The organism is Streptomyces sp. NPDC006691 (assembly GCF_042869955.1).
In the GTDB taxonomy this organism is placed as follows: domain Bacteria; phylum Actinomycetota; class Actinomycetes; order Streptomycetales; family Streptomycetaceae; genus Streptomyces.
Window position 1 is genome coordinate 572284 of record NZ_JBIAGW010000001.1, and the last position, 55932, is coordinate 628215.

At 72.0% G+C, this 55932-nt stretch carries 53 protein-coding genes and 2 tRNA genes (2 of these 55 cut by a window edge); 36 read left to right on the forward strand and 19 right to left on the reverse strand.

The features are described 5' to 3' along the window. The 5 genes in view from ACFYNP_RS02540 to aroA are tightly spaced (at most 47 nt apart) and all read left to right on the forward strand, a layout consistent with a single transcriptional unit that may run on beyond the window. On the forward strand, positions 1–11 hold the end of the coding sequence (locus ACFYNP_RS02540) for a hypothetical protein (protein WP_388781891.1). The gene continues 178 nt to the left of window position 1, outside the view; only the last 11 of its 189 coding nucleotides appear in the window; its start codon lies beyond the left edge, outside the window; its stop codon occupies positions 9–11. Then, positions 8–1120: a transposase gene (locus ACFYNP_RS02545; RefSeq protein ID WP_388781894.1), complete on the forward strand. Its 1113-nt coding sequence runs from the start codon at positions 8–10 to the stop codon at positions 1118–1120. The genes ACFYNP_RS02540 and ACFYNP_RS02545 overlap by 4 nt, the downstream gene beginning before the upstream one ends. 47 nt (positions 1121–1167) lie before the next feature. Further along, positions 1168–3294, forward strand: a complete 2127-nt coding sequence (tkt, locus tag ACFYNP_RS02550; protein WP_388781897.1) for a transketolase — start codon at positions 1168–1170, stop codon at positions 3292–3294. Continuing rightward, positions 3291–4424: a transaldolase gene (tal, locus tag ACFYNP_RS02555; RefSeq protein ID WP_388413849.1), complete on the forward strand. Its 1134-nt coding sequence runs from the start codon at positions 3291–3293 to the stop codon at positions 4422–4424. The genes tkt and tal overlap by 4 nt, the downstream gene beginning before the upstream one ends. Next, complete coding sequence (aroA, locus tag ACFYNP_RS02560) at positions 4421–5662, forward strand: 3-phosphoshikimate 1-carboxyvinyltransferase (protein WP_388781900.1); 1242 nt, start codon at positions 4421–4423, stop codon at positions 5660–5662. The genes tal and aroA overlap by 4 nt, the downstream gene beginning before the upstream one ends. Positions 5663–5688: 26 nt before the next feature. On the opposite strand, the gene hisC is transcribed toward aroA, so the two are convergent. Continuing rightward, positions 5689–6750, reverse strand: coding sequence for a histidinol-phosphate transaminase (hisC, locus tag ACFYNP_RS02565; RefSeq protein WP_388782233.1), 1062 nt, complete (start codon positions 6748–6750; stop codon positions 5689–5691). A gap of 251 nt (positions 6751–7001) precedes the next feature. On the opposite strand from hisC, the gene ACFYNP_RS02570 reads away from it, so the two are divergent. The 4 genes from ACFYNP_RS02570 to ACFYNP_RS02585 are packed head-to-tail and all read left to right on the forward strand — an operon-like array spanning position 7002 to position 11129. After that, entirely contained in the window at positions 7002–7946 is a 945-nt protein-coding gene (locus tag ACFYNP_RS02570) for a helix-turn-helix domain-containing protein (RefSeq protein WP_388781903.1), read from the forward strand. After that, the gene (locus tag ACFYNP_RS02575; RefSeq protein WP_388781906.1) at positions 7943–9625 is read left to right on the forward strand and encodes an AMP-binding protein; all 1683 of its coding nucleotides are present in this window, start codon (positions 7943–7945) and stop codon (positions 9623–9625) included. The genes ACFYNP_RS02570 and ACFYNP_RS02575 overlap by 4 nt, the downstream gene beginning before the upstream one ends. A gap of 32 nt (positions 9626–9657) precedes the next feature. Then, positions 9658–10128 carry a winged helix-turn-helix transcriptional regulator gene (locus ACFYNP_RS02580; RefSeq protein ID WP_388413862.1) on the forward strand — a complete coding sequence of 157 codons (471 nt, stop codon included), beginning with the start codon at positions 9658–9660 and terminating at the stop codon, positions 10126–10128. Next, on the forward strand, positions 10125–11129 hold the full coding sequence (locus ACFYNP_RS02585; protein WP_388781909.1) for an o-succinylbenzoate synthase: 1005 nt from the start codon (positions 10125–10127) through the stop codon (positions 11127–11129). The genes ACFYNP_RS02580 and ACFYNP_RS02585 overlap by 4 nt, the downstream gene beginning before the upstream one ends. 17 nt (positions 11130–11146) lie before the next feature. Here the strand turns inward: ACFYNP_RS02585 and pcaB are convergent, their stop codons facing one another. Continuing rightward, entirely contained in the window at positions 11147–12577 is a 1431-nt protein-coding gene (gene pcaB, locus ACFYNP_RS02590; protein WP_388413868.1) for a 3-carboxy-cis,cis-muconate cycloisomerase, read from the reverse strand. Positions 12578–12636: 59 nt separating this feature from the next. Beyond that, positions 12637–14793 (reverse strand): FAD/NAD(P)-binding protein, encoded by a 2157-nt coding sequence (locus ACFYNP_RS02595; RefSeq protein WP_388781912.1) that lies wholly within the window; start codon positions 14791–14793, stop codon positions 12637–12639. Positions 14794–15197: 404 nt separating this feature from the next. Here ACFYNP_RS02595 and ACFYNP_RS02600 point away from each other — a divergent pair, with 404 nt between their 5' ends. Genes ACFYNP_RS02600 through ACFYNP_RS02640 form a run of 9 tightly spaced genes read left to right on the forward strand, consistent with a single transcriptional unit; the run spans position 15198 to position 25777 of the window. Continuing rightward, positions 15198–15944, forward strand: coding sequence for an SDR family NAD(P)-dependent oxidoreductase (locus tag ACFYNP_RS02600; RefSeq protein ID WP_388781915.1), 747 nt, complete (start codon positions 15198–15200; stop codon positions 15942–15944). Continuing rightward, positions 15941–16498 (forward strand): NAD(P)H-dependent oxidoreductase, encoded by a 558-nt coding sequence (locus ACFYNP_RS02605; RefSeq protein ID WP_388413877.1) that lies wholly within the window; start codon positions 15941–15943, stop codon positions 16496–16498. The genes ACFYNP_RS02600 and ACFYNP_RS02605 overlap by 4 nt, the downstream gene beginning before the upstream one ends. Beyond that, complete coding sequence (locus ACFYNP_RS02610) at positions 16498–18060, forward strand: class I adenylate-forming enzyme family protein (protein WP_388781918.1); 1563 nt, start codon at positions 16498–16500, stop codon at positions 18058–18060. The genes ACFYNP_RS02605 and ACFYNP_RS02610 overlap by 1 nt, the downstream gene beginning before the upstream one ends. Continuing rightward, a complete protein-coding gene (locus ACFYNP_RS02615) occupies positions 18050–19564 on the forward strand; it encodes an FAD-dependent oxidoreductase (RefSeq protein WP_388781921.1) in 1515 nt (504 codons plus the stop codon). The genes ACFYNP_RS02610 and ACFYNP_RS02615 overlap by 11 nt, the downstream gene beginning before the upstream one ends. Further along, positions 19548–21281: a 2-succinyl-5-enolpyruvyl-6-hydroxy-3-cyclohexene-1-carboxylic-acid synthase gene (gene menD / locus ACFYNP_RS02620; protein ID WP_388781924.1), complete on the forward strand. Its 1734-nt coding sequence runs from the start codon at positions 19548–19550 to the stop codon at positions 21279–21281. Before ACFYNP_RS02615 ends, menD begins: the two co-directional genes overlap by 17 nt. A 27-nt stretch (positions 21282–21308) precedes the next feature. Then, a complete protein-coding gene (locus ACFYNP_RS02625) occupies positions 21309–22298 on the forward strand; it encodes a 1,4-dihydroxy-2-naphthoyl-CoA synthase (protein WP_388781927.1) in 990 nt (329 codons plus the stop codon). 9 nt (positions 22299–22307) lie between these two features. Beyond that, positions 22308–23486, forward strand: coding sequence for an AMP-binding protein (locus tag ACFYNP_RS02630; RefSeq protein ID WP_388781930.1), 1179 nt, complete (start codon positions 22308–22310; stop codon positions 23484–23486). Between the two features lies 1 nt (position 23487). Beyond that, positions 23488–24582 carry an alkene reductase gene (locus tag ACFYNP_RS02635; protein ID WP_388781933.1) on the forward strand — a complete coding sequence of 365 codons (1095 nt, stop codon included), beginning with the start codon at positions 23488–23490 and terminating at the stop codon, positions 24580–24582. Continuing rightward, a complete protein-coding gene (locus ACFYNP_RS02640) occupies positions 24575–25777 on the forward strand; it encodes an isochorismate synthase MenF (protein ID WP_388781935.1) in 1203 nt (400 codons plus the stop codon). Before ACFYNP_RS02635 ends, ACFYNP_RS02640 begins: the two co-directional genes overlap by 8 nt. Positions 25778–25968: 191 nt before the next feature. Here ACFYNP_RS02640 and ACFYNP_RS02645 read toward each other — a convergent pair. Then, positions 25969–26051, reverse strand: a tRNA-Leu gene (locus tag ACFYNP_RS02645). 377 nt (positions 26052–26428) lie between these two features. On the opposite strand from ACFYNP_RS02645, the gene ACFYNP_RS02650 reads away from it, so the two are divergent. From ACFYNP_RS02650 to pknB, 6 genes are all read left to right on the forward strand, one after another. Next, a complete protein-coding gene (locus tag ACFYNP_RS02650; RefSeq protein ID WP_388413899.1) occupies positions 26429–27301 on the forward strand; it encodes an FhaA domain-containing protein in 873 nt (290 codons plus the stop codon). 10 nt (positions 27302–27311) lie between these two features. Continuing rightward, the gene (locus ACFYNP_RS02655; protein ID WP_388413901.1) at positions 27312–27848 is read left to right on the forward strand and encodes an FHA domain-containing protein; all 537 of its coding nucleotides are present in this window, start codon (positions 27312–27314) and stop codon (positions 27846–27848) included. Between the two features lie 129 nt (positions 27849–27977). Next, a complete protein-coding gene (locus ACFYNP_RS02660) occupies positions 27978–29456 on the forward strand; it encodes a Stp1/IreP family PP2C-type Ser/Thr phosphatase (RefSeq protein WP_388413903.1) in 1479 nt (492 codons plus the stop codon). A gap of 26 nt (positions 29457–29482) precedes the next feature. Then, positions 29483–30904: an FtsW/RodA/SpoVE family cell cycle protein gene (locus ACFYNP_RS02665; RefSeq protein ID WP_388413906.1), complete on the forward strand. Its 1422-nt coding sequence runs from the start codon at positions 29483–29485 to the stop codon at positions 30902–30904. Then, a complete protein-coding gene (locus ACFYNP_RS02670) occupies positions 30901–32370 on the forward strand; it encodes a penicillin-binding transpeptidase domain-containing protein (RefSeq protein ID WP_388413909.1) in 1470 nt (489 codons plus the stop codon). Before ACFYNP_RS02665 ends, ACFYNP_RS02670 begins: the two co-directional genes overlap by 4 nt. Before the next feature lie 187 nt (positions 32371–32557). Further along, complete coding sequence (pknB, locus tag ACFYNP_RS02675) at positions 32558–34594, forward strand: Stk1 family PASTA domain-containing Ser/Thr kinase (protein ID WP_388781938.1); 2037 nt, start codon at positions 32558–32560, stop codon at positions 34592–34594. Positions 34595–34714: 120 nt separating this feature from the next. On the opposite strand, the gene ACFYNP_RS02680 is transcribed toward pknB, so the two are convergent. The 6 genes from ACFYNP_RS02680 to ACFYNP_RS02705 form a co-directional block, all read right to left on the reverse strand. Beyond that, positions 34715–35452 (reverse strand): class E sortase, encoded by a 738-nt coding sequence (locus ACFYNP_RS02680; RefSeq protein ID WP_388781941.1) that lies wholly within the window; start codon positions 35450–35452, stop codon positions 34715–34717. A 26-nt stretch (positions 35453–35478) separates the two neighbouring features. Further along, positions 35479–36777: a class E sortase gene (locus tag ACFYNP_RS02685; RefSeq protein ID WP_388413915.1), complete on the reverse strand. Its 1299-nt coding sequence runs from the start codon at positions 36775–36777 to the stop codon at positions 35479–35481. Continuing rightward, on the reverse strand, positions 36708–37346 hold the full coding sequence (locus ACFYNP_RS02690) for an aminodeoxychorismate/anthranilate synthase component II (protein ID WP_388413918.1): 639 nt from the start codon (positions 37344–37346) through the stop codon (positions 36708–36710). Before ACFYNP_RS02690 ends, ACFYNP_RS02685 begins: the two co-directional genes overlap by 70 nt. After that, entirely contained in the window at positions 37343–37522 is a 180-nt protein-coding gene (locus tag ACFYNP_RS02695; RefSeq protein ID WP_100575577.1) for a hypothetical protein, read from the reverse strand. Before ACFYNP_RS02695 ends, ACFYNP_RS02690 begins: the two co-directional genes overlap by 4 nt. Positions 37523–37590: 68 nt before the next feature. Then, positions 37591–38304 (reverse strand): class E sortase, encoded by a 714-nt coding sequence (locus ACFYNP_RS02700; protein ID WP_388781944.1) that lies wholly within the window; start codon positions 38302–38304, stop codon positions 37591–37593. Between the two features lie 24 nt (positions 38305–38328). Further along, positions 38329–39108 carry a DUF881 domain-containing protein gene (locus tag ACFYNP_RS02705; protein WP_388413924.1) on the reverse strand — a complete coding sequence of 260 codons (780 nt, stop codon included), beginning with the start codon at positions 39106–39108 and terminating at the stop codon, positions 38329–38331. A gap of 137 nt (positions 39109–39245) precedes the next feature. Here ACFYNP_RS02705 and crgA point away from each other — a divergent pair, with 137 nt between their 5' ends. Further along, a complete protein-coding gene (gene crgA / locus ACFYNP_RS02710; protein ID WP_100575579.1) occupies positions 39246–39500 on the forward strand; it encodes a cell division protein CrgA in 255 nt (84 codons plus the stop codon). Positions 39501–39792: 292 nt separating this feature from the next. Here the strand turns inward: crgA and ACFYNP_RS02715 are convergent, their stop codons facing one another. Both ACFYNP_RS02715 and ACFYNP_RS02720 read right to left on the reverse strand, forming a co-directional pair. Beyond that, a complete protein-coding gene (locus tag ACFYNP_RS02715) occupies positions 39793–40680 on the reverse strand; it encodes a rhomboid family intramembrane serine protease (protein WP_388781947.1) in 888 nt (295 codons plus the stop codon). An 85-nt stretch (positions 40681–40765) separates the two neighbouring features. Then, positions 40766–41299 carry a peptidylprolyl isomerase gene (locus ACFYNP_RS02720; RefSeq protein ID WP_388781950.1) on the reverse strand — a complete coding sequence of 178 codons (534 nt, stop codon included), beginning with the start codon at positions 41297–41299 and terminating at the stop codon, positions 40766–40768. 306 nt (positions 41300–41605) lie between these two features. Here ACFYNP_RS02720 and ACFYNP_RS02725 point away from each other — a divergent pair, with 306 nt between their 5' ends. Further along, a complete protein-coding gene (locus ACFYNP_RS02725; RefSeq protein ID WP_388781953.1) occupies positions 41606–42328 on the forward strand; it encodes a DUF5324 family protein in 723 nt (240 codons plus the stop codon). A gap of 133 nt (positions 42329–42461) precedes the next feature. Here ACFYNP_RS02725 and ACFYNP_RS02730 read toward each other — a convergent pair whose 3' ends face one another. Further along, positions 42462–42683 (reverse strand): hypothetical protein, encoded by a 222-nt coding sequence (locus ACFYNP_RS02730; RefSeq protein WP_388413936.1) that lies wholly within the window; start codon positions 42681–42683, stop codon positions 42462–42464. 65 nt (positions 42684–42748) lie between these two features. Here ACFYNP_RS02730 and ACFYNP_RS02735 point away from each other — a divergent pair, with 65 nt between their 5' ends. After that, positions 42749–43723, forward strand: a complete 975-nt coding sequence (locus ACFYNP_RS02735; protein WP_388781956.1) for a tetratricopeptide repeat protein — start codon at positions 42749–42751, stop codon at positions 43721–43723. 346 nt (positions 43724–44069) lie between these two features. On the opposite strand, the gene ACFYNP_RS02740 is transcribed toward ACFYNP_RS02735, so the two are convergent. Next, positions 44070–44405, reverse strand: coding sequence for a MerR family transcriptional regulator (locus tag ACFYNP_RS02740; RefSeq protein WP_388413941.1), 336 nt, complete (start codon positions 44403–44405; stop codon positions 44070–44072). A gap of 741 nt (positions 44406–45146) precedes the next feature. On the opposite strand from ACFYNP_RS02740, the gene ACFYNP_RS02745 reads away from it, so the two are divergent. Next, positions 45147–45536, forward strand: coding sequence for an ATP-binding protein (locus ACFYNP_RS02745; protein ID WP_388414288.1), 390 nt, complete (start codon positions 45147–45149; stop codon positions 45534–45536). Positions 45537–45663: 127 nt separating this feature from the next. Then, on the forward strand, positions 45664–46578 hold the full coding sequence (locus ACFYNP_RS02750; RefSeq protein ID WP_388781959.1) for an RNA polymerase sigma factor SigF: 915 nt from the start codon (positions 45664–45666) through the stop codon (positions 46576–46578). A 425-nt stretch (positions 46579–47003) separates the two neighbouring features. On the opposite strand, the gene ACFYNP_RS02755 is transcribed toward ACFYNP_RS02750, so the two are convergent. Further along, positions 47004–47177 (reverse strand): CsbD family protein, encoded by a 174-nt coding sequence (locus tag ACFYNP_RS02755; protein WP_100575596.1) that lies wholly within the window; start codon positions 47175–47177, stop codon positions 47004–47006. Positions 47178–47453: 276 nt separating this feature from the next. On the opposite strand from ACFYNP_RS02755, the gene ACFYNP_RS02760 reads away from it, so the two are divergent. Next, positions 47454–47615 carry a hydrophobic protein gene (locus ACFYNP_RS02760; protein ID WP_362724680.1) on the forward strand — a complete coding sequence of 54 codons (162 nt, stop codon included), beginning with the start codon at positions 47454–47456 and terminating at the stop codon, positions 47613–47615. Between the two features lie 505 nt (positions 47616–48120). Further along, on the forward strand, positions 48121–49194 hold the full coding sequence (locus ACFYNP_RS02765) for an aromatic acid exporter family protein (RefSeq protein WP_388781962.1): 1074 nt from the start codon (positions 48121–48123) through the stop codon (positions 49192–49194). A 164-nt stretch (positions 49195–49358) separates the two neighbouring features. On the opposite strand, the gene ACFYNP_RS02770 is transcribed toward ACFYNP_RS02765, so the two are convergent. After that, the gene (locus ACFYNP_RS02770) at positions 49359–50009 is read right to left on the reverse strand and encodes a type III effector protein (protein WP_388413953.1); all 651 of its coding nucleotides are present in this window, start codon (positions 50007–50009) and stop codon (positions 49359–49361) included. Positions 50010–50180: 171 nt separating this feature from the next. On the opposite strand from ACFYNP_RS02770, the gene ACFYNP_RS02775 reads away from it, so the two are divergent. The 3 genes from ACFYNP_RS02775 (at position 50181) to ACFYNP_RS02785 (ending at position 51719) form a co-directional block, all read left to right on the forward strand. Then, positions 50181–50615: an Hsp20/alpha crystallin family protein gene (locus ACFYNP_RS02775; protein ID WP_388413956.1), complete on the forward strand. Its 435-nt coding sequence runs from the start codon at positions 50181–50183 to the stop codon at positions 50613–50615. A gap of 170 nt (positions 50616–50785) precedes the next feature. Continuing rightward, entirely contained in the window at positions 50786–51181 is a 396-nt protein-coding gene (locus ACFYNP_RS02780) for a DUF2267 domain-containing protein (protein ID WP_388413959.1), read from the forward strand. A gap of 103 nt (positions 51182–51284) precedes the next feature. Then, complete coding sequence (locus ACFYNP_RS02785; protein WP_388413962.1) at positions 51285–51719, forward strand: DUF2267 domain-containing protein; 435 nt, start codon at positions 51285–51287, stop codon at positions 51717–51719. 260 nt (positions 51720–51979) lie between these two features. Here the strand turns inward: ACFYNP_RS02785 and ACFYNP_RS02790 are convergent. Further along, positions 51980–52052 (reverse strand) — tRNA-Ala (locus ACFYNP_RS02790). Positions 52053–52204: 152 nt separating this feature from the next. Between ACFYNP_RS02790 and ACFYNP_RS02795 the strand changes: the two genes are divergently transcribed. Next, positions 52205–52753 (forward strand): DNA-binding protein, encoded by a 549-nt coding sequence (locus ACFYNP_RS02795; protein ID WP_100575598.1) that lies wholly within the window; start codon positions 52205–52207, stop codon positions 52751–52753. A gap of 31 nt (positions 52754–52784) precedes the next feature. Next, entirely contained in the window at positions 52785–54329 is a 1545-nt protein-coding gene (locus tag ACFYNP_RS02800; RefSeq protein WP_388781965.1) for a protein kinase, read from the forward strand. Between the two features lie 101 nt (positions 54330–54430). Here the strand turns inward: ACFYNP_RS02800 and ACFYNP_RS02805 are convergent, their stop codons facing one another. Together ACFYNP_RS02805 and ACFYNP_RS02810 are read right to left on the reverse strand one after the other, a co-directional pair. Beyond that, positions 54431–55561, reverse strand: a complete 1131-nt coding sequence (locus tag ACFYNP_RS02805) for a hypothetical protein (protein ID WP_388781968.1) — start codon at positions 55559–55561, stop codon at positions 54431–54433. 320 nt (positions 55562–55881) lie between these two features. Next, positions 55882–55932 carry the end of a DLW-39 family protein gene (locus tag ACFYNP_RS02810; RefSeq protein WP_003958712.1) on the reverse strand. It continues 84 nt past the right edge of the window, so only the last 51 of its 135 coding nucleotides appear in the window; its start codon lies off the right edge, out of view; it ends in the stop codon at positions 55882–55884.

The following is a 55932-nucleotide window of genomic DNA, read 5'->3' on the forward strand; positions in this document are numbered from 1 at the left end:
GCCGGCGGTGATCGGCGCCCGCGCGACCCCGTTGCGCCCCGCCCGGCCCCCGCGGCGCGGCCCGCTCCCGCGTCCGCTCGCCGAGCGGGTCCTTGAGGGCCTGCCCCCGCGGGCCCGCCGGGACGCGCTGCGCCACATCGCGGAGCGCGCAGCGGGCCGGGAGCCCGAGCCCGCCCGGCACGACTGGGACTGGATGCCCGTGCGCCGCGCCCTCGCCGACGCCGTGTACGGGGAGGCCCGTCCCCTCGCCCTCGCCGCGCGCGCGGTCGTCGTGCCGTGCGCCGACGTACGGGACGTCGGCGCCGAGGAGTTCACCGATCCGCGCACCGGCCGCCGGATGGCCGGCCGGCGGGTCGTCGGCCTGTGGCTGGTGACCGCGCGGGGCAGCGTCCCCGTGGACCGGCGCCTGATGCTGACGCCCCGCTGGCTCGAACCCGGGCCCCGGCAGCGGGCGGGCGTCCCCGACGACGCCCCCTCGGGCGGCAGCGTGACCCAGGGCATCGACATGGCCGTGGGCCTGCGGCCCCCCGGGCTCGTCCCGCTGCTCCTGGACGCCCGCCGCGCCCACGTGCCCGGCGTGCTCAAGGCGCTGCGCGCGGGCGGGCTGCCCTACGTGCTGCGCGTCTCCGGCTCCCAGTTCGTCAACCCCGGCCGGCCCGTGGCGGACGGACCCGTCTCCGACGGTTTCGTCACCGCCCGGCAGGCCGCCGCCGAGGCGGCGGACCGGGGCGGCTCGGTGCTCTCGCTCGCCCGCCGCGACGGCAGCCCGGCGGGGCGCGCGTTCGTCCGGCTCGACTGCCGCACCCTGCCCGTCCCCGGGACGCGCAAGGCCAGGACGGTGCTCCTGGCCGAGCAGGACCCGCACCACCCGGCCCGGGGCGGGTACTGGCTGACCAACCTGACCGGCCATTCCACCGCGCACCTCCTGCGCCTGGTGCGGCTGCCGGAACCAGAACCGCCGCTGCCCGCCCCGGCCGGTGCGGCGCACGGCCACCCGGCCTCGTACGGCGACTGGCACCGGCACACCACGCTCGACTCGGTCGCCCACGCCGCGGTGCTGCTCACCCCCGCACGCGGCACGCCTCGTCCGGCCGCCGGCCCCACCACCCGCGTCGCCTGACGCCGACTCCCGCCACTGCTCAGCACTGCTCAGCCGAGAGAGGAACCATGACCGCTCAACTGACCGCGCCGGATCCCTTCGAGATCCCGGAGTGGACGCACGCCGACCGGCGTGCGGTCGACGTCGCCAAGGGCCTGGCCATCGACGCGGTGGAGGCGGCGGGCCACGGCCACCCCGGGACGGCGATCAGCCTGGCCCCCGCCGCCCATCTGCTCTTCCAGAAACTGCTGCGGCACGACCCGGCCGATCCCACCTGGGAGGGGCGTGACCGGTTCGTCCTGTCCTGCGGGCACGCGAGCCTGACCCTCTACACCCAGCTCTATCTGTCCGGCTATCCGCTCGCCCTCGACGACCTCAAGGCGCTGCGCACCGAGGGCAGCCTGACGCCGGCGCACCCCGAGTACGGACACACTCCCGGGGTGGAGACCACCACGGGTCCGCTCGGCCAGGGGCTCGCCAACGCGGTCGGCATGGCGATGGCCGCGCGGCGCGAGCGGGGCCTGTTCGACCCGGACGCCGAACCGGGCACGTCCCCCTTCGACCACACCGTGTGGGTCTTCGCCTCGGACGGGGACCTGGAGGAGGGCATCAGCCACGAGGCCAGCTCGCTGGCGGGCCACCAGCGCCTCGGCAACCTGGTGGTGCTGTGGGACGACAACCGCATCTCGATCGAGGACGACAGGGCGGTCGCGAGCTCGGAGGACGTTCTCGCCCGCTACCGCGCCTACGGCTGGCACGTGCGGCGGGTGGACTGGACGGTGACGGGCGCCTACGCCGAGGACGTGGAGGCACTGCACCGGGCCATGGCCGAGGCGCGCGACCGGTCCGACCGGCCCTCGCTCGTGGCCCTGCGCACGGTGATCGGCTGGCCCTCGCCGGGCAAGCAGAACACGGGCGCCGTCCACGGTGCGCGGCTGGGCGCGGCCGAGGCGGCGGCCACCAAGGCGCTCCTCGGCCTCGACCCGGACCGCACGTTCCAGGTGCCGGACGAGGTGCTCGCGCACACGCGCCGGGCGACCGAGCGGGGAGCACGGCTGCGGGCGCGCTGGCAGCGGGAGTTCGAGGCCTGGCAGACGGCACAGCCCGCCCGCGCGGCCGAACACGCCCGCATCTCGCAGCGGAAGCTGCCCCCGGACTGGCACCGGGCGCTGCCCCGGTTCGAGCCCGGCGAGCAGGTGGCCACCCGGCGCGCCTCGGGCGAGGTCCTCTCGGCGCTCGCCTCCGTACTGCCCGAACTGTGGGGCGGATCGGCCGACTTGGCCGGGTCCAACAACACCACCATGCGCGGTGAGCCCTCCTTCCTGCCCGACGAGCACGCCACCGCCGCCTTCCCGGGCCACCGCTACGGCCGCACCCTGCACTTCGGCATCCGCGAGCACGCCATGGGCGCGATCCTCAACGGCATCGCCCTGCACGGCGGCACGCGTCCCTACGGCGGCACGTTCCTGGTCTTCTCCGACTACATGCGGCCCGCGGTGCGGCTCGCGGCGCTCATGCGCCTGCCCGTCACGTTCGTATGGACGCACGACTCCATCGGACTCGGCGAGGACGGCCCCACCCATCAGCCCGTCGAGCACCTGTGGGCGCTGCGCGCCATCCCGGGTCTCGACGTGGTCCGCCCCGCCGACGCGGGCGAGACCGTCGCCGTCTGGCGCGCCCTGCTGGAGCGCGCCGACCGGCCGGTGGGCCTGGCGCTGACCCGGCAGGACGTTCCGGTCCTCGACCGCGGCCCGCACGGCGGCCTCGCCCCGGCCGACCTCGCCGCCCGCGGCGGCTACGTGCTGGCCGAGGCGTCCGGCGGCGAGCCCGAGGTCCTCCTGATCGCCACCGGCAGCGAGGTCGCCATCGCCCTGGAGGCGCGCCGCGTCCTGGAGGACGAGCGGATCGCCACCCGCGTGGTGTCGATGCCCTGCCTCGAATGGTTCGCCGACCAGGACCAGGAGTACCGCGACGCCGTGCTGCCGCCCCATGTGGGTGCCCGGGTCTCGGTGGAGGCCGGCAGCGCGCTCGGCTGGTACGCGCTGCTCGGTGGCGCCGGACAGGCCGTCAGCATCGAGCAGTTCGGCGCCGGCGCTCCGTACGAGAGCCTGTACCGCAGGTTCGGCATCACTCCCCAGCGGGTGGCGGCCGCCGCCCGCTCCAGTCTGGACCGTGCCCGCAGGAGCGCCCGATGACCCACGCACCGATCGAACGCCTCCGCCGGGCCGGCGTCTCCCTCTGGCTCGATCACCTCGGCCGGGCGAGCCTGCACGACGGGAGCCTCGCCGAACTGGTCGACGGGCACGGCGTCCTGGGCATCACCTCGAACCCGACCATCCTCGCCCAGGCCCTGGCGAGCGGGGCCGAGGCGTACGCCCCGCACCTCAATGTGCTGGCCCGCAAGGGCGCTTCGGCCCGGGACGCGCTGCGCGAGCTCGCCACGTACGACGTGCGGCGCGCCGCCGACCTGCTGGAGCGCGTGCACCGGGAGACCGGGGGCGAGGACGGCCATGTCTCCCTGGAGGTGGATCCGGCCCATGCCCACGACGCCGGCGCCACCCTCGCCGAGGCCCGGCTCCTGCGGTCCGAGGTGGACCGCCCCAATCTGATGGTGAAGATCCCGGCCACCCCCGAGGGCCTGCGGGCCGTCACGGGAGCGCTGGCCGAGGGCATCAACGTCAACGCCACGCTCATCTTCTCGCGGGAGCGGTACGCGCAGGTCGCCGAGGCCTTCCTGCTCGGCCTGGAACAGGCCCACCGGGCGGGCCACGACCTGAGCCGGATCGCCTCGGTCGCCTCGTTCTTCGTGAGCCGGGTCGACACCGCGGTCGACCGGGAGCTCGACCGGGCCGGCGGCGACGAGCCCCGGGCTCTGCGGGGCCGGGCCGCGGTGGCCAACGCCCGTCTGGCGTACGCGCGTTGGGAGGAGGTCGTGGCCGGCCCGCGCTGGCGCCGGCTGGCCGCGCTCGGCGCCCGCCCGCAGCGCCTGCTGTGGGCCTCCACCGGGGTCAAGGACCCGACGTACGAGGACACCCGGTACGTCGACGAGCTGGCCGCGCCGGCCACCGTCAACACCGTCCCGCCGGCCACCCTGCGGGCCGTCGCCGACCACGGCCGGGCCGACGGGCGCAGCCGCATCGCCGGTACGTACGACGACGCGCGCCGGGTGCTCGGCGCGCTGCCCTGCTTCGGCATCGACTTCGACGCGCTGACGGACCGTCTGGCCCACGAGGCGCTGGCCGCGTTCGTGGAGTCCTGGGAGCAGATGTCCCGGCAGGTCGACGAGACCCTCATGACCCGGCGCGTGCTCCAGGAGGCGGCGTGACCACCGCGACCCTGGCCGCCGGCGTGGCCCGGATCCCCGGATCCAAGAGCATCACCAACCGGGCACTGCTGCTCGCCGCGGCCGCCCGCGGCACGACCCGGCTGCGGGCCCCCCTGGTCAGTGACGACACGGTGGCCTTCCGGCAGGGCGTCGAGGCGCTCGGCGCCCCGGTGCGCGAGGCGGACGGCGACTGGTGGGTGACGGGCCTGGGCGGGGCGCCCCGTCGCACCACCACTGTGTGGTGCGAGGACGCGGGCACGGCCGCGCGTTTCCTGCCGGTGTTCGCGGCGGCCGGGCAGGGGGACGTCCTGTTCGACGGCTCGGCCCAGCTGCGCGCCCGGCCGCTGCACCCGCTGGCCGACGCGCTGCGGCGGCTGGGGGTGGCGGTGGTGCCGGGCCCGGGCGGCGGGCTGCCCCTGATGGTGCGCGGGCGCGGGCTCGACGGCGGGGACGTGCACCTCGACTCCTCCAGCAGCAGCCAGTACCTGACCGGTCTGCTGCTGTCGGCGCCCCTGGCCCGCGAGACCCTGACCATCCACGCCCACGATCTGGTCAGCGGCCCCTACATCGACATGACCCTGGCGCTGATGCGGCGCTTCGGCGCGGACGTCGAGCGGCGCGACGGCACGTTCCGGGTGCGGCCGGACGGATACCTGGCGGCCGACCTGGCCATCGAGCCGGACGCCTCGACCGCCTCGTACTTCTTCGCCGCGGCCGCGGTCACCGGCACCACCGTGCTCGTGCCGGGGCTCGGCGTGGGCAGCCTCCAGGGCGATCTGCGGTTCCTGGAGGTGCTGGCGCGCACCGGTGCGCGGGTCCGGATGACCGCGGCCGGCGCCGAGGTGAGCGGCCCGGGCCGGCTGCGGGGCGGGTTCACCGTCGACATGGGGGACATCTCCGACACCTTCATGACCCTGGCCGCCATCGTGCCCCTCGCGGACGCCCCGATCACCATCACGGGCATCGGGCACGCCCGGCTGAAGGAGTCGGACCGGATCGCGGCGGTGGCGGGCAATCTGCGCGCCCTCGGCATCACGGTGGCCGAGGGACCCGACCGGATCACCGTGCACCCGGGCACCCCGGAGCCGGCCCGGGTCCTCTGCCACCGCGACCACCGGATCGCCATGGCGTTCTCGGTGCTGGGGCTGCGCGCCGCCGGCCTCACCTTCGACGACCCGGCCTGTGTGAGCAAGACGTTCCCCGCCTTCCACGAGGAGTTCGCCCGGCTCTTCGGCTAGCGCGCGCCCGGCAGCGGGCCGGCCCGTCAGTGCTGCCAGGCGCGGGCCGCCTTCAGGAAGCGGTCGTTGGCCGCGGGCGTACCGATCGTGATCCGTACGCCGTCGTCCGGGTAGGGGCGCACCATCAGCCCCGCCTCCTCGCACGCCGCGGTGAAGGCGGCCGTGCGCCGCCCCAGGCGCAGCCACACGAAGTTGGCCTCGCTGTGCGGCGGTTGCCAGCCCTGCGACCGCAACTCGGCGCCGACCCGCTCGCGTTCGCGCACGATCCGCTCGACCCGCTCGTCGAGCTCGGACCCGGCATGAAGGGAGGCGAGGGCGGCCGTCTGGGCCGGGCCGCTGACCCCGAAGGGCACGGCGCAGGCGCGCAGCGCGGCGGCGACGGGCGGGTGCGCCACGGCGTAGCCGACCCGGAGCCGGGCCAGGCCGTAGGCCTTGGAGAAGGTGCGCAGCACGGCCACATTGGGGCGGCGCAGATGGACCTCGATGCCGTCGGGCACCTCGGGGTCGCGGACGAACTCCCGGTACGCCTCGTCCAGGACGACGAGCACGTCGCGCGGAACCCGGTCGAGGAACCGGTCCAGTTCCGCCCGGCGCACGGGGGTGCCGGTGGGGTTGTTGGGGTTGCACACGAAGATCAGCCGGGTGCGGCCGGTGACGGCGGCGGCCATCGCGTCGAGGTCGTGGCCCTCCGCGGCGAGCGGGACCTGTACGGGCGTGGCGCCCGCCGCCCAGGTGATGAGCGGGTAGGCCTCGAACGAGCGCCAGGCGAAGAGGACTTCGTCGCCCTCGCCCGCGGCCGCGCGGACCAGGTGGTGGGTGACGGCCACCGAGCCGGTCCCCGGCACGATGTGCTCGCCGGGCACCCCGAGGCGCGCCGCGAGCGCGGCGACCAGCTCGGTGCTGCCGGGGTCGGGGTAGCGGTGGAACTGCCCGAGCTCCGCACGCACCGCCTCCCGCACCGACGGCAGCGGCTCATAGGGCAGTTCGTTGGAGGACAGCTTGTACTCGGGGTCTCCCACGGCCGCCCTTCCCGGAACGTAGCGGGGCAACGTGGACAGATCGACGCGGAGCCGGGGCCCGGAAACCATACTCATGTGCCTCTTTTCTGAATCGGAAGAAACCGGACACTAAAGCAGTCGGCCCACCCGGAATGCGCGAAATGCGCAGCGCTTCTCTCCAATTTGCCCGCCGGACCAGCGCGTTGGCGCCTCGGCGACCCCCCGTGCCGTCGATCGAAGCTTCCGATCCCACTGGAAAAAAGGAAACAGAGACTGTTTCTCTGTCCTTGACGTCATGACGTCACTGATGTCAGTCGGACATTGTCGGGGAGGGCAAGAAGATGCTGGTCCTGAGCCAGTCGAGATCCCACAGCACCGAGTCGGTCAGCGTCGGCGGGGCTCCCGACGGCTGTGGCACGGTGCAGATCGTCCGAAGTCACGACGAGGAACTGCGGGACACCACCCGCTGCCGCCGGTTCGGCGAGATCAGCGTGCGCCTGGTGGCCGGCGGTCCGGCCGAACTCGTGCGCCCCGCCCGGCTGATCGACCCCGGCTGCCCCGGGGTCCTGCGGGTGATCCGCCCGCTGGCCGGCGAGGCCCTGCTGTGGCAGGACGGCAGACACGCCACGGTCCGCTCCCCCGAGCTGATCTGCCTCGACAGCTCCCGCCCCTTCAAACTGGTGATGCCGCAGCCCTTCCGGCTCGTCGAGGCGGTGGTGACCCACCGCTCGATGGGCCTGACGCCCGCCGACGCCGCCCGCCTCACCGCCCGGCCGTGGTGCGGTGAGCAGGGCATCGCCGCGTTCACGTCCACGCTCCTGGGCGGATTCCAGCGGCACGGCGACGAGATCGAGACCGCCTTCGACCTGTTCGGCGGCAGCATCGTGGGCCTCGCGGCCGCGCTCTTCGCCGAACGCATGCGGTCGGCCGTCGCGGAGCCGGACGCCGCCCGGCAGTCCCTGATGCTCCACATCCAGGCCTACGTCCGCGAACGGCTCGCCGACCCCGAGCTGACCCCGTCCCTGGTGGCCAAGCGGTACAACGTCTCGCTGCGCTACCTCCAGAAGATGTTCCGCGAGCACGGCACGAGTCCGGCCCGCTGGATCCGCGACGAGCGGCTCGCCCGCTGCCGCTGCGAACTGTCCGACCCGCGCCTGGAGCACCTGCCGGTCGCACTGATCGGGGAGCGCGCCGGCCTCTACGGCGCCTCACACTTCAGCCGGCTCTTCCGGGACCGCTACGGCGTCACCCCCCGGGAGTTCCGCAGGGAGAAGGCCACCGGATGAACCACCTGACGAACAGGACGGACCTCTCGTTCCTCGACGGCGGCCCCGCACCGCGCCCGGCCCATGCCGACCTCGGCTCGGCGCTCCTGTCGGCGGCCCGGCACGGCAACCCCGAAGGGCTCTGCTTCCTGGACGCGGACGGCGCCGAGACCCGGATGAGCTATGCCGGACTGCTCGACGCGGCCTCCCGGATCCTCGGCGGACTGCGCGCGGCGGGGACGGCACCGGGGGAGACCGTGCTGCTCCAGATCCGGTCCGAGCCCGAGCTGATCGCCGCCTTCTGGGGCTGTGTGCTCGGCGGCTTCGTGCCGATGCCGGTGGCCGCGGGAGAACCCGGGGCCGCGGCAGGACCCGGCGCCGGTCCCGCGTCCGGCGCCGAGCAGCTGCACCGGGTGTGGACCCGCTACGGCAGACCCCGCACCGTACTCGGCGCCGGACAGCCGGTCGCCGCGGCGACCCGCTCCGACCCCGGCTGGCCCGGCGCCCTCGCCGGGGACACCCGGCGACTGCTCTCGCACCTGCCCGACCGGTCGTGGCACCGGGCCGGGCCGGACGATCCGGCGGCCCTGCTGCTCACCTCCGGTTCGACCGGCACGCCCAAGGCCGTCCCCCTCACCCACCGCAACCTGCTGACCCGCAGCGCCGCCACCGCGCGGGCCAACGGCCTTTCCGCGCACACCCGTTCGTTCAACTGGATGCCGCTGGACCACGTCGGCGGCCTGGTGCTCTTCCACCTCAGGGACGTCTGTCTGGGCGCCTACCAGGTGCACGCCCCGCGGTCGTACGTGCTCCAGGACCCGCTGCGCTGGCTGACGGTCGCCGACCGGCACCGGATCTGCACCACCTGGGCCCCCAACTCCGCCTTCCAGCTGCTCACCGACCAGGCGGCCCGGCTGCGCGGCCGGTCCCTGGACCTGAGCGCGCTGCGCTACGTCATGAACGGCGGTGAGGCGGTGCGTGCCACGGTGGTGCGCGCCTTCCTCGACCTGCTGCGGCCCTTCGGGCTCGGATCCGGCGTCATGTATCCCGGCTGGGGCATGTCGGAGACCTCGTCCGGCGTCATCGACATGCGCTTCGAGCCGGCCGCCGACGACGAGCGGTACGTGCCCGTCGGCGCACCGCAGCCGGGGACGGCGGTGCGCTGTGTGGACGACGACGGCAACCTCGTACCGCAGGGCACACCGGGCCACCTGGAGGTGTCCGGCGCCACCGTGACCCGCGGCTATCACGACAACCCGGTGCAGAACCTGCGGTCGTTCACCGCGGACGGCTGGTTCCGCACCGGCGACCGCGCCTTCGTCGAGGCGGGCCGGCTCACCGTCACCGGGCGGGCCGACGACCTCATCGAGTGCGGCGGCGTGACGTGTCACAGCCACGAGATCGAGGCCGTGGTGGAGGAGCTGGACTTCGTCACCCCCTCGTACACGGTGGCCGGCCCGGTGGCCGTCGACGGGCGCGAGGAGCTGGCCGTCTTCTTCCACCGGCGCGGCGCCGTCGGTGCCGCCGAGGCCGAGGCGCTGATCCGCCGCCGCGTCAAGGAGCGGCTCGGCCTGAACGCCACCCGGATCGTCCCGGTGGACCCGCGCGACGTCCCGAAGACCGGGATCGGCAAGCTCCGCAGGAGCCGGCTGCGCGAACAGTACGAGGCGTCCGCGGCCCCGCTGCGGCGGATCGCCTAGCACCACACCAGAGAACGGACCAGGGAGGCCGAATGGCGACGACCATCTCCGCGTACGAGCAGCACGCTCGGCGACGGGCGTTCCCGCACCGTGGGGAGCGCCCGGACGTCGTGGACGACTGCCCCCCGGACGACTGCCCGGCGCGCTGGGTCCTTGAGATCCTGACCACCAAGTGGACACCCGTCCTGCTCCACCTGCTCCAGTCCCAGTCACCCATGCGGTACGGGGAGTTGCGCCGGGCCATGCCCGACGTCAGCAAGAAGGTGCTGACCGAGACGCTGCGCGGGCTCGAACGCGACGGCCTGCTGCTGCGCGTGGACCACGGGGAGAAGCCCCTCAGGGTCGACTACTACATCACCGAACTCGGCGCGAGCCTGATCCCGATCGTCAAGTCGCTCAGGGTGTGGGCCGAGGAGAACATCGCCGAGGTGCTCGCCCACCGCACGCTCTACGGGCGCACCGACCCGCCGACCGCCCGAGAAGGAGCCGTGACCCCCGCATGAACGACCGGCACGGATCCATCGAGGCCGTCGAGGCCCACGTCTACGCGATCCCGATGCGCACCGCCTTCCGGGGCATCACCGTGCGCGAGGGCATGGTGCTGCGAGGGCCGCACGGCTGGGGCGAGTTCTGCCCGTTCCCGGAGTACGGCGACCCGGAGGCGGCGGCCTGGCTCGCCACCGCCCTTGAGCAGATCGGCGCGGACCGCCCCGCGCCGGTGCGGGACCGGATACCGGTCAACGCCACCGTGCCGGCCGTCGGCCCCGAGCGCGCCCACGACTTGGTGGCGCGCTCCGGCTGCGGCACGGCCAAGGTCAAGGTGGCCGACCACCCGGACGCCCTGGCGGAGGACCTGGCCCGGGTCGAGGCGGTCCGCGCCGCACTGGGCCCGGGCGGCAGGGTCCGTATCGACGTCAACGGCCGGTGGGACGTGGACACCGCGGTCACCCGTATCCGGCTGCTCGACCGGGCCGCCGGCGGTCTGGAGTACGTCGAGCAACCCTGCGCCACCATCGAGGAGTTGGCCGCCGTACGCCGACGGGTCGAGGTGCGTGTCGCCGCCGACGAGTCGATCCGGCGGGCCGGCGACCCGCTGAAGGTGGCGGTCGCCGGGGCCGCCGACATCGCGGTGCTCAAGTGCACGCCCCTCGGCGGGGTGCGCCGGGCCCTGGAGGTCGCCGAGGCCTCGGGGCTGCCTTGTGTGGTGTCGTCGGCCCTGGAGACCAGTGTCGGACTGTCCGCCCAGGTCGCCCTGGCCGCCGCGCTTCCGGAGCTCGAATTCGCCTGCGGGCTCGGCACGTTGAGCCTGCTGGACGGCGATCTCGTACCGGCCGGCGCGGCCCTGCGGCCCGTCGACGGCTTCCTGGCGGTACCGGGTGCGGTGCCCGAGCCCGCGCCCGAGCTCCTCGACCGCCACCGGCTCACCGATCCCGACCGGGCCGCCTGGTGGCACGCCCGCCTGGCCCGCGTCGGCGGTGCGCGGCTGCGGGTCCGGCCCGTCTGAGCCGGACCCGCCGGGCCTCACTCGCGCAGCGCGCCGTCCACGAGCCGCGCACTCGCGCCGGTGTAGGCCGCCGGGTCGCACAGGGCCCGCAGCTCCGCCGGGTCCCAGAGCCCCTCGGAACCGGACGGCCCGGAGAGTCCGGCCAGTTCGGGCAGCTCGGGCAGGACCTCGTGCAGGGGCCTGCGTCGCGCCGATGCCTGCTCGGACGCCCGGGTCAGCAGTTCCTTGGCGGCCGCCTTGCCGAGCACCGGGGCGAGGCGGGCCGCGAGGCGCTCCGACACGATCTGACTGCCCGTCAATTCCAGGTTGCGAGCCATGCGTTCGGGATCCACCCGGAGCCCCTCGGCCAGCTCCACCGCCGTATGGGCCGCTCCGCCGGTGAGCCGCAGACACTCGCGCAGCAGCAGCCACTCCGCGTGCCAGCCGCCCGCCGAGCGCTCGTCCTCGGCCGGCAGGCACTGGAGCAGCCCGGTCGCCAGCACGGGGACCTGTAGGGCGGCGCTGCGCACCAGGGTCGCGAGCACCGGATTGTGCTTGTGGGGCATGGCCGACGAGGCACCCCGGCCCACCGCGGCCGGCTCCGCGACCTCGGCGATCTCGGTACGGGACAGCGTCTGCACGTCCACCGCCAGCTTCCCGAGGGCCCCGGCCGCGAAGGCCAGGGCCGACGCGAGGTCGGCGAGCGGTGTGCGCAGCGCGTGCCAGGGGAGGCGGGGCCGCGCGAGCCCGGTCTCCTCGGCGAACGCCTCCGCGAGGCGGACGTGGTACTCCTCGTCGGCGGCCCGCGGGGCGTCGAGGCGCGCGTACTCCAGATATCCGGCGAGCGTGCCCGCGGCCCCGCCGAGCGAGACCGGAAGGCCCCCCTCACGCACGGCCCGCAGCCGGTCGACGGCGTCCCGCACCCCCTGGCGCCAGCCCGCCGCCTTCAGCCCGAACGTGGTCGGCACCGCCTGCAACGCCAGGGTGCGTCCGGCGATCGGGGTGTCCCGGTACCGGGCGGCGAGCCGGGCCAGGGCCCGGTCGACGCGGCCGAGGTCGTCCAGCATCAGCCCGAGCGCCCGGCGCGCCACCAGCATCGCCGCCGTGTCGAACACGTCCTGGCTGGTGGAGCCGCGGTGCACATACTCGGCGGCCGCCGGGTCCTCCGCCGCGACCACCCCGGTCAGTGCCTTGACCAGGCCGACGACCGGGTTGGCGGTCTCCCGGGCCGCGAGGGACAGCGCGCGCGCATCGAACCGGTCGGCCCGGGCCAGCCGCGCGATGGTCAGGGCCGCCTCGGCGGGTACGGTGCCGAGCCGGGCCTGGGCCCGGACCAGGGCCACCTCGGCGTCGAGCATGGCCTGGAGCCAGGCCCGGTCGGCCACGGCCGCCTCGACGGGGGTGCCGGCCCGGACCGGGGAGAGCAGCCCCGCGTCGGTCCCCACATCGGTCCCCACGTCGGTCCCCACGTCGGTCCCCGCTCCGGATTCCTGCTCCGGCTCCCTCCGCCCGGGACGGCTCCGCGCGCTCACACGATCACCTCGCGCACGACGCCCGACTCGGCCGCGGCGGAGGGGACTTCGGTGCGGTCCGCCGGCCCCGGGGCCGCGCCGGGGACGGCGCGCGGGGTGTCCGGGCGCGTGCCGTCGGGGCGCGGGGTGTCCGGGCGCGTGAGGTCCGGGCGAGGAGTGTCCGGGCGCGTGCCGTCGGGGCGCGGGGTGTCGGGGCGGGTGAGGTCCGGGCGCGGGGTGTCCGGGCGTGTGAGGTCCGGGCGGGGCAGCGACACCAGCGCGCGGGCGATGGCGTCGGAGTCGCCGAGGGTGACCGAATCGACGCCGGGGCGCACCCCCGCGGCGGTCACCCAGTGCACCGACTCGGTGGGGACGCCGTAGGCGAAGCGCCGCGGGTGCGCCCGGCCGCGCCGGTCGACGATCCGGTACGGGCGCTCGGTGACCGCGAGCCCCCCGGTCTCCACCTCGGTGCCCTGCGCGGTGGAGATGCGATAGGGGACGGCCTGCTCGGTCTCCAGCAGATGGCGCAGCAGCGGGTCCTCGGTGCGGCGCACGTCCGGCTCGGGCAGCCGGGCCTCGATCAGGGCCGTCGCGTGCACCGAGCGCCCGGGCACCCGCGTGCTGGCGGCGATGAAGGAGGGCTCCGCGGAATCCAGCCTGACCTCGGTGCCCGGGCCGGTGACGGTGAGCACCCCGGCCTCGATCAGGGCGGCCATCTCCTCGATCCGCAGCACCGGCGGCCCGATCGACAAGAAGGCGTTCAACGGCGTGTACCAGCGCTCCAGTTCGTCGCGGTGGGACTCCCCGTCGAGCCCGCCGTGGTCGACCGCCAGGCGTATCTCGTTGCGCAGGTCGCGCAGGATGTCGAGGGAGGCCTTCAGCGGGCCCGACAGATTCCCCGCGCGGCCCGCCTCGGCGTCCGCCCGCAGGTAGTCGAGCAGCCAGTCCCGGTACTCGTCCCGGGAGGCGAAGGTGAGATCGCGGCAGGGGTCGGTGAGCTTGACCCAGTCGAACCGGTCCTGTGCCTCCACGCCGTGGGCGGCCAGGAGTTCGGACGGGTCGGCGCCCTCGGCGAGGCCGAGGTAGCGGTCGGTGAACCCTTCCACCACGTCGCTCGCGACACCCCGGGAGCGCAGCGCGGTGGCGTAGTAGACGCTCTCGACCTCGCGCTTGATCAGCGGCCACAGGTGCTCGGTGAAGCCGATCCGCTCCCCGGCCGCGGCGCGGGCGCGCAGTTGGGCGGCGTACTCGGCGGTGAGCAGGCGCGGATAGTAGCGGCCGAAGGCGCCCTTCTCGTTCTCGCCGCGCGCGTGGTAGGGCACGCCCCGGCGGGAGAAGGCGTACAGACGCGGTTCGAGGCCCGAGGCGCGGTAGACGAGCCGGTCGCGCTCGCGGACGAAGCGGCCGCCGCGTCCGGTGGTGAGCAGGGCCATGTAGTCGAAGAAGTTCAGGCCGAGGCCGCGCAGCAGCACGTTCTGCTGCGGCTGGACCCAACTCAGGTCCACATTGGCCGGGTTGGCGGGCGTGACATAGGTCAGCCCGTGGATGAGCGCGAGGTCCGCGGTGCGTCGCTGACGTGCCGTCAGATGAGTGCCGACATGGCCCACGGCGAGGAGCACGGCGTCCAGGCCGTCGAGCCGGGCGCCGTTCTCCAGGCGCAGGCTCTGCGGGCCGTCGGACGCCCCGACGGCGTCGGACAGCACGACGGCACGGGTGCGGTGCTCGCGCACCGCGATGTGGGCCGGGGCGCGGGAGACGATCCTGCGGTAGCAGTCGTGCAGGTAGTGGCCGTAGAAGCCGCGCGAGGGATAGGAGTCGGGCCCCAGCCGGCGGGCCTCGGCCAGGGTCCGCTCGTCGTAGTCGCCGTCGCCGCCGAGCAGGGCCAGGCTCTGCGCCCACTCGTACAGGCTCGGGCCGGGCTCGATCGGGCCCTCGATGCGCACGCTGTCGTCGGTGAAGACGGTGATCTGCGAAGCGACCGTATTGGTGAGGAGCTCACCGGGCTGATCGGGGCGCCAGACCGCGCCCGCGCCCGGGAGATGGGGATCCACGAGGTGCACGACCACACCGTCCGCGGAGGGCTTGAGGCGTTCGTTGGCGCACAGCCTCTCCAGTACGGAAAGACCGCGCGGGCCGGCGCCGACGACGGCGAGGTGACGGGTGACAGGAGCCATGGCAAGTCCTAGGGGTACGGCGGTCGTTGGCGACCGGACGAGCTGGTGAAGAGCTGGTGAAGAGCCGGGGGACCGTGCGGACGGCAACCTTGCACGAGGGGAACGGCTGCGGACAAGGAGCCCTGAGGAGTCACTCCGCCGGTCCCAGTGATCGTCCGCGCCCCCTCCGGGCGGAACAAGAAGGCACCTGAAAGTGCCCATCCCGGGCGTCCCCGCGCCCACTGGCGCCGGCCGGAGCGCGGAGAGTATAGGCACTTAAAAGTTCCTACTTGAACTACTTCCGGCCCCGGACGAAGCTCTTCACCAGAGCCGGACACGGCCCGGCGGCAGCAGGACCCGCCGCCCGATTTCCCCCTCGCCGCGCACATCGCCGCACGGCACCCGCATCCAGAGGAGCACCTTCCATGAGCAACCGCGTCGCTTTCGTCACCGGCGCCGGCAGCGGCATCGGCCGCGCGTCCGCCCTGCGCCTGGCCGAGCTGGGCCACGACCTGATCGTGCAGAGCCTCACCCCGGACGGCCTGGACGAACTGGCCATCGAGGCCAAGGAGTTCGGCGCCACCACCACCGCCCTGACGGCCGACTTCTCCGACATCGACGCCGTGGCCGCCCTGTGGCCGCAGGTCGAGGAGGCGCTGGCCGGCCGCACGCTCGACTTCGTCTACCTCAACGCGGGCATCGCGCCGTTCGGCGACCCGACCCAGCTCGGCGAGAAGGACCTCGGCCGCCTCCTCCAGATCAACACCGTCGCCCCGTACGGGCTCGCGGTCCGCGCCGCGGAGCGGATGACCGCGCCCGGCGGCCAGATCGTGTTCACCGGCTCCGGCCTGACCCGCTACGCCTACCCGGCGCTCACCGGCTACGGCATGAGCAAGATCACACTGGAGTACCTGACCACCAACCTCGCCGTCCTGCTCGGCCCCAAGGGCATCACCGTCAACCTGCTGGCCCCCGGTGTCGTCGACACCAACATCAACGCCGGCTGGCTGCGCGACAACGACGAGGCCGCCGCGGCGACCCGTGCCACCTCGGCACTCGGCAAGATCGCCAAGCCGGCCGACATAGCCGAGATCATCGGCCTGCTCGCCCAGTCGACGTCCCAGGCCATCACCGGCCAGCGGCTCGACGTCTCGATGGGCACCGAGCTGTGAAGATCGCCGTCATCTACCACAGCCTGAGCGGCAACGTTCATCTGCTGGCCCGCGCGGCCGCCGAGCACGCCGAGGCCCTCGGGCACGAGGTGGGCGTCCACCGCCTGCCCGAGATCGACGAGCCGCAGCGCACCGCCGAGGTCCACAAGGCGGCCCTCGAAGACCTGGCCGACGCCGATGTCGTGCTGTGGGGCACCCCCGGCCGGTACGGGGCCATGTCCGCCCCGGTGAAGCACTTCGTCGACCAGACCCTGCCGCTGCACCTGGCCGGCGGCCTCGCCGACAAGTTCATGACCACGTTCGTCTCGACGGCCACCAACCACGGCGGCCAGGAGAGCACGGTCCTGTCCTTCAACAACATCCTCTACCACTGGGGCGCGGTCATCGTGCCGGCCGGGCTGACCGGCCCCGAGCAGCACACGCCCCTCAACGGCAATCCCTACGGGATCAGTTCGGTCTCCGGCCGTGAGCCGGAGAACGTCCCCGAGGAGAACCTCGCCGCCATGCGCTACCTCGTTGACCGTCTCGTCTCGATCGCCGGAGGTGCCCGCTGATGTTCCCGATCAAGGAGCTCTTCAAGCCCACGTCCCGTCCGCTGTACCTGTACGAGAACTTCCGCCAGGCGGCCGATGCCCACCCCGCCTCGATGATCCACCTCGACGCCCCGCTGTCGGCCTACCCCGAGATCGGTCTGCACGTCACCTACGGCGAGGCGGCGGCCGCCGTCGCCCGGCGCGGTGAGCAGTTCGTCGCGCAGGGCATCGCACCGGGCGACCACGTCGTCGTCTACAAGTCCGCCCTCTTCGACAGCTACCTCCTCGCGGTGGCCGTCTCCTACGCCGGCGCCGTGCCGGTGATGATCTCCCCGCACCTGGACGCCGAGACGGTCACGGTGATGGCGGCCCGGCTCAAGCAGCCGTGGCTGGTCTTCGACGCGGCGACCAACGACAAGGTCGCCGCCATCACCTCGGTGGACGAGACCCGCAAGCTCGACACCCAGGTGATCAGGGACACCGTGGTCGAGAAGCCGGGCGGCCCCGCCCGCAAGCCCGCGGTGCGCGACATCGCGTACATGACGCACACCTCGGGCACCACCGGCATCCCCAAGTTCATCGCCCACTCCCCCACGTCGATGGGCTGGCGCGTCACCTGGCAGCGCCGGGTGCTGTCCTTCGTCGACCGCCAGGGGCTCATCGCCTTCCACATCTCCCCGGTGCACAGCCGCTTCAACATCGGCATCTCCTCGCTGATGTCGTACGGCTTCTCCTTTCTCAACATCGGCGATCCGCGCGAGGACAACGTCGAGACGATGCTGCGCCAGTACCGGCCGCTCGCCCTCGAATCGCACCCGAACCACCTGGTGCGCTGGACGTCCCTCATCGACCGCGACCCGTCGGTCTTCGCGAGCGTCAAGTACGTGCACTCGACGTTCGACGCGGTCAACAAGGGGACGATGCTCAAGTACCTGAACGCCTCCGGCCACCGGGTGCCGGTCTACCTCCAGGTCTACGGCCAGAGCGAGTGCGGCCCGATGGTGGTCCGCGCCAACACCCGCACCTCGCTGCGGTACAGCGACGCCCGCGGCATGGGCTACGGCGTCCCCAAGCTGACCCGGGTCCGCGTCGTCGACGAGGCCGGCAACCCGCTGCCGCGCGGCAAGCAGGGCGTCATCGAGATGTCGTCGCGGGGCCGTGCGGTCACGTACTACGGGGAGGAGGAGCGGTTCGAGAAGAACCTCCGCGACGGCTGGTGGAACAGCGGCGACCAGGGCGAGATCACGCCGACGGGCCAACTGGCTCTGCACGACCGGCAGGTGGACCTCATCGACGAGGTCAAGAGCACGCTGGCGATCGAGGACGCGCTCCTGGACAAGCTGCACTTCCTCAACGAGGTCGTCCTGGTGCGCACCGCCGACGGCGACCCGCAGCCGGTGGTCTCGGTCTCCGACGGCCAGGAGATGGACTGGGACGCCTGGTGGGCCTGCGTGGCGGACATGCCGCGCCTGGAGGCGCCGGTGATCCTGCCCTTCGAGAAGTTCCCGCGCACCGCCACCATGAAGGTCCAGCGCAACCGCCTTGAGCAGCTGCTGCGCGGCGGGGCCTCCCATGCGGCCTGACGCCGCCGGCCCGTCCGCATCCCGGCAATCGACCGCGTTGATTGCCGGGGCGGGCCCCGCCGGACTCGCCCTGGCCGGCCTGCTCGGCTCCGCCGGCTGGCAGGTCACCGTACTGGAGCCGCTCACCGGGCGCCGCGCCGGAACCCGCGCCCCGACCCTGTGGCCTCCGGCCACCCACCTGCTCGACACCCTCGGCGTCGGCCGGCGGGTCCGCGCCCGCGCCCATCGCGTCGAACGGCTGCGCTTCGTCTCCGACGACGCGGAGCGCGACCTCGACCTCGGCCCGTACGCCTTCCACACCCTCCCCCAGGGGGAGTTGGAGCAGATCCTGGAGGAGCGGGCCGTCGCCCTCGGCGCCGTCGTCGTGCGCGGCGCGGCCGTCACCTCCTTCGTCCCGGGCGCCGACGGGCGCCCGCGGGTCACCGTCGACCACGGCGACGGCCGGACCGAACAGCTCACCGCCGACCTCCTGGTCGGCGCCGACGGGGCCCACTCGGTGGTGCGCAGGCAGCTGGGCGTGGAGTCGGCCGGCGAACGCTACGCCTCCCGTTTCGCCCTGCTCGACTTCACCGACGAGCAGGGGCTGTTCCCCCGGGACACCTCGATCACCTGGGTGGGCCGGCGGGGCACGCTGGTCTCGGTACCGCTGCCCGCGGGCGGCACCCGCGTCGTCGTCCCCGTCCTCGACCCGGACGCCGACCCGGCCGGCTTCCTGCTGAAGACCGCCGCCGAGCACGGCTTCCCGCTCTCCGTCGACACCGCGACCTGGCAGGCCGAGTTCCATGTCACCGTCGCCATGGCCGAGACGTTCGCCCGCGGCTCCGTCGCCCTGATCGGCGACGCGGCCCACGTCCAGTCACCGGCCGGCGGACGCGGCATGAACAACGCCCTTGAGGACGCCTTCGCCCTGGCAACCCAGCTGTGCGACACGGCAGTCGAGGGGGCGGCCGAGAGTCCGGTCGACGTACCGGCCGCCCTGGTCCGCTACGACGCGCTGCGCCGCGCCGAGATGGCCGACGAGCTCGGCGCGATCAAGGAGACGACGGACCGCTGGGTGGGACGCACCGAATCCGGAGCGCCCGGGCCGACCGTGGAGCGGCCCCGGCGCTCCGACATCCAGCGCACCGCGTGCATCCACCCGCGCCCGCCCCTGACCGCCGCGGGCGAGGAGCCGCCGGTGTGGTCCCGCGCCGGCTTCACCGGCTCCCGCATGGTCCTGTCCGACACGCCGGAGACGGCCTGGCCGCCGCATCCGGTGGTCCTGGTCGGCGGCCCCGACGGGCCGGCCGTGAGCGGCGCGCTCTTCGCGGGGGCGCGGCGGGCCCGGTCCGCGACCCGCCTGGACGGCGGCGCCGCCCTGCCGCCCGGTGTGTACGTCACCACCGCCTCATCGGACATCCTCGGCCACTGGCCGTGGGCGCTCCTGAACGAACCCGACCCGAGCCCGGTCCTCACCCAGATCGGCCAGTGCATGGGGAGCCACCACCATGAACCACCACGCTGAACCGGGCCCCGCCGCCACGGCCGTGGACCCGACCGTGACCGCGGCGGTCGTCGTGGACGAACTCGTCCGGGGCGGCGTCGAGACCTTCGTCTACTGCCCCGGCTCCCGCAACGGCCCCATCGGCTTCGAGCTGACCCGGCGCGCGGCGGCCGGCACGATCGCCCTCCACGTCCGCCTCGACGAACGCTCCGCCGCGTTCCTCGCCCTCGGCGTGACCAAGTCGACCGGGGCTCCGGCCGCGGTCGTGACCACCTCGGGCTCGGCGGTGGCGAATCTGCTGCCCGCCGTGACGGAGGCCCACTACTCCCGGCTCCCGCTGGTCCTGGTCACCGCCAACCGCCCGCTCGCCGTCCTCGGCACCGGCGCCTCGCAGACCGTCGAACAGGCCGAACTGCTCACCTCGCAGGTACGCCACGTCCAGCACCTCCAAGTGCCGGAAGATGCCGAGGAGATGAACCGCGTCGTGCGGGCCCAGATCTGTCACGCGCTCGGCATCGGCGCCGGGCGGCTGGCCGGCCGGCCGGGACCGGTCCAGATCGACGTACCGCTGCCGTCCGGCATCCCGCCGCAGGACCGGGCGGTGCGTTTCCCGGCCGGGCGCCCCGAGGGCCGGCCGTGGTTCCGCACCTTCGACCGGGACCGCGCCGCCGCACAGCCCCACCGCGTCGATCTGACCCGCCCGACCGTCGTGGTCGCGGGCGACGGCGCCGACCTGACCGGCATCCCCCGGTCCGTCCCGCTGATCGCGGAGCCGACCGTCGCCCTCGACGGACGCACCGCCCTGCACCCGTGGGTCCTCGACCACATCAGGCCCGAACAGGTCCTGGTGGCCGGGCGGCCGACCCTGCACCGCAACGTGGGCAAGCTGCTCGCCCGGCCCGACGTCACCACCGTCCTGCTCGGCGACGGCGACGACGCCTGGGTCTACGCGGCCCCGCACATCGACGTACTCGCCGTGCACCCGGTGTTCGAGGGCGCGCCCGCCCCCGAGTGGACGGACCGGCTCTCGCGCCTGGACACCGTCCTGCGCCGCACCTGGGCCGAGACGCTCGACGAGCCCGGCCACCGCGGCACCGGGGTGGGCGTGGCGGACGCGGTGGTCCGCGCCCTGCGCCCCGGCGACCTGCTGTGGGTGGGCGCCTCGAACCCGGTCCGGGACGTGTCCCTGACCGCCGCGCTGCCCGACGGGGTGCGGGTGCTGTCCAACCGCGGAGTGGCCGGCATCGACGGCAACATCAGCTCCGCCGTGGGCGCCGCCCTCGCCAACCCGGACCGCACGGTGGTCACCCTCGTCGGCGACCTCACCTTCGCCTACGACGCGGTCGGCCTCCAGAACGGCGTACTGGAACAGGTCCCCGCCAACCTGGTGGTCGTCGTCTCCAACGACGCGGGGGGCGGCATCTTCGAGGTCCTCGAACAGGGCCACCCCAAGTACCGCTCCGCACCGTACGGAAACACCTTCGAGCGGATCTACGGGGCCCCGCAGAACGTCGACTTCGCCGCCCTGTGCGGCTCCTACGGGGTCTCGCACCAGAGCGTCGAGCCCTCGGCACTCGGCCCCGCGCTCGCCGCGGCCCGCGCCTGCGACCGCCCGGTCGTCCTCGAAGTCCCCGTGGCCCGCACCCGGTTGAGGGAACTGCACGCCCGCGCGAGCGGGCGGGCCACCGCCGCACTGAACCCCGCCGCCCCGGCCGGCGCTCCCGTCCTGGTCGGCTGACCAGCCCGAACGAGTGGAAACAGAATCATGACGATCACCACCCCCGCCCCCGTCACCCCGGCCGCCCCCGCCGCCCGCACCGAGGAGGTGGCCAACCCGTTCGACCCCACGGCGTGGCGCGTCGTCGACGGCTTCGAGGACCTCACGGACATCACCTACCACCGAGGCGTGGAGCGCGACGCCGACGGCGCCGTGGTGCGCGACCTGCCCTGGGTGCGCATCGCCTTCGACCGGCCCGAGGTGCGCAACGCCTTCCGCCCCCGGACCGTGGACGAGCTGTACCGCACGCTGGACCACGCCCGGATGTCCTCCGACGTCGGCGCGGTCGTCCTCACCGGCAACGGGCCCTCCGACAAGGACGGCGGCTGGGCGTTCTGCTCCGGGGGCGACCAGCGCATCCGGGGCCGTGACGGCTACCGCTACGCCGAGGGCGAGACCGCCGAGCACATCGACCCGGCCCGCGCGGGCCGGCTGCACATCCTGGAGGTGCAGCGCCTGATCCGCACCATGCCCAAGGTCGTCATCGCGGCGGTCTCCGGCTGGGCCGCGGGCGGCGGCCACTCGCTGCACGTCGTCTGCGATCTGACCATCGCCTCCCGCGAGTTCGGCAGGTTCAAGCAGACCGACGCCACCGTCGGCTCCTTCGACGCCGGTTACGGCTCGGCGCTCCTGGCCCGCCAGGTCGGACAGAAGTACGCCCGCGAGATCTTCTTCCTGGCCCGCGAGATCGACGCCGACCGGATGCGCGAGATGGGCGCGGTCAACGACGTGGTGCCGCACGCCGAACTGGAGCGCACCGCCATCGAGTACTGCCGGGACATCACCGCGCAGTCGCCGCAGGCCGTCCGGATGCTCAAGTTCGCCTTCAACCTGCCCGACGACGGCATGGTCGGCCAGCAGGTGTTCGCGGGCGAGACGACGCGCCTGGCCTACATGACCGACGAGGCCGTCGAGGGTCGCAACGCCTTCCTGGAGAAGCGCACCCCCGACTGGTCCGCCCACCCCTACTACTTCTGAGGGAACCTCGTGTCAGCCATCCCCCTGCGGCCGATCGTCCTGCCCGCGGAACCCGGCGCGGCCGTCCGGTTCCTGCTCCCCGAGATCGAGCGGATGCAGCGCGGCGGCGACGCCATCGCCCCGGTCGCCGACCCCGCTCAGACAGCCCACCTGCCCCCGACGGTCCCCGAGGGCACCGGAGTGGTCCTGTCCACCTCCGGTTCGACCGGGGCCCCCAAGCGGACCGCGCTGCCGCGCTCCGCGCTCCTCGCCTCGGCCGAGGCGACGCTGTCCCGCCTCGGCGGACCCGGTGAGTGGCTGCTGTGCCTGCCGCTCGGGTTCGTGGCCGGCTTCCAGGTCCTGTCCCGCGCCGTCGTCGGCGGCACCGGGGTCACCACGCCGGCCGGCGGCCGCTTCGACGCGGCGGCCTTCGTGGCCGCGGCCCGCCGGATGGGAAGCGGGCGCCGGTACACGGCCCTGGTCCCCACCCAGGTCCGCCGGCTGCTCGCCGACGCCGAGGCCCGGGCCGAACTGGCCCGATTCGACGCGGTGTTGGTGGGCGGGGCCCCGCTCGACCGGGCCACCGCCGACCGGCTGCGCGAGGTCACCCGCCACCTGTCGACGTACGGCATGACGGAGACCGGCGGCGGCTGCGTCTACGACGGGGTGCCGCTCGACGGCGTCCAGGTGCGGCTCGTCGACGACATCGTGCACATCGGCGGACCCACGGTGGCCACCACCTACCTCGGCGCCGCCGAGGCCGAACAGAGCCGGTTCTCCGTCGACGCCGCGGGGGTGCGCTGGTTCCGCACCGCGGACCGGGGCCGCTGGGACGCGGGCCGCCTGGTGCCGCTCGGCCGGACCGACGACCTCATCAACACCGGCGGGGTCAAGGTCTCCGCGGGCGCCGTCGAGGAGGTGCTGCTCGGCCTCGACTGGGTCGACAGCGCCGTGGTCATGGGCCTGCCCGACCCCGAATGGGGCGAACTGGTCAGCGCCCACGTCGTGCCGCGCGCCGGGATGCGCGCCCTCGGCAGCGGCGCGGTCCGCGAGTCGGTGGGGCGGCTGCTCGGCCGGGCGGCGATGCCCAAGCGGGTCGTCTTCGGCGAGGACCTGCCGCTGCTGCCCAACTCCAAGATCGACCGTTCCGCGATCCGCACCCGGCTGAGCCTCGCTCCGGCACCCGCCCCCCAGGACAAGGAAGGCTGACATGTCAGCAGAGCTCTTCTCACCGGTGAGGTTCGGCGCCATCGACGCCGCCAACCGGATCGTCATGAGCCCGATGGGCCGCCGCAGAGCGGACGCCGACGGGACCCCGAACGACCTGATGCGCACCTACTACGCGCAGCGCTCGTCCGCCGGTCTCATCGTGACCGGCAGCGTCCACCCCTCGCTGCGGGGCAAGGGCCAGCCCGGCAGCCCCCATCTGATCACCGCCCGGGACGTGGCCGCGTGGGCCCGGATCACCCGGGCCGTGCACGAACGCGGCGGCCGTATCGTCGTGCAGCTGATGCACGCGGGCCTGGCCGCCCACCCGAGCGTCAACGGGTTCCGGACCTGCCTCGCGCCGTCGGCGGTCGTGCCCCGCGACACCGCCGTCCTGGACGGGCGGACCGTCGAGCAGCCCGTGCCGCGGGCGATGACCACCGGCGAGATCGACGGCGTCGTCGAGGAGTTCGCCCGGGCGGCGGCCCTGGCCGTGCGCGCCGGATTCGACGGGGTGGAGATCCACGGCGGCAACGGCTACCTCGTCCACCAGTTCCTCGCCTCCGGCACCAATCTGCGCGACGACGAGTACGGCGGCGACCACCGGATCCGCTTCGCGGTCCGCGTCGTCGAGGCCGTCTCGGCGGCCATCGGCCACACCCGCACCGGTCTGCGCATCTCTCCCGGCTTCTCCGCCAACCGCCTCACCGAGGCGACCGCGGCCGAGGTCTACCCGGCCCTGCTCGGCCACCCCTCGGTGCGCCGCCTGGCCTACGTCCACACCATCACCGGCAGCGACCCGGCCGTACTCGACCTGCTCCGCGCGCACCGGTCCGGCGGCTGGATCCACAACATGGGCACGGACCTGTCCTGGTCCGCCGGGGAACTGCGCGACCGGCTCGGCGGCCAACTGGCCGCCGGCGCCGACGCGGTGGCCCTGGGACGGCTCTTCGTCTCCAACCCCGACCTGGCCGAACGCCTGGAGCACGGGGCACCCCTGACCGCTCCCGACCCCAGCCGCTTCTACGGCGGCGACGGCTCGGGATACACCGACTACGTTCCGTGGTCCGCACGGACCGGAGGGCCGATCCATGTCTGAACAGCGCTTCCCCGCACCCGGGACGGACCGCGCGAGAACCCCGTTCCTGCTGCACGGCCCGAGCACCTCGGCGAGCCTGGAGGGTCCGCTGAGCACCTTCGGCGACCTGGCCGAGGCCGAACGGGCCGTCCGTGGCGGCCGGTTCGGCGACCTCGTCGCCGGCGCCGTCCCCTTCGACCCCGCCTCCGGCACCTCCTCCTTCTACCTGGGCCGCCGCGCCGCCCACCGGCCGTCCGTCGCACCGGCCCGCGACACGGGGTCCTTCTTCCCCGACGTCCCCTTCAACGACACCGAGATCGCCGGCTACATCCGGCTCGTCGACTCGGTGCTGGCGATGCTCCGGTCGCCGGGCAGCGCCCTGGAGAAGATCGTCGTGGCCCGTGCCGAGCGGTTCCGGTCGACCGGCCTCGCGCCCATCGACCCGCTGCACCTCTACGGCCGCATCGCCGACCTCTATCCGCGCGTGCACAGCTATCTGGTCGAGCACCTCCACGCCCCGGGCGTCCACACCATGGGGGCGAGCCCCGAACTGTTCCTGCGCAAGTCCGGCGACACCATCACCATGACGCCGCTCGCGGGCACCGTCCCGCGCGATCCGACCCTGACCCCCGCCCAGGACGAACAGCGGGCGCGCGCCGAGCTGTTCACGGACAAGTACCTCGTGGAGCACCACCACCTCGTGGAGTTCATGCTCGCGAACCTGGCCCCGTTCTGCACCCTCCTCGACCACCCCGGCCGGCCCGAGCTGATCGAGGCGCCCGGCGTCTGGCATCTGGGCACTCCGATCCGGGCCCGCCTGCGCGGCTTCGACATCCGCGTCGCCGACCTCGTCTCGGCACTGCACCCGTCCCCCGCCGTCTGCGGGGTGCCGCAGGCCGCATCGCTGGACCTGATCACCGCGAACGAGTCGGCGCGCGGCTACTACGGGGGCCTGGTCGGCTGGCTCGACAGCGACGGCGACTGCGAGTTCTACATGGCCCTGCGCGGACTGGACTACGACGCCAACGACGGCCTGCTCACGCTGCGCGCGGGCGGCGGCATCGTCGCCGGCAGCCGCCTGGACGTGGAGTTCGCGGAGACCAGCGCGAAGCTCGCGACCATGCGCAACGCCCTCGGCATCGTGAAGCCGCCGCGCCCCCGGCTCCCGGCATCCGCCGCCCCGGCTCCGCGCGAGCCGCTCGTCGCCGCCGGGTGAACCACGCGCCGCCCCCGGTTCGACACCGGGTTCGACACCCCAGTGAGGTAGCCCACACCGGGGCCCGGCCGAAACCCGCTGTCGTGCCACGCCCCGCCCCCTGGGCCCGGACATACAGAAACGGGCTGATCGCTTTCACGATCAGCCCGTTTCATCGGTACTGCTGCGGGCACTTCGTCTGTGCCCTCTTGTGCGCGAGGGGGGATTTGAACCCCCACGTCCCGAAGGACACTGGCACCTGAAGCCAGCGCGTCTGCCGTTCCGCCACTCGCGCAAGAGTGGTGTGCTGGGCTCTCTCACTTTTCGGTGCGATTGCCTGGCGACGTCGAGAAGATTAGCACGCTGGACAGGGTGGATTCACATCCGTTGTTTGCGGCCACCCTGGAGGGGAGGAGCAGATCAGTGAGAGGCAACCCCCGGCATCGTTACCCGCTCATCCTGAGTGCACCCGAGGTGCGGGACACTGTCGGGAAGCCACCTCTACGATCCGTACGAAGGGTGCGTGTGAGAGGTGACACTCGTCCACAGGGCACAGAAGGGGAACCAGCCGATTTCCCGACGCGTGGATACGATCAGTAAGCAGTACCAAGAGAGCGACTCACAGCAGAACCGGCAGCACGACCAGGACGACAACGACGGAGGAGGTGCCCCATGGGAGTCCTGAAGCGTTTCGAGCAGCGGCTCGAAGGCCTGGTCAACGGCACCTTCGCGAAGGTCTTCAAGTCCGAGGTCCAGCCCGTCGAGATCGCAGGCGCGCTCCAGCGCGAGTGCGACAACAACGCGTCGATCTGGAACCGGGACCGCACGGTCGTCCCCAATGACTTCATCGTCGAGCTGAGCGCTCCGGACTTCGAGCGGCTCAGCCCGTACTCGGGCCAGCTCGGCGACGAGCTGTCCGGCCTGGTGCGCGACTACGCGAAGCAGCAGCGCTACACCTTCATGGGCCCGATCAAGGTGCACCTGGAGAAGGCCGAGGACCTCGACACCGGTCTGTACCGGGTGCGCAGCCGCACACTCGCGTCCAGCACCGACCAGCAGGGCCACCAGAGCCCCCAGGGCGCGGGCCCGGGTGCCCCGCAGCGGCCCGCTCCCGCGGCGCCGCAGGGCGGCCGTGGTGGCTACGGCTACCCGCCGGCCGCGTCCGCCCCGCCCATGCCGTCGGCGCCGCCCCCGGGCCGCCCCTCCGCCTCGCCCGCCGACCGCCGTCCGGCGGCGCCGGGGCCGATGCCGGGCGGGCAGGGCCAGGTGCGACGCTGGATCGAGATCAATGGCACCCGCCATCAGATCTCCCGCCCGACTCTGGTCCTTGGCCGCAGCACCGATGCGGACGTGAGGATCGACGATCCCGGCGTCTCGCGCCGGCACTGTGAGATCCGGACCGGAACGCCCCCGACGATCCAGGATCTCGGGTCCACCAACGGCATCGTGGTGGACGGGCAGCACACCACCCGCGCTACGCTCCGCGACGGCTCGCGGATCGTCGTGGGCAGCACCACCATCGTTTACCGGCAAGCCGAAGGGTGAAGCGGGGGCAATGTCAGAGCTGACCCTCACGGTCATGCGGTTGGGTTTCCTCGCCGTACTGTGGCTGTTCGTCATCGTGGCCGTTCAGGTCATTCGCAGTGATCTGTTCGGAACGCGCGTCACTCAGCGCGGTTCGCGCCGGGGCAATGACGCCAACCGGCAGCAGCAGACCGGGCGGCAGGCCGCCGCGGCCGCCTCGCCGCCGCCGCAGCGCGGCCAGCAGCAGGGCGGGGGCGGGCGCCAGCGCCGCGGCGCCCCGACCAAGCTGGTGGTCTCCGAGGGCACCCTGACCGGGACCACGGTCGCGCTCCAGGGGCAGACCGTCACGCTGGGCCGGGCGCACGACTCGACGATCGTCCTGGACGACGACTACGCGTCGAGCCGCCATGCCAGGATCTACCCGGACCGGGACGGCAATTGGATCGTCGAGGACCTCGGGTCCACCAACGGCACCTATCTGGACCGGACCCGGCTCACCACCCCGACCCCGATTCCGCTGGGCGCGCCGATCCGCATCGGCAAGACCGTCATCGAGCTGCGGAAGTAGTACGACAATGAGCGAGCGGAGCGAGCGAGCCGCGGCGGTCTTCAGGGACCGGGACGGGCTCCCGACCGGAGGGTGGGCAGTGTGGCTCGACATGACCGGCCGTACCCCGAGCCGACAGGCGAGGTGCGCATGAGTCTCTCCCTGCGTTTCGCCGCCGGATCGCACAAGGGCATGATCCGCGAGGGGAACGAGGACTCCGGCTACGCCGGTCCCCGCCTCCTCGCCATCGCCGACGGCATGGGCGGCCAGGCCGCCGGCGAGGTCGCCTCCTCCGAGGTGATCTCCACCCTGGTCACGCTCGACGACGACGTACCCGGCTCCGACATCCTGACCTCGCTCGGCACCGCCGTGCAGCGGGCCAACGACCAGCTGCGCCTGATGGTCGAGGAGGACCCCCAGCTGGAGGGGATGGGCACCACCCTCACGGCTCTGCTGTGGACCGGCCAGCGCCTCGGCCTGGTGCACGTCGGCGACTCCCGCGCCTATCTGCTGCGCGACGGCGTCCTCACCCAGATCACCCAGGACCACACCTGGGTCCAGCGGCTCGTCGACGAGGGCCGCATCACCGAGGAAGAGGCCACCACCCACCCGCAGCGCTCGCTCCTGATGCGCGCGCTGGGCAGTGGCGACCACGTCGAGCCCGACCTGTCGATCCGTGAAGTGCGGGCCGGCGACCGGTACTTGATCTGTTCCGACGGCCTGTCGGGGGTGGTTTCCCACCAGACGATGGAGGAGACCCTCGCCAGCTACCAGGGCCCGCAGGAGACCGTGCAGGAGCTGATCCAGCTCGCGCTGCGCGGCGGTGGCCCCGACAACATCACGGTGATCATCGCCGATGTGCTGGACGTCGACGCCGGGGACACCCTGGCGGGCCAGCTCAACGACACACCGGTCATCGTCGGCGCGGTCGCCGAGAACCAGTTGCAGCTGAACGACGGCGGCGCCATGCAGACCCCGGCCGGCCGCGCCTCGGGGCTCGGCCGCCCCGCGCCCACGCCGCAGGGCGGCTTCGGCCCGCCCGGCAGCGGTGAGGACAGCGGCTACGGCAACCCGCCCGAGGGCGCCTTCGGCTCGTACACCGACGAGGACTTCGTCAAGCCGCGCCGGCGCGGCAAGGGCCGCTGGATCCGCCGGTCGCTGTACATCGTGCTGGCCCTGGCGGTCGTCGGCGGCGGCCTGTACGGCGGCTACCGGTGGACGCAGACGCAGTACTTCGTCGGCACCAACAACGACGGCAGTCCGCATGTGGCGCTGTACCGGGGCATCAGCCAGGACCTGGCCTGGGTGAAGCTCTCCAAGGTGGAGACCGATCACCCCGAGATCGAACTCAAGTACCTCCCGCAGTACCAGCGCAACCAGATCGACTCGACCATCGCCGCGAGCAGCCTCGACAAGGCGCAGGCCAAGATCAAGGAGTTCGCGACGCAGGCGTCCGCCTGCAAGAAGGAGGAGGAGCGACGGGCCGCGGAGGGCAACACCCCCGCCAAGCCCGCCACGGGCGCCACCGGCGCCCCGTCCAACAAGACCGCGACCACCGCATCTCCCACACCCGGCCCCAGCCTCTCGGAGGACGAGCAGAAGCTGGTCTCGCAGTGCGGTAAGCAGTAGGCAGCCGTAGGGGGCCTTTCCACACCATGAGCGTTGTCACCAACACGACCACCATCGGCGCGATCGAAGCACCGAGCCGCCGCAACACCGAGCTGGCCCTGCTGATCTTCGCGGTGGCCATCCCGGTGTTCGCGTACGCCAACGTGGGGCTTGCCCTGACCGGCAAGCTTCCCTCCGGCATGCTCGGATACGGTCTGGGCCTCGGTTTGATGGCGGGTGTGGCGCACTTGGTGGTGCGCAAGTTCGCCCGGTACGCCGACCCGCTGCTGCTGCCGATCGCGACGCTGCTCAACGGGCTCGGCCTGGTGCTGATCTGGCGCCTGGACCAGTCGCCGCGGCTGATCCAGCGTGCCAAGAGCGCGTGGGGCAAATTCTCCCCGGACGCCCCGCACCAGCTGCTGTACACGGCGATCGGTGTGGCGCTGTTCATCGGCGTACTGATGCTCCTGAAGGACCACCGCATCCTCCAGCGCTACACGTACATCTCGATGGCGGTGGCGCTGTTCCTCCTCGTCCTGCCGATGTTCTTCCCCGCCGTCAACGGCGCCAAAATCTGGATCTCGATCCCCGGTCTCGGCACCATCCAGCCCGGCGAGTTCGCGAAGATCATCATCGCGATCTTCTTCTCCGGCTATCTGATGGTGAAGCGCGACGCGCTCGCGCTGGCCAGCCGGCGCTTCATGGGTCTCTACCTGCCGCGCGGCCGGGACCTCGGGCCGATCCTGGTCATCTGGGCGCTGTCGATCCTGATCCTGGTCTTCGAGACCGACCTGGGCACCTCGCTGCTCTTCTTCGGCCTGTTCGTCGTCATGCTGTACGTCGCCACCGAGCGCACCAGCTGGATCGTGTTCGGTCTGGTGATGTCGGCGGTCGGCGCGGTCGGTGTGGCCTCGTTCGAGCACCACGTCCAGGCGCGTGTGAACGCCTGGCTGGACCCGTTCGCCTGCTACACGACCGACAAGAGCGGCGCCTGTGAGCAGATCGGCCAGGCCATCATGTCGTTCGGCTCCGGCGGCACGCTGGGCGCCGGGCTCGGCCAGGGCAACTCCGACCTCATCGGCTTCGCCGCCAACGCCGACTTCATCCTCTCCACCGTCGGTGAGGAGCTGGGCCTGGCCGGAATGATGGCGCTGCTGCTCCTGTACGGCCTGATCGTGGAGCGCGGTGTGCGCACCGCGCTCGCCGCCCGCGACCCGTTCGGCAAGCTCCTCGCGATCGGCCTGTCCGGCGCCTTCGCGCTCCAGGTGTTCGTCGTCGCGGGCGGTGTGATGGGCCTCATCCCGCTGACCGGTATGACGATGCCGTTCCTCGCCCAGGGTGGTTCCTCCGTCATCGCCAACTGGGCGCTGATCGGCATCCTGATCCGGATCAGCGACACCGCGCGCCGGCCCGCCCCGGCCCCCGCCCCGTCCTCCGACGCCGAGATGACCCAGGTGGTCCGACCGTGAACAAGCCCCTGCGCCGGATCGCGATCTTCTGCGGTCTGCTCATCCTGTCGCTGATGATCCGTGACAACTGGTTGCAGTACGTACGCGCCGACGAGCTGAACGCGAACGAGCACAACCGCCGCGTCCAGATCGAGCGCTTCGCCCACGAGCGCGGCAACATCATCACGGCCGACGGCCAGACGATCACCGGCTCGGCGGAGACGTCCGGCAACGACTTCAAGTACAAGCGGGTCTGGAAGGACGGGCCCATGTGGGCGCCGGTCACCGGGTACGACTCGCAGGCGTTCGGCGCCACCCAGCTGGAGAACCTTGAGGACGGCATTCTCTCCGGCACCGACAACCGGCTCTTCTTCGACCGGACCATGTCGATGTTCACCGGGGAGAAGAAGAAGGGTGGCAATGTCATCACCACCCTGAACAGCAAGGCCCAGAAGGCCGCGTTCGACGGGCTCGGCGACAAGAAGGGCGCCGTCGCCGCCATCGACCCGCGCACCGGTGCGATCCTGGCGCTCGCCTCCACGCCGTCCTACGACCCGTCCACGTTCGCGGGCAACAGCAAGAAGGACTCCACGGCCTACAACGCCCTGCAGAAGAAGGCCGACCCGAACGACCCGATGCTGAACCGGGCCCTTCGCCAGACGTACCCGCCGGGCTCCACCTTCAAGGTGGTCACCGCCGCCGCGGCCCTGGAGAACGGGCTCTACTCCGGCATCGACGACCCGACGCGGTCGCCAGTGCCGTACATCCTGCCGGACACCGCCCACCAGCCGCTGAACAACGAAGGCAACATCCCCTGTGAGAACGCCACGCTGAAGGTGGCCCTCCAGTACTCCTGCAACACCGTCTTCGGCAAGATCAGCGCCGACCTGGGCAACGACAAGATGAAGGCCGAGGCCGAGAAGTTCGGCTTCAACAAGGAGATCTTCAACCCGGTCCGCACGGACGCCAGCGTCTACCCGAAGGACAACCGCCCGCAGAACGCCATGGCGGGCATCGGACAGGCCTCCAACCGCGCCACCCCGCTCCAGATGGCCATGGTCGCCGCCGCCGTCGCCAACGACGGCAAGCTGATGAAGCCGTACATGGTCGACCAGCTCCAGACGCCGAACGTGGACGTGCTCTCCAAGACCCAGCCGGAGCAGATGAGCCAGCCCATGTCGGCCGCCACGGCGCAGAAGCTCCAGAAGATGATGGAGTTCGTGGTCACCGACGGCACCGGCAAGGCGGGGCAGATCGACGGCGTGACCGTCGGCGGCAAGACCGGTACCGCCCAGCACGGTGTGGACAACAAGGGCAACCCGTACGCCTGGTTCATCTCCTACGCGAAGTCCGGCGACGGTTCCCCGGTCGCGGTCGCCGTGGTGATCGAAGGCTCCGACACGACCCGTGACGACATCGCGGGTGGCAAGCTCGCTGCCCCCATCGCCAAGAACGTCATGAAGGCGGTGCTCGACAGCAAGAAGTGACCCGGGCTGTTTCACGTGAAACATCGTCCGTTTCACGTGAAACATCACACGTGCCCTGTACCGGTCCGGTATCAGGTGGCGGCCGCGAGCTGATCGGCTTGCGGTGCCCGGTAGCGTATGCGCGAACAGCACACCGCCGGACCACCCATGGGTACGGTCGGGACAGACGGAGAGGGCTGGATTAGCTATGGAAGAGCCGCGTCGCCTCGGCGGGCGGTACGAGCTGGGCCAGGTGCTCGGCCGTGGTGGCATGGCGGAGGTCTACCTCGCGCACGACACCCGGCTCGGCCGCACCGTCGCCGTGAAGACGCTGCGGGCCGACCTCGCCCGCGACCCGTCCTTCCAGGCCCGCTTCCGCCGTGAGGCCCAGTCGGCCGCCTCGCTCAACCACCCGGCGATCGTCGCTGTCTACGACACCGGCGAGGACTACGTCGACAACGTCTCCATCCCGTACATCGTGATGGAGTACGTCGACGGTTCGACCCTGCGTGAGCTGCTGCACTCCGGGCGCAAGCTGCTGCCCGAGCGCACCCTGGAAATGACCATCGGCATCCTCCAGGCCCTCGAATACTCGCACCGCAACGGAATCGTCCACCGCGACATCAAGCCGGCGAACGTCATGCTGACGCGCACCGGCCAGGTCAAGGTCATGGACTTCGGCATCGCCCGCGCCATGGGCGACTCCGGCATGACGATGACGCAGACCGCGGCCGTGATCGGCACCGCCCAGTACCTCTCCCCGGAGCAGGCCAAGGGCGAGCAGGTCGACGCGCGAAGCGACCTCTACTCCACGGGCTGTCTGCTGTACGAGCTGCTGACCGTCCGTCCCCCCTTCGTCGGGGACTCACCGGTCGCGGTGGCCTATCAGCACGTACGCGAGGAGCCGCAGGCCCCGTCGAACTTCGACGCCGAGATCACGCCCGAGATGGACGCCATCGTCCTCAAGGCACTGGTCAAGGACCCCGACTACCGCTACCAGTCGGCGGACGAGATGCGCGCCGACATCGAGGCCTACCTGGACGGCCAGCCCGTCGCCGCGACCGCCGCCCTGGGCGCGGTCGGCTACGGCAACGGATACGACGGCTACAACGGCGGCTACGGCAACGACCAGCCGACCACCGCGCTGCGCCAGACCGACCCGGGTGCGGGACAGACCTCGATGCTGCCGCCGGTCAACGCGGACGACGGCGGCTACGGCTATGACGACCGCCCGGACCGGCGCCGGCAGAAGAAGTCGCACACCTCGACGGTCCTGCTGATCCTGGCGGGCGTCCTGGTGCTGGTCGGCGCGATCCTGATCGGCAAGTCCGTCTTCAACAACAACGCCGACAGCAGCTCGATCGACGTGCCCACCCTCGTGGGCAGCAGCCAGGGCGACGCGGAGAAGCTGGCGACGAACGCCGGCGTGAAGATGTCCGTGTCGAAGAACGAGCCGTGTCCCGATCAGCCCAAGGGCAACGTCTGCACGCAGTCTCCGGCGAACGGCACCATGAAGAAGGGCGAGACGGTCACCGTCACCGTCTCCACGGGCGCGCCCAAGGTCGAGGTCCCGGACGTCACGCAGAAGGACAAGGACAGCGCGACCCAGTGGCTCCAGGGCAAGGGCTTCCAGGTGAAGACCAAGGAGGTCGAGTCCAGCTCGACGCCGGGCACGGTCGTCACCCAGGACCCGCCGGGCGGTTCGCAGGCCGAGAAGAACTCGACGGTCACGCTCTCGATCGCCAAGAAGCAGACCATCAACCTGCCGGACGTGAAGGGCAAGGACTACAACGCCGCGCTCCAGCAGCTCAGCGGTGTGGGCTTCACCAACGTGTCCCGTCAGGAAGTCGACTCCAACGACCCGCAGAACCAGGTCGTCTCGATGAGCCCGAGCGGTAACACGAGCCAGCCCAAGGACGCGACGATCGTCCTGAAGGTCTCCAAGGGCCCGCAGACGACCCCGACGCCCCCCGGCCAGGCGCAGATCCCGGCGAATCTCCTCGGGATGACGGTGAAGAAGGCCACGCAGGCGCTGAACGACGCGGGCTTCAGCAACATCCAGTTCGCGCCCGGCAATGCGAACGACGACAAGGCGCGCGTCACAGGCGCCACGCCCGGCCCCGGCACCATGGCCGACCCGAACCAGCCGGTCACGCTGACCACCATCGGTGGGAACGGCGGCAACGGCGGGAACGGCGGCAACGGGGGCAACGACAACGGAATGATCGGCGGCTGGTGGGGCTAGCCGGCCACGGCCCTCGTCAGCGCTGAGGGCCACGGGCTCCCAGCACGGGGCCCCGGCACCCTGGGAGGGTGCCGGGGCCCCGTGCCGTTCGGACGGCGGCGCAGCAGGCGGCCGGGGCGGCTAGCGCAGTTCGGCCGGCGGGGTGCGCTTGGCGTCGACCTTCTCGGTGCGCACCAGCTCGCCCCACACGATGTAGCGGTACTTCGAGGTGTAGACCGGGGTGCAGGTCGTCAGGGTGATGTACCGGCCGGGCTTCTTGGCGCCCGACTCCTTGGGGACCGGCTGGAGCACGTCGACGTTGTACTTCGAGGTCTCGGGCAGCTCGGCGAACACCTTGTAGACGTACCAGGTGTCCTTGGTCTCGAAGACGACCGGATCGCCGGTCTTCAGTTTGTCGATGTTGTGGAACTTGGCGCCGTGGCCGTCCCGGTGGGCGGCGAGCGTGAAGTTGCCGTCCTTGTCCGCGCCGGGCAGCGTGGCCTTCACCGGATCTGTGTAATACCCGGCCACACCGTGGTTGAGGACGTCGGTGTCGGTGCCCTTCTCTACGAGCACCTCGCCGTTCTTCATCGCCGGCACGTGCAGGAAGCCGATGCCGCCCTTGGTGTCGAGCGCGCCGGGTCCGGTGGCGGCCGCCCAGTCGCGGCGCACGGTGTCGCCCTGCTTGGAGGCCTCGCGGTCGGCCATGACGTTGGTCCACCACAGCGAGTAGACGACGAACAGGGCGAGCAACAGGCCCGCCGTGATGAGGAGTTCGCCGAAGACGCTGATGGCGGCCGCGATCCTGCCGTGGCCGCGGCGAGCCGGAGGCGGCCCGGACGTACCGGTCCGCTCCTCGTGGTCGGTTCCTGTCGCCAACGCACCCGCCCCTGCTGTCCGTTCGGTCATCCCACGAGCGCGTCGGGCTTGCCCTTGCTGCGCGGTCGGTCGTCGACCATCTTGCCCCACACGATCAGACGGTAGGTACTCGTGAATTCCGGCGTGCACGTCGTCAGCGTCAGATAGCGGCCGGGCTTGGTGAATCCGGATCCCACCGGGATCGGCTTGAGCACCGAGACGTTCGACGGCGGGGTCTGCGGCAGCTCGCTGGTGATCTCGTACGTGTAGTACGCCTCCTGCGTCTCGACGACCACCTTGTCGCCCGCCTTCAGACGGTTGATGTAGCGGAACGGCTCGCCATGGGTGTTGCGGTGGGCGGCGACCGCGAAGTTGCCCGTGGGGTCCGACGGCATCGCCGTCTTCAGACCGCCCTCGTCGTAGTGGCCGATCATGCCCTTGTCCAGCACCTTGGCCTTGCTGGTGCCCTGCGCGACGGGGGCGACGATGTCCAGCTTGGGGATGTGCATGATGGCGAATCCCTGGCCCGGCGCGAACGTCCCGGGCTTGCGGCCGTCCGCCCAGTCCTGCGCGATCTTCTTGGTGGCGCTGCCGGCCTCCTGGTGGGCGCGGACGTTGGTCCACCACAGCTGGTACGTCACGAACAGGAGCATCACCACGCCGAGGGTGATGAAGGCTTCGCCCAGGACACGGCTGGCGATCACCGCCGGGCTGTCCTTGCGCGCCTTGGCCGCACGGCGCGCCTCGGCCCGGGTGAGCCGGCGGCCGTCCGGCGCGGTGGCGGGAGTGGCGGCGGGAGCGGGCGCCGCGCGCCCCTTGCCCTTCGCGGCCTTGCGCCGCTCGGCCCGCCCCCCGGTGGCCGGCGGAACCACGGCGGCCGGCATGGCCCTCGTGGACGCCGAATCGGCCGTGGGCTCGGCGGCCGCCATCGGCTCGGCGACGGATATCGGCTCGGAGATCGGTATCGGTATCGGTGCCGTGGCGAACTGCTCGGCCGGCGTGACCGGCCCGGGCATCGGCTCGGGCATCGGCCCGGGCGCGGGGTACCAGTCCTGCTGATAGGCCGCGGGAGCCGGCTCGTACCATCCCTGGGGCGCCCCCACCGGCTCGGGCGCCACCACGGGACCGGGTGGGTGAACCGGCCCGGATGCGGGCTCCTGTACGGGGGCTGACGCCTGGGGCGCCGGGTTGTCGGAGCGGAACCAGGGCGACTCGTGGCCGCCCTGCGGCAGGGGGTCCGTCAGCGGGTCGTACTCGTGCTCCGGGCGCGCCGAAGTCACGCCGCGGCCTTGCCCACCACCGGCGCGAGCCCCGCCGAGCGCCCGACGGCCCCCGCGTCCCCGCATCGCACCAGCCAGTTGGCCAGCATCCGGTGGCCGTGCTCGGTCAGCACCGACTCGGGGTGGAACTGGACGCCCTCGACGGGCAGTTCACGGTGGCGCAGGCCCATGATGATGCCGTCCTCGGTGCGCGCGGTGACCTCAAGTTCGCCCGGCAGGGTGGCGGGCTCCGCGGCCAGCGAGTGGTAGCGGGTCGCCGTGAAGGGCGAGGGAAGCCCGGCGAAGACGCCGGCGCCCTCGTGCAGCACCGGGGACGTCTTGCCGTGCAGCAGCTCGGGGGCCCGGCCCACGACACCTCCGTACGCGACCATCATCGACTGCATGCCGAGACAGACACCGAAGACGGGGACGCCGGTCGCGGCGCAGTGGCGCACCATCTCGACGCAGACCCCGGCCTGTTCGGGCGAGCCGGGGCCGGGGGAGAGCAGGACGCCGTCGAAACGGTCCTGGGCGTGCCCGAGGGAGACCTCGTCGTTGCGGACGACCTCGCACTCGGCACCCAGCTGGTACAGGTACTGGACCAGGTTGAAGACGAAGCTGTCGTAGTTGTCGACTACGAGAATGCGCGCACTCACCGGACTGCCGTCCCCATCCCCTGGTCCACCGTCACATCGTTGAACGGGAGCAGCGGCTCCGCCCACGGGAAGACGTACTGGAAGAGCACGTAGACGATCACGAGCACCATCGCGAGCGAGATGAACGCCCGCAGCCACGCGTTGCCCGGCAGATGCCGCCAGATCCAGCCGTACATGCTGTCCCCGCTGTCCCTTCCGACGATCGTTACGGGACCAGACTAAGGGGCTGGACTGTGGTGTGGGGTCAGCCGTCCAAAGCTGTGGGTTTGCCCTGTGTCACGGGCTGCGTGGAGTCGAGGTGCCCCCAGACGATGAGGCGGTGGCTGCTGCCCCATTCCGGGTCGCAGGTGGTGAGCGTCAGATAGCGGCCCGGCGAGCGGAACGGGGACTCGGCGGGGACGGGGTCGATGACGCCGACATCGCTGGGCACGGTCCGGTAGGGCAGGGCGTCGAGGCGGTAGGTGTACCAGGTCGTGTCGTCGCGCAGCACCACCGCGTCGCCGGGGCGCAGTTCGGGGAAGTCCTTGAACGGGTCGCCGTAGGTGCGCCGGTGACCGGCGACCGAGAAGTTGCCCGGCTGCCCGAGCCGGGTCGTGTTGTCGTAGTGGCCGAGGCCCTTCTGGAGGTCCTTGACCGCGGTGCCTTCGAGGACCGGCTTGTGCCAGTCCTTGCCGAGCCGGGGGACGTACATGACGGCGAACGAGCGGCCCTCGGTGTACGCGGCCGGTACCGGGGTCCGCTGGGGGGCGGGCTGCTGGGGCGCGGTCGGCCGGGGCGGGGCCGGGCCGGGTGCGGGGCTCTGGGCCCACCGCTGTTCCAGGCCCGATATCTGGTCGCTCGCGGCGCTGTCCGCCTTCACGCCGGTCCAGTACAGGAGGTACACGACGAACAGGACGATCAGGGTGCCCACGGTGAGGCACAGTTCGCTGAAGGACCTGACGAGGATCCGCACGGACATCGGCGGTGGCCCCCTTCCGCGCCGCTACCGCACCGGTTTCGCGTAGTGGAGATCCACTGTGCCCGAGTAGGCGTCGAGAGTCATCGTCCTGCGCTCGTCGACTTTCCAGCCGAGCCCGTAGGCCTTCACGTACAGCTGGTAGTTCTGGATCGCCTTGGAGGCGCCGAGCGCCCCGCGCAGCTTCCCGGTGTCCCCCACGGCCGTGATCTTGTACGGGGGCGAGTAGACGCGGCCCTGGAGGATCAGGGTGTTGCCGACGCAGCGCACCGCGCTGGTGGAGATCAGGCGCTGGTCCATGACCTGGATGCCCTGGGCGCCGCCCTGCCACAGCGCGTTGACCACCGCCTGGAGGTCCTGCTGGTGGATGACCAGGTCGTTGGCCTGCGGCGGGGGATAGCCGGGGGCGGCGGTGGCGTTCGGCGGGGCGTCGTTGAGCGTGACGGTCAGGCCCTTGCCGGAGACCGGCGCGGTGCCCGAGGCGTCCTTGAGGCCGTTGAGGAGTTGGTCCTGGGCCTTGGTGGAGCCGTCGTCGCGCTGGGCCAGCGCGTCCACGTCGCCGCGCAGGGCCGCCGCGGCGTCGCCGAGTTCCTTGTTCTTGTGGTCGCGCTGTTTGATCAGGTCCGACAGCTTCAGGAGCGAGGCGTCGGTGCGGATGTTGGTGCCCTTGGCCGTGTTGAAACTCGTGACGAAGATGAGTCCGGCCAGAGCGAACACGGCGGCGGACAAGAGACGTACGGGACGACCGCGCAGGCGTCGCCGGGGCTGCTCGGGGACCCCGTCGGGGGAGTCGGCAGAATTGCTCAACGTACCCTTATCTCCTTCGGCGCCACGGAAGCACTACGCTAACGGACGCTTGGGGGAGGATTCCCCCGCAGTTCCGTCCCCCGGCGCCGCCACAGTTCCCTGCGCGGTCACGCAGCGCATCGACAGGAGAGTTCCTCGTGCCGAAGTCACGTATCCGCAAGAAGGCCGATTTCACGCCGCCGCCCGCCAAGCAGGCGACCGCCATCAAACTGGGCAGTCGCGGCTGGGTCGCCCCGGTGATGCTGGCGTTCTTCCTCATCGGACTGGCCTGGATCGTCCTCTTCTATGTGACCGAGGGCGATATGCCGCTCAAGGCGCTCGGAAACTGGAACATCGTCGTCGGCTTCGGCTTCATCGCGGGCGGCTTCGGCGTCTCCACGCAGTGGAAGTAGCCCCCTGACCGCAGCGTAAACCGGGGCCGGACGCAAGCTCTGCCCCTAGTTATCCACAGCGCTATCCACGGGGAGTGGATAACTCAGACCATCTGTGGATAACTTCCGGGATGTTGACGCCGGTGTGACTGGTTCCACCGGCTTCCACCGCACGTGTGCCCCTTGCCCCGCCTGGAAAGCACCAGGTCAGGGGCGAGGGGCACGGTCGTTCCCCACGCGGTGCACAACTCCGGCCACCCTCTGTGGACAACTCTGGGGAAAGCTCGTACCCGCTGTGGCCGGGTGAGTCTCGTCAGGTGAGCTGTGCCGTACGGATCAGCACCAGCACGACCGAGACCGCGAGCACCAGCGCACAGCTGCCCCACTGCACCAGGGAGCGCCGCTCGGCCGGGGCGTGCACCATGCCGATGCCGAGCAGGACGCCCGCGACCAGACCGCCCACGTGCGCCTGCCAGGCGATGCCCGACCACGCGAACGTGAAGATCAGGTTGACCACGAGCAGCCCGATGACCGGCCGCATGTCGTACTTCATCCGCCGCATCAGCACCGCCATGGCACCGAACAGGCCGAAGATCGCGCCGGAGGCGCCGAGGGAGGACTGGTCGGGAGCGGCCAGCAGATAGGTCAGCGCGCCGCCCGCCAGACCGGACACCAAGTAGAGCGCCAGGTAGCGCGCCCGGCCGAGCGCGGCCTCCAGGGGACCGCCGATCCACCACAGGCTGAGCATGTTGAAGCCGATGTGGGCATAGCCGCCGTGCAGGAACATCGAGGTGAGCAGGCGGTACCACTGGCCCTCGGCGACGCCCAGCGCGCCCGGGACGGGTGCGGGCCACTGGCCCACCAGGACGAAGTCGGAGGTGAACCGGTCCCCGACCACCTGCTGCACCACGAACAGCGCGATGTTGATCCCGATGAGGAGCTTGGTGAGCAGCTGGGGGTCGCCCTTCGCCAGGACCCCGCCCGCCACCGTCCGCGGCTGGTTGGCCGTCGGGGCGTGGCCGGTGCCGGAGCCGGAGCGTACGCACTCGGGGCACTGGAAGCCCACCGAGGCGCTCACCATGCAGTCCGGGCAGATCGGGCGCTCGCAGCGGGTGCAGCTGATGGCCGTCGGCACCCCGGGATGGCGGTAGCAGCTGGGCAGGCCGGTCCCCCGCGCCTGGTCCTGGTGGTCCTCGTTCATCGGGCTCCCTCGTCCTCGTGCAGCAGCTCCGCCCCGCTCGTCATACGGACGAGCGGGGCGGAAAGGTTCCCTGCGGAGCCGGAGATCAGCCTTCGCGCTTCTCCACGACGACCGACTCGATGACCACGTCGTTGACCGGGCGGTCGGTGCGCGGGTTGGTGTCGGTGGCGACGATGGCGTCCACGACCTTGCGGCCGGCGTCGGTCGACACCTCGCCGAAGATGGTGTGCTTGCCGGTCAGCCAGGCGGTGGGCGACACGGTGATGAAGAACTGCGAGCCGTTGGTGCCCGGGCCGGCGTTGGCCATGGCCAGCAGGTACGGCTTGGTGAAGGCCAGGTCGGGGTGGAACTCGTCGCCGAACTCGTAGCCGGGACCGCCGGTGCCGTTGCCCAGGGGGTCGCCGCCCTGGATCATGAAGCCCTCGATGACGCGGTGGAAGACGGTGCCGTCGTACAGGCGGTCCGTGGTCTTCTGGCCGGTCGCCGGGTTCACCCACTCGCGCTCGCCCTGGGCGAGCTCGACGAAGTTCTTGACGGTCTTGGGTGCGTGGTTCGGCAGGAGCCGAATCTCGATGTCGCCCTGATTGGTCTTCAGGGTGGCGTAAAGCTGCTCGGCCACGATCTGCCTTTCCTCAAAGGTCTGTACTGACGTCCCCCGATCCTCGCACGGACCGCGGCGCCGGAGGGAAACCGCCCGGTTACCGACAGATACCCACCGAACACCGCCGTACCGCCCTCAACCGTGGCATTGTCGTCCGCGAGCTCCCCACTCGGCGGTGCGCCCCGCACCGCTCCCCCGATTGCTTCAAAGTCGCGACGCCCACCCGGATGCCTTTCCGCACATGCCGGGTACTCGCAGAACAGGCATGATTTCGAGATGGGTGGAAAGGCGACATACCGAACCGCCACCAAGGAGGAGGATCACGTGACCCGCATGGAGAGCGTGCGCGCCGCAACCGGAACGGCGAAGGAGAGCGTGCTGCACGCCGCGGAAGTGGTGGCGCCCTACGCCGACTCGGCCAAGCAGCAGGCCGCGCAGTATGCCCAGCACTACGCCCAGGAGGCGCGCGTCCGCGTGGCTCCCAAGGTGACCAAGGCGGCGGCCCAGGCCCGAAGCCAGGCCCGGAGCCAGTACGACGCCCATGTGGCGCCGCGCGTCCCGCCGAAGGTGGACGAGGTGGCCCACCAGGCGGCCAAGCACTCGCGCCGGGCCGCCCGGCAGGCCGCGGACTACGCCGCCCCGCGCGTGGAGCAGGCGGTCGCGGCCGCGCAGCCGCTGCGCGAGGAGGCCATGGCGCGCTCCGCGGCGGCGCTCGCGGCGCTGCGCGGCCAGGTGACGACCAAGGAGATCGAGAAGCTGGCGCGCAAGCACCGGCGCCGGGCCAAGGCCGCCCGGGCCGGCAAGGGCTTCCTGATCCTCGGCGTCGTCGCGGGCGGGGCGTTCGCCGCGTGGCGGTGGTGGGACAAGCAGGCCAACCCGGACTGGCTGGTCGAGCCGCCCGAGGCGACCGAGGTCGTTGACCGGCCCCCGCTCAGCTCCGTGGACGGCAGCGCCGAGGCCCTCGACCCCGAGGTCCAGGCCAAGCAGGCCGAAGCGGAGGCGGAGGCAGAGGCGGAGGCCGCGGACGACGACAAGAAGCGGCACTGACGGGACGGCTCCGCTCCGACCCGCCCGGACGCCCGGCGGCCCTTGGGGGCCGCCGGGCGTCCGGCTGTCCGGGCCGCCGGGCGTTGCCGGGTTCCGCATCCCGCCCGGCGGCCACCAGCACCGGCCCGGCTCGTCAGGCGCGTTGCCTCCCGGCCCGTACGAGGCACCACGCCCCGCCGCCGAGGAACACGAACGTCACGCCACGCACCAGCAGACCGGCCATCAGGCCGAACTCCTCGGGCAGCCCGGCGGCACGCGCCTGCGTGCGCCAGATGAGGACGCCGCCCAGAACGATCAGGGCGATCCCACCGAACCCCCAGCCCACCCGTGCCCTCGCGGGACGTTCCTTCTCCATGCTCAACTCCCCCTCGCTGCGGCGGCCTTCCCCGCCCACTCGCCGACACCACCAGGCTAACCAGGGTGCTGTGCGGCGAGGGCGGCGGCGGCCTTCGGCTCGGCGGCCAGGCGCTGAAGGGGCTGCGGGAGACCGGGGAGCTCGGCGTGGCCGCGGCCCGCGACGCCCAGGACCTGCACACGCTGCGGCTGAACCTGATCAACCTGTCCACGGTCCACTCGGCGGCCGGTGACTTCCGCAAGACCGCGCGGCTCTGCGACGAGGGGCTGCGCATCGTCCGGTCGCAGGAGGACCGCCGCGGCGAGGGCTCCTTCCTCGACCAGCTCGGCTGGGCCCACGGCTGCCTGGGCGACCTGCACGAGGGGCGGCGCCACCTGCGCGAGGCGGTCGAGGCGCAGCGGGCGATCGGGAACCAGCACCGCGAGGCCTTCGCCCTGGGCAACCTCAGCTCACTGCACATCTGGCTGGGCGAGACGGCGGACGCGGTGGCGACCGCCCGGCAGTCCGCCCGGCTCCAGCAGCAGGTGGGCGCACATCAGCCGCAGACCGCCGCGCTCAACGACCTGGCCGTCGCCCATCTGGCCGGGAACGACCCGGCGTCCGCACGCACGGTCCTCGACGAGGCGCTCCGGGTCGGCGAGAAGTCCTCGATGCCCCGCAACCTCGCCCTCACGCACGCCCTGATGGCCGGCCTCTGCCAGCGCGAGGGCCGCGGCGAACGGGCCCCGGCCCTCGCGGCCCGGGCCCTGGAGCTGGTGGCCCCCCTGGGCGCCCGGGCCTGGCAGTGCCAGATCGAGAACATCGCCGGGCTCGTCCACCGGCGGCGCGGGGAGCACCGCGACGCCCTCGAACTGCACCGGAGCGCCTTACGGCATGCCTCCGGCATCGAGTTCCGCATCGAGATCGCCCGCGCCCTGGACGGTATGGCGCAGGCCGCGCACGCGCTGGGGGACCACCTGGCCGCGGCGGACCACCGCCGGCGCGCGGAGTCCCACTTCGACGCCATGTCCGTCCCGCACGGCTTTCGGCAGCGCTCCTGACACGGCGGTGCCCCGCTCCCCGACGAGGGGGAGCGGGACACCGCCGGATCGGCGCGGGTCAGTCCCCCACGGTCACGCGGGCCATCCCGCCACCGTCGGCCACCACCGGATCCCGGGCGCCCCGGCGGCCGGGCGGCGGCACCGTACGCGCGACCAGGCCCGGTCGCCGGGAGCCTTGCCGCCCCGTCGGGGCCCGCGGGCCGGGGACCGCGGCACGGGCCAACACGGTTGTGGGGCAGGTCAGTTGGGCCACCTCTGACCGCTGGACGAGAACCCCCTGGAGGAGTTCGTACGCCGAGGTGGGGCACGGCACGGGGCGGGCTGTTCGCCGATGCTTCGCGGGCGGTCAGGCGTCCGCTGTGCGGCGTGATGCGTTTCGGGCGCGGTATTCGGCGTTGAGGCGTTGGGCTTCTTCGAGCTGGTCTTCCAGGATGACGATGCGGCAGGCGGCTTCGATGGGGGTGCCCTGGTCGACGAGTTCGCGGGCGCGGGCGGCGATGCGCAGCTGGTAGCGCGAGTAGCGGCGGTGTCCGCCGGCGGAGCGGAGCGGCGTGATGAGGCGTGCTTCGCCGACGGCACGCAGGAAGCCCTGGGTGGTGCCGAGCATTTCGGCGGCCCGGCCCATGGTGTAGGCGGGGTAGTCGTCGTCATCGAGCCGGTCGAACGTGGCGTCTGCTGTCATTGCACCTCTCTCATGGAACCGGAACGCGCTTGAGGGGCCCGGGTGCCATGTGGCACCCGGGCCCCGAAGGAACTTGCTACACCATCTGCCGGCCCTGATCCTGCACCGGCCTTCTGTATCCGCACGTCCACCCGGCAGAGGGCGGGCCATGCGGGGATCGCGGTTGCTTGACCGGAGACCACCTCACTATCGATGTCCTGCGGTACCCGGACCAATGACGGTGTCCGGGCGATCCTGATGGCGTTGGCTCCTCCGTTCTTTCCCTCTGGTGAACTGCCTTACTAAGGGGAACTGCGAACTGCTGGTACCGCTTTGCTGCGTACTGCACTTCCGGTACCGCCACTGCGTGTACTGCGGCACTGCTCTCGGCGGCCCCTGATCACCGCGGGCCACCCGGTGCGGTGGCCAGTCCCGTCGCCGTCCTGCAACCTCTTTGGCTTCGGAACTCCGCCACCGCACCGTCCTGCGAACTGCGACTGCGGTACTGCTGCCCGGCAGTTCGTCTCTGCCGGGCCCTGCGGTCCTTCTTGGCTACGACCGAAACCATACCCACACCGCATCCCAATGTCTACTCTCGCCGAGATAGATTTCTGAGTGTTCGACGGATAGGTAATCGGCATCGAACAGTGACACCGGCGTCGGACGGCCCACCCACCCCGAGGGTTAACCGGTCGGGGCGGGGGCATAGGCCCTGCCGAGCAGGATCCGGGCATGACGATCCAGAGACCAGGTGGTGTACCGATGGACACGATGAGCCTCAACGCTGCAACCGTCAGCTCCCCGGCATCCGTCGGCGACGCCCGCGACACCGCCCGGGACTTCGTGGAGGGGCTCACACGTCCGGTCGCGGCCGATGCGGCCGACACCGTGGTCCTGGTCGTGTCGGAGCTCGTCACGAACGCCCTGCGGCACGGAGGTGGCACGTGCGCCCTGGACCTGACCGAACACCCGGGCAGCATCGAGGTGGCCGTCCACGACGACAGCGCGCACGCTCCGCAGATGCGCACCCCCGACCTGCTCGGTGACACCGGGGGCTTCGGCTGGCCCATGGTCAACCGCCTCGCCCACGCCACCTACGTCACCCACAGCAGTGCCGGCGGCAAGACCGTCAGCGCCTTCCTGCCCCGCTAGGGCGCGACAGGGCGCGACAGGGCGCGACAGGGTCTGAAGGTGTGAGGTGCGTCTCGGCGCGCATGGTCCGGGATGCCCGGGGTATCAGGGTCGCCGATCGACATCCGTGACGTCAGGGAGGGTTCGCATGTCAGCGGTGGCGGAACCGGAGCAGCTGGACCGGGTGGCAACCACCCCATCGGAGTCCGGCGCTGCGGCGGCGGTGGCGGGTGAGCTGCCGTGGGTGGAGGACGCGGGCAAGGTCGCCCCCAAGGACGCCCGGGCTCTGTCGAAGGCGTTCTTCGACCAGCTCCAGGTACTGGAGGAGGGCACGCCCGAGCACCAGTACGCGCGGAACACGCTGATCGAGATGAATCTGTCACTGGTCCGTTTCGCGGCCAGCCGGTTCCGCAACAGCGGCAGCGGCGAGATGGAGGACATGATCCAGGTCGGCACGATCGGCCTGATCAAGGCCATCGACCGCTTCGACCTGTCCCGCGAAGTCGAGTTCACCTCCTTCGCCATCCCGTACATCGTCGGCGAGATCAAGCGCTTCTTCCGTGACACCACCTGGGCCGTGCACGTCCCGCGCCGCCTCCAGGAACTGCGCACCGAGATCGCCAAGGCGAAGGAACACCTCGCCCTCCAGCTCGACCGCGACCCGACGGTGAAGGAACTGGCCGCGCACCTCAAGCTGGACGAGGACGAGGTCATCGACGGGATCGTCGCCTCCAACGGCTACACGGCAGGCTCCCTCGACATGTCCGCCGACACCGAGGACGCCGGCCAGTCGGTCGGCGCCAAGACCCGGAGCGTGGCCGACTTCATCGGCGAGGAGGACCCGGGCATGGAGAAGGTCGAGGACCTCCACGCCCTGGCACCCCTGATGGAACAGCTCGACGAACGCGAACGCCGCATCGTGAGCATGCGCTTCGGACACGAGATGACCCAGGCCCAGATCGGCGTCGAACTCGGCATCTCCCAGATGCAGGTCTCCCGGCTCCTCTCCAGGATCATCACCAAGCTCCGCACCGGCATGCTCGACGAACTCACCACCGCCTAGCCGAAGCGGCACCGGGCCGGCCGCGCGCGCGGAAACCACCGGCCCGGCTTCGACAGCGCCGTAAGGGGCCTCGACCACGTTCGTGGTCGAGGCCCCTTCGCGTTGCCGCGGGCCGGGACCGGTGTCCTGGACGTTCATGCGGCCTGCCCGCCCGCCCGCGGCCTGCCCGCCCGCCCGCTCTGCTCCTCGGCCCCGCGGGCCTTGACCCTCGGGCGTCCGCGCCGTCCACGCCGTCCGCGCCGTCCACGCCGTTCCGGATCGGTGGCCCGCCGGGCCGTCTCTCCCGGCCGTAGGGATCTGCCGTGGGCCCTCGAAGGCAGTCCGGACGGAACGGCAGCCACGTACGGGGTTCCACATGCCCGTGGCCGGGGTCGTACCAGGCGGTACGACCCCGGCCACGGGGTGAATCTGCGGAGCGGTGTCGGTCAGTCCTTGAGGACGTCCTTCACCTTCTCCTTGGCTTCGCGGGCGTCGCCCTTGGCCTGCTCGGCGTGGCCTTCGGCCTCCAGGCGCTCGTTGCCGACCGCGCTGCCGGCCTTCTCCTTGACCTTGCCCTTGGCCTGCTCGACCTTGGACTGCGCCTTCTCGTCGCCTGCCACGGCACTCAACTCCTCTTGCCACGATAGGGGGATTCGCTCAAGGAGTCGGCTGTCCCGGATACGCCTCCGTAAACATGAACATGCGCGGGCGCATTTCCCGCGAGGCCGTGCGTGCGCAGCACTGCCGCCCGCACCGGCGTCCCATGCACTCCACCAATGCACTCCCCTCATGGAAAGACGGAAGCGATTGCCCGGTTAAGAATCTTATAAACAGCCCTTTCGGGACCGTGTAGCCCTGCTGCGGCGGGGCATTCGATGGCTCGGAGGTTGATAACTATGGTTCCCCTGCTTCTCGTTCTTCTGCTGGCTCTGATCCTCTTCGGTGCGGGTTTCGCGCTGAAGGCCCTGTGGTGGATCGCGGTCATCGTGCTGGTCGTCTGGCTGGTCGGGTTCATCGCCCGTCCCAAGGGAGGAAGCGCGCGCTGGTACCGCTGGTAACCGCCGGCCGCGCGGACTCGACATAGGACTCGATGGGAGAGGGGCTCCCCGCCCAAGCAGGGCGGGGAGCCCCTCTCACGTGCGTCCGGCCGGGTGGAGAGAAATTCCATCAAGCACCATCAAGCATGGGTCATGCACCGATTGCTGGGTACCAGGATCCAATGGCCGTGGCGTCGGCCTCCGCGCACCGGAACCACGCCTCCAGGAAACCGCCGCCACGGCCTCCAAGGCCATTCGCAGTGTGCACACTCTGTGCCGCGGCCGCCGTCGGAAGAAGCTCGGGAAAGCTCCCGTACGACTTCATCCGGGGCATCATTCAGGGCATCCCCGCGGAGAAACCGCAGCCGGCTTTTCCCCGGGGTTCCGGAAGGCAGGCCCACGGTAAGTCCCGGGACGAGGAAGGTACGCCAGAACAGTGAAGTGGTGGCACAGGCTTCGGCATGAGGCCGGCGCCGTCAAAGGCTCCCTGCGCCGCGCTCTCGCGGGCCCGGGGCCCGAACGCGACATGGGCGTACAGGCGCTCAAGGCCGCGGGCGCGGCGCTCATCGCCTGGCTGCTGGCGGGCTGGTGGTGGCAGGCCCCGATGGCGTTGATGGCACCGTGGACCGCGATCGCCTTGGTGCAGAGCACGGTGTACCGGTCGGTGCGCGCCGGCGTGCAGCAGCTGGCACTCATCACGTCCGGCACCCTGATCGCCGCGGCGGCCGTATCGATCACGCACAGCACCACGGCCGCGATCGCGCTCGCCCTGCCGCTCACCGCCCTGCTGGGGAACTACACCCGCTTCGGCGACCAGGGCCTCTACGCCTCCAGCACCGCCCTGTTCGTCCTCACCTACGGCACCTACAGCGCCACCGACATCGGGCACCGGCTCCTGGAGAGCCTGCTCGGAGCGGTGGTCGGGATCGCCGTGAACGCCCTGATCCTGCCCCCGGTGCATCTGCGCGGGGTCCGCGACGTACTGCCCGGGCCGCCGCGGCAGGCCGCCCGGCTGGCCCGGCTGATGGCCGACGACCTGGAGGCGGGCCACGGATCCGACCACGCGCAGAACTGGAAGGCGCAGTCCGACCGCCTCACCCAGACACTCACCGATCTGCGCACCGCCCGCGGGTGGACCCAGGAGAGCCTGCGGCTCAACCCCGGCCACCGCCTGCGCCGCCCACCGAACGTGCTTCCCGCCCCCAGCTGGGACACCGGCTGGGAGCGGGTCTCGCACCATCTGACCTCGCTGGCCGGACTGCTCGCCGAAGGCACCCGCGAGGAGCCGGCACTCGCCGCTCCACCCACCGACGTGCCCGCCCACACGGCTCGACTGCTGCGCGCGATCGCCGACGTGTGCGACGGGCACGTGCGGACCCTCACCGAGCCGTGGCACGAGCCGGACGACAGCATCGAGGAGGCGATGCGACAGGCCCGCGACGCGCTGGAGCAGCTGAAGCCCTTCCTGCTCGCCCAGGACGACCGCGAGACCGAAGCCGTCGTCGGCGCCCTGGTCGCCCGCGCCCAGCAACTCATCCACGACCTGAACCGCCTGGAACAGCCCGGCAGCACGAGCACGGGCACCCCCATCGGGCAGTAACCCGCCGCGCGGAGGCACAGACGCCGTTCGACAACCAGGTCCTCGGCCACGACGGCTCGGCGGGCGCGGGCCGCGACAGGGCCGACCGGTCCCGTTCCGCCATGCGGGTCGAGGGCGGGCCCGGAGCCTGCCTCCGTACGACCTGCCCGCGCCCGGCCTCTGATTCAGCGCGGCCCGTTGCCCGCCCGGCGGAGTCGGTCGGCGTGGTCGGTGAGGGTGGTGACGCGTGCCGCGAGGTCGGGGTGGTCGGCTTCCAGGTGTACGCGGGTGTCGGCGAGCGGGGCGACGAGGCGGGCCGCGTCGTCGTCGGCGAGTGTGTCGTTGAGCTTGGCCAGCGAGGTGCGGGCGCGTGCGGGGAGGTCGGTCAGCGCGGTGATCTGGCCTGCCAGTCGGCGCAGTTCGCCCGCGTTGGTCCGGGCCCAGGTGGTGACGGTGCGGTCGGCGGCGCGGCGGTCGCGGGTGGCCTGGACGCGCTGCTCGCCGGTCTCGCCGGGGGCACCCGGCCGGACGCGCAGATAGCGGCGCTCGGCGGCCTGACGGCTGGCGACGCCCAGCGGGCCGGCGAGATCGGCCCAGCTGGAGCCCGCGGCCCGGGCCGCTTCGATGAGACCGGGCTCCCACCCGGCGAGCTGGTCCCGCAGTTCCCGCAGCATCAGCAGAGCGGCCAGAGCCTGCTCGGCGCTGGCCCGTCCGTCCGGCGGCGGCGTCCCGTCCTGCGGAGTCTGGGCGGTGTGCACCGCTTGGTTGATCGCGTTCAGCGCTGCTTGTGCGGCGAAGAACGAGGTGGGATCACGGGGCTCCGGGGAGACGCTCACGGGGGCTCCTCTCGATCGGCGGTGGTGGTCCGCCAACGGTCGTCATCGGTCGTCATGGTCCGTCATTGTTTGGATGACACCGGAACTTGTCATCGTTTCGATGACATGTTACAACGGTGGCAGACACAGCGCATTGGCAGTTACTGCCAGACCAATGGAGGTGTTTTCGCGATGTTGATGCGCACCGACCCGTTCCGCGAACTCGACCGTCTCGCCCAGCAGCTCACGGGCACCACCGGCACCTGGTCCAGGCCCTCGGCGATGCCGATGGACGCCTACCGCGAGGGCGAGGAGTACGTGATCGCCCTCGACCTGCCCGGTGTCGCGAAGGACGCGATCGACATCGACGTCGAGCGGAACATGCTCACCGTCCGGGCCGAGCGCCGCCCCGTCGTGAAGGCGGACGACGTACAGATGGAGCTCTCCGAGCGGCCCCTGGGTGTCTTCTCCCGCCAGCTGGTGCTCGCCGACACCCTCGACACCGAGCGCATCACCGCCGACTACGAGGCGGGCGTGCTGACGCTGCGGATCCCGATCGCCGAGCGCGCCAAGCCCCGCAAGATCGCCATCGGCGGACAGGCCGGCCACCAGCAGATCAGCGGCTGAAGCGGGCCCTTCGGCCGCCCAAGACGGCGGGGGACGGGTCCGCCCCTCAGGCCCGCCCCCGCAATCCCTCCGTATCCGGTATCTCCCGGATCCGGTATCTCTCGGATCCGGAATGACGTATCCGGAATGACGTATCCCGTCCCTCGCATCACGATGCAAAGGGGGAAGCGATGGCCATGCGTTGGGAAGCGTTCCTCGCCCAGGTGCAGGAGCGCGGCGAATACGCCACACCCCAGGAAGCCGAGCGCGCCGCGCGTACGGTGCTGGCGCTGCTGGGCGCACATCTGGCGGGTGAGGTCCGGGCCGAGCTGGCCGCCCGGCTCCCCGAGACCTTCGCCCTCATCCTGCTGAACCCGCTGCGGGCCACCGAGCCGCTCCCGCCGGAGCGGTTCCTGCGGGCCACCGCCGCGTGGATCGAGGGAGCCACCGAGCAGACAGCCGCCTGGGACGTCAGCGCCGTCCTGAGCGTGACCGCCGACGCGGCGGGCGACGACCTGACGAACCGCGTCCTGCTCCAGCTTCCCCCGGGTTACGACCTCCTGTTCGGCCGCCCCCAGCACCTATAGGACGCCGAACAGGCACCCCGCCCGCCCCCTCCGCGGGACCGGACGCCACCCCCGGCCGGTCCTGCTGCCCCCGCCCCTGCACGCGAAAGGCAAGCACTCTCCCATGTTCTCGCTGCGTGAACCCGCCGCCGCCGGAACCGGCATGACGTTTCACCAGATGACCGAAAGGATCCGCTACGAAGGTGCCTACCCCACCCGCGAACAGGCAGAAGACGTCACCCGAGCCGTGCTGAGCGCCCTGGGCCGCCAGCTCACCGGCGACGAGCGCGTCGACCTCGCCGCCCGCCTCCCCCTGGAGGCCGCCCTCGACCTCACCGCGCAGATCCCCGACGCCCAGCCCCTGACCGGATGGGGCTTCGTCAAGGACCTCGCCACCCGCACCGGGGCCACACCCGCGACCACCCGCTGGGACACCGGCGCCGTCCTCAGCGTCGTCGGCCACCTCGCCGGCCCCGGCCTCCTGGACCGCATCCTCGCCCAACTCCCCTCCGGCTACGCCCTCCTGTTCGGCCGCGCCGAACTCACCCAGGCCGCATAGCCCAGGCCGCGTAACCGCCCCTGGAGGCCCGGACAGCCCCCGGGGAGGCCGGGACAGGCCCCCCTGGAGGCCCGCCCGGCAGCAGACCGGGCCGACAGTGCCCGAGCGCTGGGCGGCCCTTCCGTTCCCGGGTCTCCCCATGAGCCATGAAGCAACCGCGAACGGCTCTCGCCGCCCACTCGGGGTGCCCCCTCCCCCCGAAACGCAGAACAGACCCCCTCCGGCCTACGTTTCCGCAGGTCGGAGGGGGTCTGATGGTGTGGAGCCTAGGAGATTCGAACTCCTGACATCTGCCTTGCAAAGGCAGCGCTCTACCAACTGAGCTAAGGCCCCGGATGAGGTGTCGCGGGAACAGAGTACCGGGTGGAGCGGGGTATCTCGCAAAAGGATTGGGACTCCCGGTGGACGACCACTCTCCGTAAGATGCTCGTCGAGGTTCGCACCCGTGAAGCGGCCTCACAGGGGAAGCGATGGGGAGACGCGCAATGGACGCAGCACAGCAGGAAGCGACCGCCAGAGCCAGAGAGCTTCAGCGGAGCTGGTACGGGGAGCCGCTGGGGGCGCTCTTCCGCCGGCTGATAGACGACCTCGGGCTCAACCAGGCCCGGCTCGCCGCCGTTCTCGGGCTCTCGGCGCCCATGCTGTCGCAGCTGATGAGCGGACAGCGCGCCAAGATCGGCAACCCGGCCGTGGTGCAGCGCGTCCAGGCCCTCCAGGATCTGGCGGGACAGGTCGCCGACGGCAGCGTGAGCGCCGTCGAGGCCACCGACCGCATGGAAGAGATCAAGAAGTCGCAAGGAGGCTCGGTGCTCACCAACACCGGCCAGACCACGTCCAGTTCGGGTGCCCCGACCGTGCGTCGCGTGGTGCGCGAGATCCAGTCCCTGCTGCGTTCCGTGGCGGCCGCGGGTGACATCATCGACGCCGCCGACACCCTCGCCCCCGCCCACCCCGAACTGGCAGAGTTCCTCCGGGTGTACGGCGCCGGGCGGACGGCGGAAGCGGTTTCGCACTACGAGGCGCATCAGAGCTGACAACGGGCGGATCGATCCTGGGGGGCGTCGGGTGGGCGAGGTCTTCGCCGGTCGGTACGAGCTGGTCGACCCGGTCGGCCGGGGCGGGGCCGGAGCCGTCTGGCGCGCCTGGGACCGGCGCAGGCGTCGCTACGTCGCCGCGAAGGTGCTCCAGCAGAGCGACGCCCACACCCTGCTGCGGTTCGTGCGCGAGCAGGCCGTCAGGATCGACCACCCGCATGTCCTGGCGCCCGCCAGCTGGGCCGCCGACGACGACAAGGTCCTGTTCACCATGGACCTGGTCAGCGGCGGTTCGCTGGCCCATCTCATCGGCGACTACGGGCCGTTGCCGCCCCGGTTCGTCTGCACCCTGCTCGACCAGCTGCTCGCCGGTCTCGCCGCGGTCCACGCCGAAGGCGTGGTCCACCGGGACATCAAACCGGCCAACATCCTGATGGAGGCCACCGGAAGCGGGCGCCCCCATCTGCGCCTCTCCGACTTCGGCATCTCCCTGCGCAAGGACGAGCCGCGCCTCACCGAAACCAACTACGTGGTCGGGACGCCCGGTTACTTCGCCCCCGAGCAGATGATGGGCGCCGAACCCGACTTCCCCGCCGACCTGTTCGCCGTCGGTCTGGTCGCGCTGTACCTCCTGGAGGGCAGCAAGCCGGATGCGCGGGCCCTCGTCGAGCACTTCGCCGCCCACGGCACCCCGAGCGCGCCGCAGGGCATTCCCGAGCCCCTCTGGCAGGTCCTCGCGGGGCTCCTCCAGCCCAACCCGCAGAACCGGTTCCGTACCGCCACGGGGGTGCGCAAGGCGCTGGCCTCCGCGGTGGAGCTGCTTCCCGAGCAGGATCCGGACGAGGAGCCGGTCGAGGTCTTCGACCAGATCGGCCCGCTGCCCCCCGGCTTCGCCGAGCACGGCCCCGAGCAGCCGGCACCGGGGCCCGCCCAGGCCCCGGAGCCGTCGGCCTCCGGCCCGTGGCCGTCGGGAGAGCGGGCCTCGGCAGAGTGGGCGTCGGCACAGTGGGCCTCGGCACAGTGGGCGTCGGGAGGCCGGGGGGCGGACCGGCGGGGACCGGGCCAGTGGTCGTCGGGCCGGGCGCCCCAGGACCCGTCATCCACCGGCTTCGGTCCCGCCACCGGTGCCGGTACCGGGACCGGCTCGGGCAGCAGCGCCTTCCCCCCGGTCCCGCAGCAGGCGCCCACCCCGCCCACCCAGGCACCGGCCGCCCCCGCGTACCTGCCACCGCAGTACGAGCAGACGCCTCCCACCCCCGCCACCGCCCCGTACACCGCGCCGTATCCCCATGCGGCCGCGTCGCCCCAAGTTCCCTTCCAGGGAACCTCGTTCGGACCATCCACGCCGCCACCGCCGCCACCGGCGGCATCGGCGGCATCGGCGTCATCGCCTCCATCCGTGCCGTCGGTCACATCGATGCCGACCGTGTCGTCTATGCCGTCGGCGTCGTCCATGCCGTCGGCGCCGTCCGTACCGACGCCTCGGCCGGGCCCGCCCGCCAAGGTCGCGGTCCCGGTGCTCCTGGTCGCCCTGGTCTGCTTCGCCGTCGGCATCTGGGCGCTGACCCAGACGTGAACCCACCGCCGACTGGACGCCGACCCGGACCTGACCCGGACCTGACCCGGACCTGAACCGGCCGGCCAGGCACTCGACGGGTCAAGGGCCCGACGCCTCGGTCACCAGGGGCTGGGCGGACCGAACCCCTGAACGCGCCGCCCGGCGGCGGCCGCACGCCTGCGGGCCACCAGCGTCCATGTCCCGAGCCCGGCCACCAGCACCGTTCCCGAACCGATGCCGAGGGCGGCGACGAGCTTCATCGTGCCCGCGCGGGCGGAGGAGCCGCCCGCGGCGGATCCGCCCGCACCGAAGTCGGGCGCCGGGCCCGCGTACGCCGGCCCGGACTGGGCCGCCCCCTGGACCGTCAGACGCAGCGTCAGGTCGTAGGGGCCGTCCCCGAAGGTCCGCCCGACGTCCGGGCTGAGCGACACGGCCAGGTAGTAGGAGCCTTTGACCCGCATCGCCGAGGTGGCGTCCGCGGGCGCGTACCGGTTCTCGTAGGCGACCGGCGCGAGCGGTTCGAGCGCGGCCTGCTTCTGCCGCCCGTCGTACGGTGCCGAAGCCCCGGTGGCCAGGGCGAGGACGGGGTTGTAGAGCTGGACGGAGAGCGCCGTGCCGACATAGCCGTCCTTGGCCGCGGCGAGGCTTCCCAGAGCTCCGGCGGCGAAGAGCTGCTGACCCCATGCGAGCGGCACCTGGAAGAAGAGGGTCTCGCCGGGCCGGATGGAGTCCCGCCACTGGCCTTGGGACAGCGTGGCCGCGTCGTGGAATCCGGTGCCGCCGTGGACCTGGCGCGGGGCATCGGTGGGCGGGGCGGGTGACGCGGAGGGCCAGCCGGAGGGCGCGGTGCTCGGCCCGGCCCCGCTGCGGGTGGGCTCGGTGGTGTAGCGCAGGTCGAGCCCCCAGTCGGCGGGCGTGGAGGTCGGGTCGCTCTCGCGCTCGACCACCATGTAATAGGTGCCGGGTTCCTGACAGGTCGACAGGCTCCTGCGCACGGAGCGGTACGCGGAGGCGGCTATGGGGTGGGGATACTGCGCCGAGCCGATCGAACGCCGCTGGGAGTCGCAGTCGTCGCCGTTCGCGTTCTGGAGCGACACCTTGATGGAGTCGCCGTAGGCGAGCTTCGCACCGGCCGGCCCCGGCAGGGCCACCGCCGACGCGTAGGTGTCCTTCTCACCGTCCAGAACCAGCTGGAAATAGAGCTTGCCACCAGGCTTGATGACCGACCTATAGGCGGTGTCGGCCCGCAACACGGGCCCCTCGGTGTTCCGGGCACCCCCCGCAACGTCCCGTACCCCATCGGGAAACCGGTACGAAGGGGACGGCCCCGCCGCGTGGGCGGGGCCCGGCGCCGCAAGGAGCGCGCCCAGCGCGGCGAACGCCGCCCCGATCCGTCGTGCCGTCGCCCCGGACCTGCCCTGCCTCGTCCTCACTTCGCCCCGCCCCACCTTTGCCCTCGCAAGTCAGCTATTCGCTCACGTGAACTCGCCGGCGCCCGGGGCCGCCCCCGGGACAGCACGAAGCCCCGGCCACCTCAGTGGCCGGGGCTTCGCAACCGGGTCTTTCGGTCTCACACACCCGAACCTGCGGGCACGGAGTCGGTCGCCTCCGTCCACAGATC

Excerpts from the sequence above, each read along its gene's own strand:
- tkt (WP_388781897.1), top strand. The coding sequence starts at position 1,168 with ATGACCGCTCAACTGACCGCGCCGGATCCCTTCGAGATCCCGGAGTGG.
- tal (WP_388413849.1), top strand. The coding sequence starts at position 3,291 with ATGACCCACGCACCGATCGAACGCCTCCGCCGGGCCGGCGTCTCCCTC.
- hisC (WP_388782233.1), bottom strand. The coding sequence starts at position 6,750 with ATGGTTTCCGGGCCCCGGCTCCGCGTCGATCTGTCCACGTTGCCCCGC.
- ACFYNP_RS02570 (WP_388781903.1), top strand. The coding sequence starts at position 7,002 with ATGCTGGTCCTGAGCCAGTCGAGATCCCACAGCACCGAGTCGGTCAGC.
- ACFYNP_RS02575 (WP_388781906.1), top strand. The coding sequence starts at position 7,943 with ATGAACCACCTGACGAACAGGACGGACCTCTCGTTCCTCGACGGCGGC.
- ACFYNP_RS02580 (WP_388413862.1), top strand. The coding sequence starts at position 9,658 with ATGGCGACGACCATCTCCGCGTACGAGCAGCACGCTCGGCGACGGGCG.
- ACFYNP_RS02585 (WP_388781909.1), top strand. The coding sequence starts at position 10,125 with ATGAACGACCGGCACGGATCCATCGAGGCCGTCGAGGCCCACGTCTAC.
- ACFYNP_RS02595 (WP_388781912.1), bottom strand. The coding sequence starts at position 14,793 with ATGGCTCCTGTCACCCGTCACCTCGCCGTCGTCGGCGCCGGCCCGCGC.
- ACFYNP_RS02600 (WP_388781915.1), top strand. The coding sequence starts at position 15,198 with ATGAGCAACCGCGTCGCTTTCGTCACCGGCGCCGGCAGCGGCATCGGC.
- ACFYNP_RS02610 (WP_388781918.1), top strand. The coding sequence starts at position 16,498 with ATGTTCCCGATCAAGGAGCTCTTCAAGCCCACGTCCCGTCCGCTGTAC.
- ACFYNP_RS02615 (WP_388781921.1), top strand. The coding sequence starts at position 18,050 with ATGCGGCCTGACGCCGCCGGCCCGTCCGCATCCCGGCAATCGACCGCG.
- menD (WP_388781924.1), top strand. The coding sequence starts at position 19,548 with ATGAACCACCACGCTGAACCGGGCCCCGCCGCCACGGCCGTGGACCCG.
- ACFYNP_RS02625 (WP_388781927.1), top strand. The coding sequence starts at position 21,309 with ATGACGATCACCACCCCCGCCCCCGTCACCCCGGCCGCCCCCGCCGCC.
- ACFYNP_RS02635 (WP_388781933.1), top strand. The coding sequence starts at position 23,488 with ATGTCAGCAGAGCTCTTCTCACCGGTGAGGTTCGGCGCCATCGACGCC.
- ACFYNP_RS02640 (WP_388781935.1), top strand. The coding sequence starts at position 24,575 with ATGTCTGAACAGCGCTTCCCCGCACCCGGGACGGACCGCGCGAGAACC.
- ACFYNP_RS02650 (WP_388413899.1), top strand. The coding sequence starts at position 26,429 with ATGGGAGTCCTGAAGCGTTTCGAGCAGCGGCTCGAAGGCCTGGTCAAC.
- ACFYNP_RS02655 (WP_388413901.1), top strand. The coding sequence starts at position 27,312 with ATGTCAGAGCTGACCCTCACGGTCATGCGGTTGGGTTTCCTCGCCGTA.
- ACFYNP_RS02660 (WP_388413903.1), top strand. The coding sequence starts at position 27,978 with ATGAGTCTCTCCCTGCGTTTCGCCGCCGGATCGCACAAGGGCATGATC.
- ACFYNP_RS02665 (WP_388413906.1), top strand. The coding sequence starts at position 29,483 with ATGAGCGTTGTCACCAACACGACCACCATCGGCGCGATCGAAGCACCG.
- pknB (WP_388781938.1), top strand. The coding sequence starts at position 32,558 with ATGGAAGAGCCGCGTCGCCTCGGCGGGCGGTACGAGCTGGGCCAGGTG.
- ACFYNP_RS02685 (WP_388413915.1), bottom strand. The coding sequence starts at position 36,777 with ATGCGGGGACGCGGGGGCCGTCGGGCGCTCGGCGGGGCTCGCGCCGGT.
- ACFYNP_RS02695 (WP_100575577.1), bottom strand. The coding sequence starts at position 37,522 with ATGTACGGCTGGATCTGGCGGCATCTGCCGGGCAACGCGTGGCTGCGG.
- ACFYNP_RS02700 (WP_388781944.1), bottom strand. The coding sequence starts at position 38,304 with ATGTCCGTGCGGATCCTCGTCAGGTCCTTCAGCGAACTGTGCCTCACC.
- ACFYNP_RS02715 (WP_388781947.1), bottom strand. The coding sequence starts at position 40,680 with ATGAACGAGGACCACCAGGACCAGGCGCGGGGGACCGGCCTGCCCAGC.
- ACFYNP_RS02730 (WP_388413936.1), bottom strand. The coding sequence starts at position 42,683 with ATGGAGAAGGAACGTCCCGCGAGGGCACGGGTGGGCTGGGGGTTCGGT.
- ACFYNP_RS02740 (WP_388413941.1), bottom strand. The coding sequence starts at position 44,405 with ATGACAGCAGACGCCACGTTCGACCGGCTCGATGACGACGACTACCCC.
- ACFYNP_RS02745 (WP_388414288.1), top strand. The coding sequence starts at position 45,147 with ATGGACACGATGAGCCTCAACGCTGCAACCGTCAGCTCCCCGGCATCC.
- ACFYNP_RS02750 (WP_388781959.1), top strand. The coding sequence starts at position 45,664 with ATGTCAGCGGTGGCGGAACCGGAGCAGCTGGACCGGGTGGCAACCACC.
- ACFYNP_RS02760 (WP_362724680.1), top strand. The coding sequence starts at position 47,454 with ATGGTTCCCCTGCTTCTCGTTCTTCTGCTGGCTCTGATCCTCTTCGGT.
- ACFYNP_RS02765 (WP_388781962.1), top strand. The coding sequence starts at position 48,121 with ATGGGCGTACAGGCGCTCAAGGCCGCGGGCGCGGCGCTCATCGCCTGG.
- ACFYNP_RS02775 (WP_388413956.1), top strand. The coding sequence starts at position 50,181 with ATGTTGATGCGCACCGACCCGTTCCGCGAACTCGACCGTCTCGCCCAG.
- ACFYNP_RS02780 (WP_388413959.1), top strand. The coding sequence starts at position 50,786 with ATGGCCATGCGTTGGGAAGCGTTCCTCGCCCAGGTGCAGGAGCGCGGC.
- ACFYNP_RS02785 (WP_388413962.1), top strand. The coding sequence starts at position 51,285 with ATGTTCTCGCTGCGTGAACCCGCCGCCGCCGGAACCGGCATGACGTTT.
- ACFYNP_RS02795 (WP_100575598.1), top strand. The coding sequence starts at position 52,205 with ATGGACGCAGCACAGCAGGAAGCGACCGCCAGAGCCAGAGAGCTTCAG.